Genomic DNA, 47,046 nt, shown 5'->3' on the forward strand with positions numbered 1-47,046 from the left:
GTCGTGTGTTCGGCTTGCCCGATCCGCGCTTTGCGGGTTCACACAACCCAGGTGCGACAAATGTACTACGCTTGGGAGGAAAACTACCCGCGGTACTCGTGTTGGTGTTCGATATTCTTAAGGGCACAATCCCTGTGTGGGGCGCCTATTTCTTACAGATTGAACCAATTTGGCTTGGTGCTGTTGCTGTCGCAGCATGTTTAGGTCACATTTATCCGGTATTTTTTCATTTCAATGGCGGTAAGGCTGTCGCCACTGCCTTTGGTGCGCTACTACCGATAGGCTTATCGCTTGGCGGGTTACTTATCAGTACTTGGCTATTAGTTTTGTGGATCACTCGCTACTCATCGTTGGCGGCCATCACTGCAGTGACTCTGGCGCCACTGTATACATGGTGGATCAAACCTATCTACACACTTCCAGTGAGCTTTTTAACCGTTGTGATCATCCTTCGACATAGGGCAAATATTAAAAGGCTCCTGCAAGGTAAGGAGCCAAAGGTCGGGCGTAAAAAGAGCTAAAGCGGCTTTAAACTATCCAAAGGCCAACGCGGTTGGGTTTTCATATCCAGTGGTGCATATTGCTTGGCTTTTAAACGCTGCATACCAGCAAAGGCAATCATCGCCCCATTGTCAGTACAAAACTCCGTACGCGGATAATACACTTTACCCTGCATACCTTGCATCACACGTTCAAGCTTATGTCTTAATTCTGTATTGGCACTCACTCCGCCAGCGATAACAAGCCGTTTTATATTCGTCTCTTTCAGCGCTCTTTTACATTTGATAGCCAAGGTATCTATCACCGCTGTTTGAAAAGCATGGGCAATATCCGCCTTCGTTTGCTCATCATCACCCGCTGAACGAATGGTGTTAGCCGCTGCCGTTTTCAAGCCACTAAAACTAAAATCAAGCCCCGGTCTGTCGGTCATAGGCCTTGGAAATACAAAGCGTTTTGCAACACCTTGCTGGGCCATTTTAGCCAGCAAAGGGCCACCTGGATAATCTAAGCCAAGCAATTTAGCAGTCTTATCAAATGCTTCACCGGCGGCATCATCCACTGACTCCCCTAACACTTCATATTCGCCAATACCTTCAACCTTCACCATCATGGTGTGGCCGCCCGATACCAATAGTGCAATAAAGGGAAATTCCGGACGATCATCTTCTAGCATCGGCGCGAGTAAGTGACCTTCCATGTGATGTACGGCAACAGCTGGAATATTCCAACCAAAGGCCAATGAGCGACCAATTGACGTGCCTACTAACAACGCTCCAACCAAGCCGGGGCCAGCCGTATAAGCAACACCGTCAAGAGACTCAGGGCCACAACCAGCTTGCTCAAACGCGGCTTCGATCAAGGGAATGGTTTTACGAACATGATCACGAGACGCAAGTTCAGGCACCACACCACCGTAATCCGCATGAACTTTAACCTGACTATATAGTTGGTGTGCAAGTAGGCCTTGCTCATCATCATAAATCGCAATACCGGTTTCATCACACGATGATTCTATGCCTAAAATTCGCACCCAGACTCTCCCAAGACTTGATTTTAAAAGGCAGGTATTTTACCTGTTGGTACTTTCGTTGGGCAAGTAAATCCCCTGAATTAGCACTTAAATCGCCAAACCTATGTTAGTTTGGCCATCTGCTAGTGCGTGTTGTTTCAATGCTTTTACATTGTCTGAGCTAATACGTCCCATATTTTCTACAAAGTCTATCAACTCAGATAAGATTTCGATCTCATATTGCATCACAGGGTGATCGCGAACCAACTTGTTATCCGGTTCAATGTCTTCGTTAAGCAACAAAAACTCAACATAGCGGGCTACCGTCGCCTGAGATATCTTCGCAATACTAATAAATTCCTGCTCATCTTTAGCCATCAAACCATGCATCAAACCCAATAATGCGGTAGCCGCATCAATTGCGGGGTAAGTACCAAACATATCGAATTCAGCGAGCTCAGGTACGTTCGGCTCAACTTTTTCAATTTGCTTTTCAAGGCTGATCTTACTTTTTGGTAACAGTAGCTTTTCCCAACATACATTCAGCGCACTTCTTAAGGCTGATTCATCACCAAACCCTGTTGCTTCACTGAACAATCCATAATTGGGTAGCATTCTTTCGATGATGGCCGCTGCCAACACAGCCTGTTGTAAATAGTTAAGCTCTCTGATGCGCTGGAAATTATTCGCTTTGGTCATTTTGTTTTCCACATTGCCAGCAATATTGAAATGCTGGTCCGTTCAATTCTGTACAATGGTTGCAACGCCAGTCTGAGGTCAGTTGCTTTTGCGCGTAGTCTAACAATATTTTTTGTGCTGCGCGTACTTTTATCTCATAAACCATTAAACTCAACTTTGCCTGATCAGCGGGTATTTCACCGATGCCTCCGAGTAAAGGTTCGCCATCCAGTCGAGAAGCAATTCTAGCTTGGCTAAGTAAACCTTTTACTATGTGTGCTTCAAGCAGATTATCTGTTGTAAATACACATCGCCATTTAAAGCTATTATCTGTCATAATTATTACTCAATCTTGATTATTGAAGAGGCTCAAATGACGCTAACCACTCCTGGACTTTTATTTCCTGCTATTTCACTTCTTTTACTGGCATACACAAATCGATTTTTGGTCTTAGCACAACTCATCAGGGAACTTAACGCCCGAGAAGGAGACAGTATCCGGCCTTTAGTTCGAGCACAAATTGATAACTTAAGAAAACGTATCAAGTTAATTCGCTTCATGCAGGTATGGGGCGTGATTGCATTTTTACTGTGTACGCTGTCAATGTTTGCACTTTTTATCGACGTTGCACTTACTGGCGTCATACTGTTTGGTGCCAGTTTATGCTGCCTCATCGTGTCACTAATTATCTCTTTGTATGAAATACATATTTCTTGTGATGCCATAGAAATAGAATTGCAAAATATCGAGAAAAAGCCAACTTCTTGATTAAGCAGATGCTGACTTTAATGACTATACTGACTCAGTAAACAGTCATTTAAGGGTCAGCGAGTGAGCAGTTTTCTTTTCTCTGATGAGTCTATTGAAGAACCAACATCCCCAAATTTAAAGTCTGAATACTGGGACATCCTTATCGTTGATGATGAGGAAGATATCCATCAGGTTACCAAGCTGGTCTTGTCTGGCTTTGAATTTGAAAAAAAATCACTGCGATTCCATCATGCGTATTCTGCAAAAGAAGCCAAAGAAATACTCGAAAAAGAACAGCTCATTTCAGTGGGTTTGGTAGATGTAGTGATGGAAACCAATCACGCTGGGCTTGACCTTATTAAATACATACGTAACGACTTAGCCAATCATGATGTGAGACTTATTCTGCGTACAGGCCAACCAGGGGAAGCCCCAGAAGAGTCTGTGATTCGAGACTATGATATTAATGACTATAAAAATAAAACTGAATTAACGGCGGTTAAACTAAAAACCTTACTTTATTCAGCATTACGGGCTCACCGAGATATCCAGATTATTGAAAAGCACAAACGTGGATTAGAGCAAATAATCAATGCTTCATCCTCATTTTTGAAATGCAACAGTGTTAGAGAGTTTGCATCTACCATTTTGGCACATGTCTCCAATGTTATGGGCCTCAATGACAATGATATTTATTGTGCAGCGGCCATTAACAATCGCAAAGAATCTGGTGCGCACTTCAAGCTATTGGCCGCATCAGGAGAAGGCGTTGAACCGAGCTCATCGGTCATTCCTGATCATGTTAAAGAGTTATTCATCGAATCTCACAACCTCAAGGCATCCCGCTCTACCGACACCGAATATGTAGGTTATTTTCCTTCCGCAGGTGGAGGAGAAACAATGTTGTATGTCGGCAAAGACTCACAAATGAAAAGTACTGATCGACAGCTGTTAGAGTTTTTTGCCAACAACATTGCACTAGCCTATGACAATATTAAATTGAGAGAAACAGTAAAAGACTCGCAAAAAGAGCTGTCCTATATTCTTGGGGAAGCTGTTGAACGTCGCTCTAAAGAAACGGGTTCCCATGTTAAAAGAGTTGCCCATTACAGTATGTTACTGGCACAGCTTTATGGCTTATCTGATTATCGCGCCGAGATCATTAAGCTTGCTTCTCCGCTCCATGATATTGGTAAAATCAGCATACCCGATGATATTTTAAATAAGCCGGACAAACTGAACGACGCTGAATGGGAAATTATGAAGACGCATGCGCAAACCGGTTACGAAATTTTACAACATTCTTCTAACGAAATTTTACAATGTGGCGCTACAATAGCGCATCAGCATCATGAAAAATGGGATGGTTCTGGTTACCCCAGAGGTCTCAAAGGTGAACAAATCGATATCGTAGGTCGTATCACTGCTTTGGCTGATGTGTTTGATGCATTAGGTAGCGATCGATGTTACAAACCTTCATGGCCTTTAGAAAAAGTGCTAGCGCTGATACAATCTGAGAAAGGGAAGCAATTTGAACCAAAGCTTGTTGAGCTGTTTATAGACAACTTAGATCAGTTTATTGCAATTAGAGATAGCTACCCCGATTGACTTTTGTAAGCAGAATGTAAAATTTTCACTTTCAATCTTCCATTACTTGTATTAGTATTAGGAAAATACACAATACCGTTGTGTCACTTGTAGAAATTAAAAGGAATTTCGAATGAGATTTGAACAACTAGAACAGTTTGTCGCCTTAGGTAACTTGCGTCACTTCAGACAAGCTGCTGAACAAACAAAGATTAGTACTTCAGCTTTGACTAGAAGCATTCAAACGCTGGAAGACGAGATTGGATGCGAACTTGTTAAACGCTCAACACGCTCTGTAAGGCTTACTGAACAGGGTGAGATGTTTTTAAGTTACTGCAAAACAACGCTGTCTGAATTAGAGATGACCAAAAAAACTATCAAACAAAGCTTGTTTGGTAGAGACCAGCAAAAGCTGGTTATTGGTTACACCAGCGACGCCAGCTCTATTGTACCTATGTCATGTGGTCAGTTCCTTGCTGATTACCCAAACATTAAAATTGAGATGCAATTACAAGACGAGCATGAGTTAACACGTAAATTACAGCTTGGGGAAATTGATATTAGCGTTTACTTGCAAAGCGCTAGCAATGTTGTCAGTGATATATATCTTCCTGACCAACTGATTCTGTTTGTTGCCAAACATCACCCGCTTGCTAGCAAAGATTCGCTACGTAAAGAAGAATTGTACGACTACCCTATGTTTGGCTGTTTCTCACAGTCAAAACAAGTACAAACAATGCTTAATGAAGCTGTTGATGGGTTGAACAAAAGTAGCAGTATGAAAATTGGTAACATTGATCAAGTCATGGACGGCCTGAAGCAATCAAATCACTTCGCTATAGCCAGCATTGAACATGCTAATACTATCGCACAAGACCCAAGTTTAGTGATTCTGAAAACCAATAAGGATATTAATCACGAACAGTTAGTGGTGCAAACTAACCATCACGTTAACAGAGATGGTCACATCAAACATTTACTTGGTTTGATAGAAAACTCAGCTAAAGCCAAAGCTTGCGCCTCAAATATATAAATATTTTCATATAATAAAAAAGGATGCTCTAAGCATCCTTTTTTTTATTACAATTTTATATATAGCTCAGCGCAATACCGATAAAGATAGCCAAACCTACGCGATTATTGCGCAAAAATGAGTTGAAGCATTGGTCTCTATCTCGGCTGTGTATAGCCACCTGCAATTGCATCAGTAGTGAGACCGCCACAAGCAGCGAGGCAAAGTAGTACCAAGCTAACTCAAGCTGTACACCCACGCAACTCAACAGCACTATAAACACAATATTCAGTATAGCTATCCAATGTCTATCGTAACGGCCAAATAAAATAGCTGTCGATTTAACGCCAATTTTTAAGTCATCATCCCTGTCCACCATTGCGTACATAGTGTCATAAGCCACAGTCCACAAAACATTGGCTAGAAACAACCACCACGCATACAAGGGCACGGTATTGTTACTGGCCATAAACGCCATTGGAATTGAAAAGCTATAAGCCATTCCCAAAACAACTTGCGGTAAATGCGTGTAACGTTTCATAAAAGGGTAACAAGCCGCTAACATCAATGCAGCGACAGACAATAATATAGTTTGCCAGTTAAGCGTGAGTACCAGCGCAAATGCACACAATATAAGGACGATAAATAAACTTATTGCTTCACCCGGTTGGACTTCTCCTACCGCCAATGGACGTGTTGAAGTCCTTTTTACAGCACCATCCACCTTTCGATCTGCAAAATCATTTATCACACATCCTGCACTGCGCATGATAAACACCCCGCAACTGAATACCAGCAACAAATGAATTGGCGGCACACCTGAATTCGCTATCCACAGGGCCCAATATGTCGGCCATAGCAGCAATAGCGTACCGATAGGTCTATCCGTTCTCATTAAACGTAAATAACTTGGGAAATGCTGTCTACTTAGCAAGTTGAGTTGCATAATTCACCTTAGGTAAAAATACTTCACACACCATGATCTTAGCTGCCTGATTGGTAAACACGCGTCGCCTCGCATACATATTATGTAGAGGTAATTGCAAGTCATTCAACAATGCGTCATAACCGCAATGATTGTTAACTTGAGCAACTTCTAACTCAGAACGCTGCCATGACTCATCTTGAAACAGCACCTCACCCAAAGGTTTAGAGCCAAGTTGGCGGACGCCTAAATCAGAAGCTTGTGTGCTAATCCAACTTTGTGCGTAAACCCGAGCTACATCGTCACAAACAAGCAACACCTCTCGACACTGTATCTGTCTGCACTGCTCGCCTAGTAGGCCTTTATGCAACGAATTGCTTGCCAACCATTGCTCACGCAACACGTCGACTCTAAATTGGTCACTTTGGCTTTTTAATAAAGCGGTTAATGAGCCTTCGTTTAAGATCACCGAGGCATCTGGACTCGTTAGATCCGAGCATTCGCTTGCGCAATGCCATTCAAAATCAATGGAAAATGGGGTTATCAACAAAACAATATCTGCAATTTAAAAAACTCGCGTATATCATAGCACTCCCCCGCCTTTGGAAAAAGTTCGCTGATATTTTAATAGGATATCACTTCTAATATGTAAATTAATTGCATTTACGTATACACTTAGCCAAGCAAACTATGCCGTTGAACCAATGGGAATTCTAATTGTTATGAATAAGCCTTACTATCTACTTGTCGCAATTCTTATGCTCACTGTGAGCAGCTTTGGAGCACGAGCGAATTCCAATGTAGGCTACTTTGGTTTTGAACCTGATATCATTACCAATTACATTGGCCAATCAAACAAAAAGCTTGGCTATGTGCGCGTAACAGTAGATTTGATGCTGGATGATGTCAGCAATATCGGTGTCGTAGAACACCACACTCCCCTGCTTAGAGATGCAATAGTGCAGATCCTAAGCAAGGAGCCTGAAGAAACAATTAAGTCGCTCACAGGCAGAGAAGAAATTCGTCGACGTTGCACAGATAGGCTAAAGAATTTGCTAAAAGAAGAAACGGGTGAAGAAATAATCCGTGATGTGCTATTCACCAAGTACTTATATCATTGAGCGATTTTTTGTCTGGGTTGTACAAACGCGATGAACATACCGCTGAGTAAGCCAAACAAATGAGCCCAATTTGCCATGCTGATAAAAAATAGCTCGGTAAAGCCAAAAATCATCCACAATAGCATAAATCCGACTATTGGTTTGCCAACAATGGGCTCTTGCGTTGAGTGTTTCACACCGTAAATCCACGCATAACCAAGCAACGCATAAACCACCCCGCTTAGCCCACCAAAGCGACTATCAACCATCAAAAACTGCGCCCAATTACTGACTAAACTGCTAACAATAAACAGAATGAATAGACTAGTAGCGCCCGTGCGCTGAACTATTTGGTGACCTAGATGCAACCACCAACTGAGATTAAAAACTAAATGCAAAGCACCAAAATGTAACAGCACAGGTGTAACCCAACTCAACGGAGCATCGGGTTTAAACTGTAAACGGGTAAAAATGGCGTTAGCATCAAATAAATAAAAGCTACCGAAGACAAGTAAGCACAGCACAAATATTAGCTTTAAAAACCAGTGCAAAGCGGTAAAACGTTGTCTCAAATTTAGCTCACTGCCACCATAGAGCAACCTTGAGTTGGTATCTCCATTGTGCCAAGAAGCATCTGAATATTTGCTATGATGAGGGTTACTGACAAAGTCTTGCCAAAGGATATTCGCTTGTGCCTGATATGCCTCTTGGACCCACACTTCAACATTGGTACCATCATTGGAGCGCAAACTCACTGGTATGCCCTGTGTTTTAAAATAATCAGCAGCGCCTTGAACCGCTCGTGGATTATTATAGGTCCCGAGTAAAATCATTTATGTATAAAATCCGGTAACTCTGAAGCCCACTGTGTAAAGCCACCATCCATGCTATAAACATCTTCAAAGCCTTGCTCAATCAAATAGTTCGCAGCACCTTGGGAGCTAATCCCATGATAACAAACCACAATAATCGGCTGATCAAACTCTTTTTCCTGCATAAAATGCGCAATATTTGCATTAGATAAATGCTCAGCACCAGGAATGTGCCCCTGAGCGAAGCTATTTTCATCACGAATATCCGCAATTACAACGTCATCACGCTCTAATAATTGTTTAGTCTGTGCGACAGAAATATGTTTCATTGACATAATATTTACTACTCAAAAAATGCGAAAAGGCGACCAATGTCGCCTTTGATAGGTAAAATTGGCTACTAATCCCAGTTTAAGATCACTTTGCCTGATTGACCAGAGATCATGGTATCAAAACCAATCTGGAAATCATCAATATGGAATTGATGGGTAATAATTGGCTCAAGGTTTAACCCTGATTGAATTAAGCTTGCCATCTTATACCAAGTCTCAAACATTTCTCGACCATAAATTCCTTTGATCACGAGCCCTTTGAAAATAACCTGATTCCAATCAACCGCCATATCCGAAGGGGGAATACCTAGCATGGCAATCTTGCCACCATGGTTCATGTTGTTGAGCATACCGTTGAAGGCAACGGGTACACCTGACATTTCAAGCCCGATGTCGAACCCTTCAGTCATGCCTAGCTCTTTCATAACATCTTCAAGCTTTTCGTTTGCCACGTTAACGGCGCGCGTTGCACCCATTTTACGAGCTAAATCAAGACGATACTCATTAACATCAGTGATCACCACATGACGTGCACCCACATGTTTTGCAACTGCGGCAGCCATGATACCTATCGGACCAGCCCCTGTGATTAATACATCTTCACCGACTAAATCAAACGACAAAGCCGTATGTACAGCATTACCAAATGGGTCAAAAATTGAAGCGAGCTCATCAGAAATGTTGTCAGGGATCTTAAAAGCATTGAACGCAGGGATCACCAAGTATTCTGCAAATGAGCCTTCACGGTTAACACCAACACCTGTGGTGTTACGACATAAATGCACACGACCAGCACGACAGTTTCGACAGTGTCCACATGTAATATGCCCTTCACCGGAGACCCTATCACCAATATTGAAGCCACGTACTTCTTGGCCCATATCAACCACTTCACCCACATATTCATGGCCAACAACCATAGGGGTAGGAATGGTCTTTTGCGCCCACTCATCCCATTTGTAGATGTGTACGTCGGTACCACAAATTGCGGTTTTGCGGATTTTAATCAACAGATCGTTATGCCCTACTTCCGGTTTAGGCGCATCCGTCATCCAAATCCCTGGTTCGGCTTTTAACTTAGATAAAGCTTTCATAATCGTTACTCAAAACAAGGAAGCTATCGCTTCGCTTTAAAATTAAATAATACCCAACTCTTTACCAATGCGAGTGAAGGCAGCAATCGCTTTATCAAGCTGCTCTTGGGTATGTGCAGCTGAGATTTGAGTACGAATTCTCGCTTGCCCTTTTGGTACAACAGGGAATGAGAAGCCCGTCACATAAATTCCCTCAGCCAATAGTTTGTCTGCCATTTGCGCAGCAATCTTAGCATCGCCCAACATCACAGGAATGATCGCGTGATCTTTACCCGCACAGGTGAAACCAGCCGCTTCCATGTGTTCACGGAAGTAAGCAGCATTACGCCACAAGCTATCGCGCAACTCTTTGCCTTCTTTTAGCATATCTAATACAGCGATTGAGGCTGTCACAATAGAAGGTGCCAAGGAATTTGAGAACAAGTATGGACGTGAACGTTGACGCAACCACTCTACAACTTCTTTTTTACCTGAAGTATAGCCACCTGATGCTCCACCAAGTGCTTTTCCTAGGGTGCCAGTAATAATGTCAACGCGATCCATCACACCACAATACTCAGGTGTGCCACGCCCATTTTCACCGACAAAACCAACCGCATGAGAGTCATCAACCATAACTAATGCATCATACTTATCGGCCAAATCACATACCGCTTTTAAATTACAGATCACACCATCCATTGAAAATACGCCATCTGTGGCAATTAGTTTTGTTTTAGCACCCGCTTCGGTTGCTGCAATTAACTGTTGCTCCAGATCAGCCATATCGTTATTAGCATAGCGGAAACGTTTCGCTTTACATAGGCGAACCCCATCAATGATAGAGGCATGATTTAGCGCATCAGAAATAATCGCATCATCAGGGCCAAGAATAGTTTCAAACAAGCCTGCGTTCGCATCAAAACATGACGAGTACAAAATGGTGTCTTCTGTTTGTAGAAACTCGCTGATTTTAGCTTCCAATGTTTTATGGATGTCTTGCGTACCACAAATAAAACGAACCGATGCGACACCAAAACCGTGCGCATCTAAGCCTTGCTTAGCAGCAGCAATCAAACTAGGGTGATTTGCCAATCCTAAATAGTTGTTTGCGCAGAAGTTAATTACAGATTCGCCGCTTTCAACCGCGATTTGAGCTTGTTGAGAAGAAGTGATTACGCGTTCATTTTTATACAAACCTTCAGCTTTTACTTCTTCAATCTGTTGCTGTAGCTGGCTATAAAAGGCCGATGCTCTCATTTGGAGTCTCCATTATTTGCACGGGTCCCAATGTACACGCCACTTTACCATCACCGTGAGAGTGTCAAAGCGCATACTGGGTCAATCAAACTGGGTTGCTATTGTAAAAGGTTCAACCCGTAAATGCACGGGTTGTGATTATCGTGGGCTTTACCATAAAGTAAATATTTATGAGACAAGCGGTAGTAACGCGGGAACTTGGCCTAAAGATTGGCACACATGGTCGGCTTGACTCTTTGCTTCATCGCTAAATGACTGACCTGATTCCACCAGAATCGCTAAATTGACGCCAGCAGCTCTGGCGGCTTCAATATCGGACAGCTTATCACCCACCATCACACTGGCACTGACATCTATGTCAAACTCAGCTATCGCCTCATTGAGCATACCTGGATTGGGCTTTCTGCAGTCACACTCTTTTTGAAATTCAGGAAGCGCTTTATGCGGATGATGCGGGCAGTAATACACCTTACTGATGGTGACTTGATGTTTAGCAAATTCGCTACACATCCACTCACTCAATCTAGCAAACTGCTGCTCATCATAATACCCTCGGCCAATACCTGATTGGTTCGTTACAACAACGATGATGTAGCCCTTGGCAATAAACTGCTGACACGCTGCAAAGACGCCATCGATAAACTCAAAATCTTCAATCTTATGAACGTAGGCATGATCAACATTAATGACGCCATCTCGGTCTAAAAACACCGCTTTGTTTTGCTTTTTGCTCATAGCTTTTCTGCCTTTACCACGTGATCAAACATCTCTATCACTTGTTGAGTTTGAATTTGTTGCATCAGATCATCCCCTTTCACGCGTATTCCCCACGGCAATTGCTGTGCCGTTTTACCTTTTTGTTTCAACAAGTTTTGATGATACACCTCAACTACATAGTCCTGATACAAATACGGCCCCGTGCGTTTTGGGTTTGAATGCGCATACAGACCAATGACCGGCGTTCCCACCGTTACGGCCATATGAGCAGGCCCTGTATCGGGTGCCAATACCAAACTCGCTTGCTTTAACACACACAGTAATACCTTTAACTGGGTTTTGCCCACCAAGTTCGTAATATCACATTGCGCGTGTTGACGAATCGCAGCGGCTAAGTCTTGCTCCAGCGGCGTCGGTCCTCCCGTGATCACCACTGAAAACCCCTGCGCTGCAGCGTGATCAGCTACGGCGGCATAACGCTCAGCTAGCCAGTTGCGCGCCGCTTTACTCGCTGCAGGTGATATAACAAACACCCGCTCATTACACTGTGCCAACAAGTCTGCTGCTTGCTGATCATCCTCTGTTGATATTGGCATCTGCCAAGTAGGCACATCGCATTCAACCCCAATCGTGCGAGCAAACTGTTGAAAACCTTCCAATACATGAGGTTCGTTTTGGGACGCGATACGTTTATTGATAAATAGCGAATGCAACTCTTTGCTGCGACCTCTATCAAAGCCAATTTTCATTTTGGCTGGAATACATCGAGCAGCGAGATTGGCGCGTAGTGCAACTTGCATGTGCAACAGCACATCAAACTTACGGCCCTTAAAAGTGCGTTTTAGAGTTTGATAAGCCGCTTTTCCCTGTTTTTTATCAAAAACAACAAACTCAACCCCAGGTAAGTCTGCCAATAACATTGCTTCTACTTTACCTATCACCCAAGTAATCGCAGCGTTTGGATAGCGAGCTTGAATGGCCTGCACCGCCGCAACGGCGTGACATACATCACCTATCGCAGAAAGCCTAAGAATACAAATAGAACTAGGAGGCTGAGACACAAATTTCCTACTTATCAAAAATATTTGCGCCAGATCTTAAATTAATCAATTTGCTTTGCAAGTTTATGGTCAACAAAAAACACGTTACACTTGGCACAACTTTTACCTGAACAAACCTTTCGATGAAGATCACCACGGCCAACAATCAGTACCTATTAACATCTGATACCTGCACTTACACTGTCGACCTAAATTGGTTTGATGCCCAATTTTGGCAAGCGAAGAATGCTATTGTTGCTACTAAAGAAGGTCGCTCCACAGCGTGGTTTTTTAAACAAGGTCAAAAAGTTAATGTGTTAAAACATTACTGGCGTGGCGGGTTGATAGGTAAAGTATTGTCTGATCAATACCTTTTCACAGGCTTAGAAAATACTCGTGTTTATCAAGAATTTGCGCTGCTTTGTCAGCTTGAAAAGCTCGGTCTTCCCGTTTCAAAACCGATTGCAGCCAAGGTGTCACGTGTAGGATTAGTCTATCGTGGCGATCTCATCACCGAAGCCGTTGCAGGTGCTCAAAGTCTATGCGAACGCCTACAAGCTAGATCAGCAACTCATTTAGAGCTGCAAAATGTTGCAACAACGCTCGCGCGCTTTCATAAAGCGGGTGTCTATCACGCTGATTTAAATATCAATAATATTCTGTTTGATGAACAAGATGAGGTTTATCTGATTGATTTTGACCGTGGCCAGTTGAAAATACCGAACGCTGCGTGGCAGCAAGCGAATATCAGCCGTTTGCAACGTTCATTTAATAAAGAGGCCGGCAAATGGCCGACCTTTTATTTCACACAAGACGATTGGCAGCTATTGCAACAATCTTATTTGCAAGCGCTACAGAACTAAGACTTAGCGGTTTTACCTAGCTTAGCTTTTTCTATAATGCCAGAGGTTGAGCAACCATCTAAAAAGGCTAATACTTCTACTTGCCCGCCTTGACTGAGCACATGATCGGCCCCAGCAATTTCTGACACCTTGTAATCGCCGCCCTTGACCAAGATATCTGGACTTATCTGCTCGATGAGCTTTGCTGGCGTGTCGTTCTCGGCTTCGCTACCAAAAGGGATCACCCAATCCACGGATGCCAAAGCACTCAGTACCATGGCCCGCTCTTTCAATGCATTGATAGGCCTTTGTGGGCCTTTCAAGCGCGTGATTGACTCATCATTATTTAGGCCAACTACCAATCGCTCCCCCATGCTTTTCGCTTGTGCTAAATAACGTACATGGCCTGCATGTAAAATATCAAAGCAACCATTGGTGAACACTATTCTCTCACCATTTTGCTTGGCAAACGCAATATGTTTGAGCACATCATCGAACGGGGTTTGATAATGTTCGCCAGTTTGACGTAAATACTGCCCCATTTTACGGCTGAGCTCTTCTGGTGATACAGTCGCAGCACCCAGCTTACTGACCGCAATACCCGCGGCGATATTGGCTACTTCTACTGCATCTTTAGGTGCCATCCCCGCACCCAACATGGTGGTGAGCGTTGCGATAACCGTATCTCCGGCCCCCGTTACATCACTCACTTCTAATACCTGTGCAGGGAAATCGTGTTTTTCTGTTGCGCAAATAAGCGACATGCCTTGCTCAGAGCGGGTTAACAACATTGCGCCAATACCGTTGTCGGCAATTAATTGACGCGCACTGTCGGTCAGCGCTTGTTCACTGTCGACCTTACCACCAGCTAACTTAAATTCGTTTAGGTTAGGGGTAATATAATCGGCCCCACGATATAGCGATAAGTCACTGGATTTTGGGTCGATTAATACCGTTTTACCCGCAGACTTAGCCAAGGCGATCATTTCTTTAATGGCACTTAAAGCGCCTTTGTTGTAATCCGAAAACAGTACAAAGTCATAGTCATCAAGTACCTGCTCTAAACGCGCAAGTAGTAAACGGCTATGCTGCTCGGTAAATGTTTCTTCCAAATCTAACCGAACAACCTGCTGATGACGACTGATCACTCGCATTTTAGCAATAGTCGGTAGCTCTTCGACCGTGACTAACTGCGAGGCTATCTTTTCATTTTCAAGAATTCGAGCCAGCGATACGCCGTTGTCGTCTTCCCCTATTAGACCAAGCAAACCCACTTGGCCATCTAAATGCGCAATATTCTTGGCTACGTTTGCCGCGCCACCAGCTTTATCTTCCAAGCTACTCACCTTAACCACAGGCACAGGCGCTTCTGGTGAAATTCGACCTGTATCACCATGCCAATAGCGATCAAGCATCACATCACCAACGACTAGAACGCGCGCTTGATTTAGCTTCTGTAAGCGAGAAAACTCCATTACTGCTGCTCCGCTACCAGCATATCTACAGCCTCACAAAGCCAGTGACCGATAAACATGTGTGCCTCTTGGATACGCGCAGTTTCATCGTTTTTAATGATTATGGGCAATTTAGCGATATTTTTAACCTCACCACCATCACGCCCTGTTAATGCTACGGTATTCGCGCCAATTTCATTGGCTGCGGCCAAGGCTAGATTAATGTTGGCACTGGTACCTGAGGTTGTCAGTCCAATCACCAAATCTTCAGGTTTACACAGTGCCTGTACTTGGCGCTCAAACACGGTATCAAAATGATAGTCATTGCTATGTGCCGTCAAAATAGAGGTGTCTGTTGTGAGCGCGATTGACGCTAATGGCCCACGCTCTAGCTTATATCGCACCACAAATTCGGCTGCTAAGTGCTGAGCATCAGCGGCACTACCACCATTACCAAACCAAATGACCTTGCCGCCTTTGGCTAATGTGCTATGGCAAGCTTCTAGCAGTCTCAAACATTCTTCATGATAATTTGCCATGGTTTCAAATAGTGTCTGATGGCGCTCAAGGCTCGCTAAATAACTCTGTTGAATGTGTTCATTTGCGACATATTCGTTCCTATATTACCGCTTTTGGGTATAACTTCTTAAATTTAATCGTATTATTACCAGTATACATTGAGCGACAGCCAAGTATAACTTTCTCCAAATACATCTTTGCCAACACTTAGTGTGGTTTCAATCTGACGACCTTCAATAACACGACTATTACTCAGCTCTAGCGCTCGGGCTTGCTCATAGTTCGCCCCAACTTGGTTAAACTCATTCACATAACCGCTTTCGTTATCAACTTGTGTATATTTGAAACGCCACATAGTGCTGTGATCACTGCTGTATGTTGCCTCTAATGTATGCACTTTGCTCGGCGCGGCATCTCCAAATACACGTTGATCCGCAGCAAAATGACCAACAACAAAGCCCTTATAGGTGTTGCCCGCAGTGGGGTATATTTCATTCACATACCATAGGCTATGCATATTTGTGTACTCATAGCGCAGCGTTGTGGTTTTGCTCAGTTGAGGCAAGTACACCCCGAAACTGGCAACGGTGTTGCCAAATTGGTAATTACTATGGTTTTTGGTATCTTCCCCACCGTATTCAAGATACCACTCGATGGGAGTATAGAAATTAGTTTGTAATGTGCTGGTAAGCGTAGCCCATTGATCTCCAAGTTCAGAATCCTGACTCACGCCATTACCTTTGTTGTCATTACCCGCTGGGTCAAAATAGGCTTTGAGCACATCACTACCGCTTACCTCTCGGGGGCCGCCGCCAAATTGCATCATACGGTTCAAGCCAATTTTCCAGCCTTCAATTGGTTCAATGCTCAAATGCGTGCCGGCAAGTTTGGGCGAGCCATCGTGCAATTGACCTTGATAGACTATGCCCTTTTCTACGCGGTCCAACTCCGAATAAAACAATTCAAAGTCTAAGTTCCACCAATTGTTTAGCGGTGCAATCAACCCCAGCGACACTGACGCCGCTGGTTTAGCATTATTTGAGTATACTTGCGCAAAACTTTTAAAAGGTGAAAACCAGTGTTCTTTGTAGCCTAGGTTTAATTGGAACGTATCTCCTGCCAGCGCATAAAATGTGTTGTAAAGTACCAAGTCTCCTTGTCGTACTCGATAATCCATCCCCATCTGCAACAAAGTGTTGTCACTGCCACGCCATACGCCATCTAATGATATTTCGGCGTATTCACTCGCGCTGTTGTTTCTATCATTAGCCAATTTTACTTCTGTGCCAGAGTCATATCTAAGTTTAACCCCTTGCCTGACAATCTCGTCTTTCCCTTGATATTTCTTTAAACGCTCTCGGATATGGCTGTACAGCTGAGCATCAATACCACGTAACTTTTGCAACGCGATGTTAATTTCACTGAGCCGATAGGGCTTGGCCATAGGCACTCCCTGCGTCAGCGCAAACATACGGTCTATCTGATACTCCAATATTGTATCTTTACCTATCGGTAAATAAGCGGTTGGCGCACTAAAACTAAAACACGAAAATACCAGCGCGAACGCGGCGACACAGGACGAGAGCTTTAACGACATACAATAACTGCTGCTTAGTAGATAAAAGTGAAGGCATGTTAGCAAATAACTGTGCCTGTCGCACGGCTTCAAATGTGTAATTTTGTTATAGTATTTCACTAAATTCGACGAACAAGCTAAAATAGCGTTTTGATCAGCTGCCAAGGTGCTATGACTCGATTACTTTACTCTCTTTCACTCGCATTATTGAGCCCTGTTATTTTACTGTACCTGTATCTTGTTCGTGGTAAGAAAAACGCAGCCTACAAACAACATTTTAAAGAACGTTTAGGCTTTTACGATGCTCAGCAAGTACAACACCCAGTGGTGTTTCACTGTGCCTCTGTTGGCGAAGTTCTTGCGGCCACACCACTGATAAAAAGATTTATACAGACTCACCCAAGCGAGTCAGTGCTTATCACGTGCAACACCCCCACAGGCCGAGCACAAGTGACGCAAAGTTTTGGTCATGATGTCACGGTATGCTACTTACCTATAGATTTTTACTTTGCCAGTAAGAGGTTTATCAAGCATGTTCAGCCCAAGCTGCTAGTTGTATTAGAAACAGAGCTGTGGCCAAATTTATTCACCCATGCCAAACAAGCAAACTGCCCCGTATGTGTCGTCAATGCTCGACTCTCTGAAAAATCTTTGCAAGGCTATCAAAGATTTCCCAACATAAGCCGCTGGATCATGACCCATATCGACTCACTTGCCAGTCACAATGAGCAAGATGCACAGCGATTTATAGCCTTAGGCCTAACGGCCGAAAAAGTGTCTGTTACTGGGTCTATAAAATTTGATATTCAACTCGATGAAACCGTTATAGCCGAGGCACATCATCTCAAAACAGCGTTTACTGGCCGCCCTGTTTGGATTGCCGGTTCAACACACCCAGATGAACACGAGCAAGTGTTAGCGGCCCATAAAAGCGTGTTGAACACTCATCCCAATGCGCTGCTAATTATTGCACCTCGTCATCCTGAGCAATTTGATAAGGTCGAGACGCTGCTTACTCATTCAGAACTGAGCTACTGTCGCCGCAGCCAAACATTCGACAACCAAAGTCAGGTCCTGCTTGTTGATACGCTCGGCGAGCTTAAGATGTTATTCGGCAGCGCCGATATTGCCTATATTGGCGGCAGTTTAATCCCACGAGGTGGACATAACCCACTCGAAGCGGCCGCATTCGCAGTCCCTATATTAAGTGGTCCCCATACCTATAACTTTGCGCATATTTACCCAGAACTATTAACGTTACAAGGGGCAACCACGGTTGCTGATCAGGCGCAGTTAGCGCACACAGTGGGTACTCTGATGGCGGATGAACAAAAACGCCAAAAGCAGGGGCAACAGGCATTGCAATGTCTCAAGCAAAATCAAGGCGCCGTGGACAAAACCTTAAACTTATTGAACTCGCAACTTAACTAAAGCGAAATACATCATGACAACATCTTCTTTAACCCCAGAGAAAATCATGCAAAATTGGGTCAGCTCAGTGATTGTTAAATACAATTTTTGCCCGTTTGCACGCCAAGAAGTGGAGCAAAACGCGATTCATTATCGCGTTTCAACAGCTGTCAGCCATGACGATGCCGTGATGGACATGTTAGACGAATGTGCTGCCATGAATGACGACGCTGGCAAAGAAACCGCTTTACTGATTTTTACTGAAGGTTTTGGAGAGTTTGCCGACTTTTTGGATTTAGTCGATTTGGCCAATGCCATGCTCGCAGTACAAGGTTATGAAGGCACTTATCAAATCGCGAACTTCCACCCAGACTATGTATTTGCCGACAGTGACGAAGACGACGCGGCCAACTATACCAATAGAGCGCCCTATCCAACATTACATATCATTCGTGAACAAAGCATGGCCGAGGCATTAGACAGTTACGATGAACCTGAGAGTATTCCTGAACATAACATTCGTTTGGCAAGACGCAAAGGCGAAGCTTTTTGGCAGCAGTTATTAAAAAACTGCTATAAGAAGTAATCGCTGAAATTATGCTTTGTTTATATTGCTGATTTAATGCGGGATAACGGGGCGATGAATACGCGCCCCGTTTGTGAGTCTTTACTTTTTCACCCAACTACCATTGACTTGAACATAGTGTCCTTTGGCTGTTTTCTCAATGGCTTTTTTACCCGCCAGCAATTCAACCTGAGACAAGCTAATCCCATTTTGTTTCGCCAATTGCTGATACTTCGCTTTACGCTTAGCGTTGATATCATCGATAAGCGCTTGCACCTGAGCTGCGTTACTTACCACCGCTAAATATCCATTTGCTGTTTCGCCCACTAGACCTTGATCCTTAGCGCTGTCCAGCGTCAATGCCCAAGCCGAAAAAGCCATACCAAGCGCGGCGATTGTCACTAATAATTTGTTCGCTTTCATGTTTCTCTCCCTTAGAATAACTCGCTGTCATCGCTGAATAAATTGTCCAATTCTTTGTCAACTTTAACTCGGATCTCATGATCCACTTTGACATTCAAATTGATGGTGATTGGCTCCTTGGTCTCGACCTGTACTTTATGCGTACAAGCACTCAGACACAAAAAGCTCATCAGTATTAGGGTCCATTTCATGGGCTTTGCTCCTGTTTAGTTAAAGCGTCTTCTACTTTTTGGGTGATCTCGTCGCTCAGTCGCAACGCCCTAAAAAGCGTAAATATATTCTCTTGGTGTGTGTAATTAAAGTTCACAGGCTGCGCCTGAGCTTTGTTCTCTCCAATAATCTGTACCGCCAATGTCAGCCAGCCATCCGAGGTCAGTGCCACATCACTGCTAAGCGTCTCAATTGTCAGGTCATCTAACACTCCAATCACCGACTTCAAACTCGGCTGTTGCGCTTTGAGCGCTTCAACGGAAGCATTTTGTGCAACCTTGAGTTTGCCAATTCCCGTATTGAACAACTTGCCCTGCTCAATACTCACTGTCGCGTTTTCAATGCGCACAGGAAATATTCCTGAAACTCGACCATTAAGTTCAATGCCGGCATCTCGTCCAGCTTGTGCTATTAACCCCAAATCTAATGATTCAGCGCTTAGTTGCAATTGTTGAGGAGCCGCTGATAACTTAAGCAAATCTAAGTGAATTTGACCATCAAACACTTGCGCATTTAAGTCCTGTAACTGTGCTACATTGTCTTTAACTTGTAATTGTGCAGACAGATTAGAAAGCACCACACCTGAGCGTACCTGCCCTACAGCCACCTTAGAACTCGCTATATTAATCTTACCTGAACTGAATTGCCCGCTAATTTGCGTATCAATATCATCAATATAGTGCGTATCATACAGCGCTGACACATCTTTGAGTTGTACGCTAAAATCAGCGGTTTGTAGGTTTAAATCACCACTGGCTTGCATGCTTAACGCTCCCTCCGCCAGTTTAAGTTTGGGTGCAACTTGAGCTAACAGTGGGTGCAACTCAGTCACCGGTTCAACGCTGACCACCAGCTGATATGGGTGTGCCTGTGGGGAGTATTGATGCTTTAAAACGGCCTCAATGCCCGGTGCATGAATATAGTGCTCAAGCGCAGCACCACGACTTTGCTGGACTTTACTGTCAATGCTTACGTCTTTGATAGTAAGCTCTGGTAACTGTAGCTGCGCCACAGCCGTATGCCCTGAAATATCAGAGAATATTTCACCACGTTCTAGATCTCCACGTAATCTAAACTTTGATACTACCGAGCTAAGCTGAGTATTACTGTGTGTCACCTTCTCCATAGATAGCTCGGTATCGAGGGTCAGTTGCTGATCAACGCCTAACTTGGCCTGAATATCCAGTTGATTATGTATGCTTTGGCCATCTGTAAAGTGAAGTGTTGGTGTCGTTACCTTGGCCTTGGCATGACCATTTAACGTATCGCTAAAACCCAACACTCCTTCAATCTCTAACTGCCCTTCTTCTACCTGAAAATGTTCTAGCGATGCGCTTTGTATACTACCTTTGGCCACCCAAGATAATGTGTTAGCAGCAGGCCCCATAACGAGTTTAACGTCACCATCAAGTTGGCTGTTGCCATGCTCAAACTCAACCAAGGGTAAGCGCTCACTTTGATATACCAAACGAGTATCCAAATACAGTTCATGCGCCTTATAACTTGATGTGCCTGTGAGTGAAATACCTCCCAACTGCACACTGTTATGGGTGAAATTCAATTCACTTTTGAACTGCTTATGCGGTATTTGTGCCTGAACCTCTCGCAGCGTTAACACGCTACTTTGATCGTGACTGTGTAAAGATACCTGTTGTGTTTCGATTTGCCCGTCATAAAAATTGATAGCCGCTGGCAGCGTTAACGCCCATGGTTGCATCATCAAAGGATTGAGTTGCAGCTTATCATTCTGAGGTAATAATGTGTCACATCCCAAAGGCGTCACAGTCGTGGTTAAATCAGACGCATCTGCCACGACTTTTTGGGTGTTTAACGCGGCATTCAACTGTATTTTCCCCACACTTTGCAAAGGTAATTGACAGGATTGATAAGGCATGTTCGCTGCTAGTTGTGGCTCCGCCTTTATTACCGCACGCTCGCCCGTAAAAACAATGCCCGCACTGCCCGTTAAAGACGTGACAAATTGGGGTAATAGCCCTTGCACTAATGGGCTTTCTAAATCGACACTTGCCTGAATTTCACTGGCTGCAACCTGCACATCGGCGACCACATCCCCAGACAGTGAAAAGTCATATAACTGATTCTCCGTTAATGATGCACTGAATTTAGGTAACAGCGAGGACTGCTCAATATTAATATTTTCAATATAAAGCAGTGGCCTGTTTGGCAAAGTCAGTGACAACGGTTTAAACGTCGCTGGCTCAGACGGCCCATTTGCTGCGTTTTTTATACGAGCATTGAGTTGTGTAACGTTAATCATGGAGCGGTCGACAGACACATCTTGCAAGGTCACGGAAAAAGCCTCTGCGGTTAAACACAATGATTCAATATGGATTGAACGCCAACTGTCAAATGACCAATCCAAACAACTCATTTGCAAGTTGTGCGATTGCAAATAATGATTAGCAAGCTTTGTGCTCAATGGTTGTCTGGCTATGTACAGGCTTAAAAGCAAACCACACACCACCAACAACAGCCACTTTAACCGCCTAATAATCATACACTTGCAATCCATACATCATTACATTCATGTGCTAATAATAAAGGAAAATATCGCCGCTGTGACAAACTAATTGTAATAAGTTGTAGTCCCAAAAAGCGTCAGGAATATCATATTACATAGTCATGCAGACAACAGAATAATGCTTTATACTAGCCTAATACTTCAGCGCCGGTAGGTGCATTTTCTAATATAAAGCAGCCTGTAAGGCCAAAATAAACCTTTGCTATGACAATGAATAAAATAATACTGATCACCTTACTTTCTTTAGTGACTTTGTGTGCACAGGCTAGTAAAGAAAAACAAGAACCACCACCGTTAAACCCAGCCTTCTACGGGGAACACCCTATGGTGCTACTCAATGAAGGTTCGAGTATTTATGCTGTTAACTTACCGCGTTATCAATTTCCCAATAACGTGCAGGTGGTGTATCGAATTGAAAACCCCGGTGTGGCGTTTCTTAGCCTAGTAAGAGACTCAGACTTGATCACCATTAAACCTAAGAAGTTTAATATTGAGCGTCTAATGCGTGGTGAAGAGTTAGAGGTAAAAGCCGATGTGTACAGTGGCCATTTTGCCGATGGAGGTATGCAAATGCATAAAGATTACCCCATCGTGTTCAACAAAAAACTTTATTCACGTGTGCTCACGGATTTAACGCCATCGTCACAGTGGCAAGAATATGACGCTATCCCGCTCTCTGAAAACGGCAGTATTTATATTCATAAAATTCAACAGTCACCGAGTTTCAATCATTTGATCTATGTGGACCTGACCAGCGCCTGTATGCAGAAGTTTCGCACCTCTAAGCGCGTGCCACCACACAGTGAACTAACGCTGAAATTCGTCAACTGTGGCTCATTAAAACCGATGTTTTATGACACTCAAGGGTTAGAGTGAGCAATAGACTAAGGTTTGAGCCATTTAATTGCTTCATCCAGAGCTGTTTTTGCTCTATTTGATAGGCTTTTCTTGCTGTGAGTGCAGGCATAAATAGGCTCACTCACCGCCACATTTAAAGGGTGTGTTTTGATGGCATTTTGCTCCCTAAATGCCTCAACAGCGTAGGCTGGCAGTACTGTAAAGCCTAAACCTCTACTGATGGGCTCTAATATAAGCCCAATCTGATTGGAAAAGCCCCGCTTTAAAAGTAAATCACTATGCTGAAATTGTTGAAAGTTAGCACTGAGTAGCAAGTCAGCATGGTGTGCACCATCGGGGTGATCAATGAACCCCAACTCCGTGAGTGCTTGCCACGAAACAGACTTCACCTTTGCAGAAGTTACCAATAAAAGCGGCTCGCTGGCGACCAATTCACCACGTACTTCAGGCGAGGTTGGCTTAATACTCATAAAGCCAACATCAATTTTTGATGCACTTACAGCGTGCTGAATATCGTGATTTGGCGCAAACCGAAAATCAATGCAGAGTCGCGGGTGACGAGCTTGTAAGTCCAACAGTTTGGGGTATACCTTTAAGCCAACACTCCCCGGGGACATTACCTTGACCACACCTTCATGCGGGTCATCCCGTGCGATGTCATGCTCAATATTTGCCATTGAGAGTAACAAGGGCTTACCCTGTTCGTATAGCCGCTGGCCCGCGTCTGACAAAGAAAACTGCTTACCCTCTCTAATCAACAGCGTGACCTCAAGCTGTGCTTCTAACTTGCGAATATGTTGGCTGACCCCTGATTGAGTCATAAACAATTGCTGTGCAGTTTGAGTAAAGTGCCCAACTTCAACCAAAGTGCAAAAGGTGTTTAACCAAGTTACATTTATCATTACGAAACGTACTCAATTTTATAACTTATAATAATTTTACTTAATCAAGTATCATTTGTAACCTGCGCTCAGACATTATTTAGGAGTGCATTTTATGAACAACACCTATCCACGCAATTTTTCCCATATTGGTATTTCGGTGCCGGACTTAGACAAAGCGGTTGAGTTTTATACCCAAGTGTTAGGCTGGTATCTCATCATGAAACCCACCGACATCAGCGAGGATGACAGCGCAATTGGGCAAATGTGTACCGATGTATTCGGTGCAGGTTGGCAGAGCTTTCGCATCGCTCACTTATCAACCGGTGACAGAATAGGAGTTGAGCTATTTCAATTTAACAATCAACGCAACCCAGAAAACAACTTCGAATATTGGAAAACCGGCATCTTTCACTTTTGCGTGCAAGACCCAAATGTAGAAGCACTCGCTGAGCGCATCGTGGCAGCAGGTGGCAAAAAACGAATGCCTGAACCTCGTTATTACTATCCAGGCAAAAAGCCATATCGCATGATTTATATGGAAGACCCATTCGGTAATATTTTGGAGATCTACAGCCACAGTTACGAGCTAATTTATAGCGAAGGGGCCTACTAAACAGCTAATGGGCGCGTTTAATATAACCGCCCTTGACTACTCACTTTGATAAGAGTTTATGTTGTATTGCCTATTGCTGATGTGAAAAAGGTGACGATTGAGTTTGTTTGAAAGGTTGGTGAGAACGAAAAACAGAAGGTCGATCTCACTCATTTTTGGACAGAAACGTTTTAGGGTATTTATTCGGTAACGCCTCAAGCAGGGGCCGAAAAACCAGAGCGAAGCGGCGGTTTTTTGGTCCCTCTGGCTGGCTTTGTTAGGCATTTTCTTGGACCTCTTTCTGGAAGCCATGATACTTTTTATACCTAAAGTCCCTAGAGTCTCTAAAGCAAGGAGGCAAACCCTCAGGGAAGCGCTCTCCACCGAGAAATTCTAGAATATCTGATAAATAGGTTGTTACTCTAATCCAAGCATTTCTGAATGACTCAATTATCTCTTCATCAAAACCTTCAATATGCCACTCTCTGATCAGAGCTAAAACCTGAACTTCATCTGGAGCTAAAGCCTGCATTAGTATTGGCTCTTTCTCAGAGCGCTCGATAAACCTCTTAATTGCAAGATCGCTATCTTCAAAGGGATCAACATAAAAACCAAATTGCATCTTGATCGTATACCCTCTAATAGATGCGACAAAAGCTTTACTCTCTGGCTTTAACATTGACTTGTGAACAATATGACGACGATGCTGGATTACTTTTGAGAAAAGAGGATCTACCAACTCTAATTCTTTTCTAATTGGCTTATGCCACGCAGGAAATCCGTCATGGTTTTGTAGTGCCATATTGATCATATCGGGAATTTCCCGCAAAGATCGTATAAAGGCATTCATAGAATACCTAAGAGCGTCAGCGTCATGATAGTTACCTTCGATCTGATGAAGATACCAGTGGCTCTCTTGCCATCTATCCAACGCAGCTTCAATTTTATCGTGAGCACAACTCATGTGTATGCCTAACGCCGCGCTCTGCGGCAAATTTGGAGCGCAGCGGAAAATTTGTCCGACAGCAGCGCCTTGTTAGCTTTTACCTTGGTATGTGGTAGAGCATTACTGCCAGCTTTACCACCCGGTTTCTATCACCATCAAGATGAAACTCATAGTTGAACCAAGTTTCATCTTTTTCATCAACGCACTTGAGGAAATTGGTGTGTTTTGGGGATGCTTCTTTGACAGTTTCAACCACGCTGCTAAAATCTTTGTTTGGCACAAACATAATCACCGCAGCCTTTGAATCTCTCCATGTCAGATAACCCAAAAGCTGACTTATTGTGGCCAGGAAGCTTTTTTCACCCCTCCAGAATTTGCACTCACCAATAAACACATTTGAACCTTCATACCTAAGTAATATGTCAGTTTTACCAGTTTTATTGAATGTTTCACCAGTTGCAGAACCCTCAAAATTTGGCTCCAACATCATTAAAAAGTGATCTCTAAGATGCTCTTCTTCTTTGCCCGCGTACAAACTAGGCAACCGCTCAAATTCTTTTCCCACATCATGGATTAATTTTAATATATCTATATATGTAGACTGATCAAGGCTTGGCTCGGGCGTAAAGCCTGCTTCCTTAACGCTTGGCTTATTTAAAATCGGCTTCTTTCGCTTCTGAGGCGTAGGCACAGAGAATGTTGCTGACGCCGCACTAGATTTCTTTATTGGAACACCCAATGACGCTAGAACTCCAGAGCTTTTTTGAATTCTCTGCTTTCGTGCAATAAATGCATTACGAACATATTGCTCCAAGCTAGCGTTTGATCTTTCTACTTCAGTTTTCACATTTTGATATTGCTGCAAAATGCTTCTAAGGTTTTCGTCTTTTCTACGAACTATCTCCTCAGCGTTGTCTCTGAAGTTGATTATTTCAAAGCAAAATTCATCACGATTAACTTCGATCTCCATAGTCCACATAATTCTAGAACTAGGCATGCAATGGAGCAATTGAATGTTGCCACTTATTGGAATATGAAATTTTATTACATCTTTTTTATAGGATTTTCCTGAATAGACATGAAAGTCGCGGGGGAAACGCTCGGCTGGTATCATTTGTTCGCTAGAGGAAGCGTAGGTGTCGTCAACGTGAATTTCTAAGTTTTCAATTGTCGCCTCTGCCACTTTGTGGGCGATATAATCATCTTCATTAACGTTTAGAATGTAGTCATCCCTTTCGGCTTCTATAGAGTGAACAACATTCGCTTTGCTTGCCTCAAGAAAGTCCCGCAACTCTCTTTCCCCGAACACTCTACTTTTTCTCATATTTGCCTTTATCTCCATGAAAGCTAACAGCGTATTACCAAGAATTCCCGCTAACACTCTATGTGTTAATTGTCAGAATAATCAAAATACGATTGTTAATAATCTAATTATTAACAACTTACACATAGCTACAAGGAATTACAATTGTTTAGACTGCCCTATAACCGAGGATTTACTTAATCGAGAATGAATAAAATTACATGAATGAGAACACACATCAAAAACAGTATGAAAATTAATAGCCTGAATGTTTATGAAAGCTTTAACAAGAAGCCGCTTAAATTACATAACGAGAGTCGATTGCTTTTAAGTCTAAATTTTGAACGTCCATTCTTCGTTCTAAGCCGCACTTAGAACATTTATGTTAACTCACAATGGGGCAAAAACGAGTTACGCTGATGGTCCGCTTCTGGCACACAACAGACGCTTACAGCCTTATGTCGGATGGCGCGGCTTCGCCACTTATCCGACCTACTTCGATGTAAATGTAGGTTAGTAAATCCAAAGGTGTCACTCAACAATCTGGTAGGTCGGTATAAGCGAAGCGCCATCCGACGTTTTCACTATTAAATTGCTATGTCTTTAGGCCTGCACCTGATAAATACCTTTACATTTCCACATAAAGTATATATTGTGCTCGCAGCTCGAAAGAAAGTCTTTTATTTATACTCTCCATCTCGTTGTTTTATTCGTAATTCCTCGTCCTGAAGTTTCTAGATTCCAGTCAATTTTCACGCTATTCAAGCCTCTTGAAGGCAATCTTTTATTTAAATTTCAGGTTATTATTATGTCTAACACAGTTAATGGAACAGTAAAGTGGTTCAACGAAGCAAAAGGCTTTGGTTTTATTGAGCAAGAATCTGGCGCAGATGTCTTTGCCCACTTTAGCGCTATTGCAAGCTCAGGTTTCAAAACCTTAGCGGAAGGCCAAAAAGTTGAGTTCACCCTAACTCAGGGCCAAAAAGGCCCGCAAGCTGAGAATATTGTAGCTATCTAAGCTCTTTCTCAGTCAAAAAAGGGCAAGTCCGCAGGGGCTTGCCCTTTTTTTGCATGTATGTCTCGTCCTGAAATGTGTTTACACATTTAGGACTTATTATGACAAGTACAGATAAACAAAGATTTAAACGAACACAAAGATATTTTTGAATTACATATACCGCTAGGTCACATTAACGGAAATCTTAAAACGGTCCCTGTTATTGCGCTCTTTTTGAATCCAGATTTTGAAGCGCGCTAGGTCGGCATAAGCGAAGCGCCATCCGACGTTTTCACCGTTTTACGCAATGGGTGCTCCGCCCTGCTTTTGAATAGCTTTATTTCAACATCAGCACTGTTAAGACTCGCAAACGGATTAACCGCTGTTAATCCACTTTGCAAATTTAAGGTAACGTTTAACTAAACACTGCCCTCAACTTCAACCACTAGAATACGCGCCTCACCTTGTGGGTGGGCAACATGTTCAGTCCCTACGCTTGCATAGAAAATATCACCCACATTGAGTAGCGTAGATTTTTCTAGGGCTTGCTCTTTGTAGCGCATCTCAACACAGCCATCTAACACCACAAATACTTCTTCACCATCATTGATGTGCCATTTATAAGGCTCATTCGTCCAGTGTAAGCGGGTGGTAATGCCATTCATGTTGGCAATATCCAATGCTCCCCAAGCGCGCTGCGCTTTGAATTCTTTTGCGCGGATTATTTTCATCTTTTTAGCTCTTATTATTCAATATCTTATAAACAAAAAAGCCGCTGGGTAGTGATATACTCAGCGGCTTTTTTATTACCTTTCTGGTGGCGATTAACCCACGTTTTTACGTGCGTTACGGAACATGCGCATCCAAGGGCTATCTTCTTGCCACTCATCAGGGTGCCAAGAGTTCGCCACCGCGCGGAATACACGCTCAGGGTGTGGCATCATCACCGTGGCACGGCCATCCGTTGACGTAATACCCGTGATCCCTTCCGGTGAACCGTTCGGGTTATTTGGATACTGTGTGGTTGGATTACCATAGTTGTCTACGAACTTCACCGCCACTGTGCCTGAGCTAAGCGCAGCTTGTACTGCACCTGCATTGGCAAACTCAGCATGACCTTCACCGTGCGATACCGCGATTGGCATACGAGAGCCCGCCATACCATCGAAGAATACCGATGGGCTGTTTTGTACTTCAACCAAGCTGAAACGTGCTTCAAAGCGCTCAGATTTATTGGTTACAAAACGCGGCCAGTGTTCAGTGCCTGGAATAAGCTCTTTAAGCGTCGACATCATCTGACAGCCGTTACACACACCTAAGCTGAAGGTGTCTTGGCGCTCGAAGAAGTTCTTAAACTGCTCACGAGCCATGTCGTTGAATAGGATAGACTTCGCCCAACCTTCACCAGCACCCAATACGTCACCGTATGAGAAACCGCCACACGCCACTAAACCTTTAAACTGTTCAAGCGTTAAACGCCCTTCCAAAATGTCGCTCATGTGTACATCAACCGCTGCAAATCCTGCACGGTTAAATGCCGCGGCCATTTCAAGGTGAGAGTTAACGCCCTGCTCACGCAAGATAGCCATCTTAGGTTTAGCGCCCGTTGCGATGTACGGTGCAGCAATATCTTCGTTGATATCAAAGCTCAGTTTTACATTTAAACCTGGGTCTTTGGCATCAAACTTAGCATCAAATTCTTGCTTGGCGCACTCAGGGTTATCACGTAGTGCCTGCATCTGGTAAGTAGTCTCAGCCCAGATAGTACGTAACTCGGTACGAGTGTTGCTCAGCAGCGCGTTACCCGCACGGTTAAATACGATGCTGTCATCGTTGTTTAACGTACCAATCTGGTGGCTGATAGCAGCCAAACCGTGTTGTGCTAGTACGGCGTTTACAGCGCTTAGGTCTTCATTGCGAACCTGAATAACCGCACCCAGTTCTTCGTTATACAACACTTCAATGTCACTACCTGATAGCGCATCAAGGTCTACCGTGACACCAGTGTGGCCCGCAAACGCCATTTCAGCAACGGTTGTGAATAAACCACCGTCTGAGCGGTCGTGATAAGCCAATAGTTTGTCATCAGCTACAAGGCTCTGCATCGCATTGTAGAAACCTTTAAGTAATTCCGGGCTATCTACATCAGGGGTTTTATCACCTAGTTGCTTATAAACCTGTGCAAGGCTTGATGCGCCCATGCGGTTTTGGCCGGCACCTAAGTCAACCAAGATAAGCGATGTATCACCTTTATCTGTGCGCAGCTGTGGTGTTACCGTTTTGCGAATATCTTCAACACGACCAAATGCGGTGATGATCAACGACAACGGAGCCGTTACCGACTTTTCTTCGCCGTTGTCTTGCCACGTGGTCTTCATCGACATTGAGTCTTTGCCCACTGGGATGGTTAAACCAAGCGCAGGACACAGCTCTTCACCTACTGCTTTAACCGCTTCATAAAGACCTGCATCTTCACCCGGGTGGCCCGCTGCCGCCATCCAGTTTGCAGATAGCTTAATGTTTTCTAAGCCACCAATGTTTGCGCAAGCTATGTTAGTCAACGACTCAGCCACAGCCAAACGCGCCGACGCACCATAGTTAAGTAGCGCCGCAGGTGTGCGTTCACCCATTGACATTGCTTCACCATGGTAAGTATCAAACGCAGCCGCCGTCACCGCACAGTTTGCAACTGGCACCTGCCAAGGACCAACCATTTGGTCACGTGCAACTAAACCCGTTACCGTTCTGTCACCGATGGTGATCAAGAAAGTTTTTTCTGCGATAGCTGGTAAGCGTAATAAACGTTTTGCCGCCTCTTGTACATCAATACTTTGCATATCTAACGCGCGACCTTGTGCACGTTGTGATGTTACATCACGGTGCATTTTTGGTGCTTTACCTAGCAGGACATCCAGTGGTAAATCCACTGGGTTGTTATCAAAGTGGCTATCTGCAACCGTTAGATGACGCTCTTCTGTCGCTTCACCAATGACCGCATATTGCGCACGCTCACGCTTACAAATCGCTTCAAAACGAGCAAAATCTTCAGCGGCAACCGCTAGCACATAACGCTCTTGAGATTCGTTACACCAGATCTCGTGCGGTGCCATGCCCGGCTCATCGTTTGGAATGTTACGTAATTGGAACTTACCGCCACGACCACCGTCGTCGACTAATTCAGGGAATGCGTTAGATAACCCACCCGCACCAACATCGTGGATGAAGGCAATTGGGTTTGCATCGCCAAGCTGCCAACATTTATCGATAACTTCCTGACAACGACGCTCCATTTCTGGGTTCTCACGCTGAACGGATGCAAAGTCCAAATCTTCATTTGATTGGCCTGATGCCATCGAAGAGGCTGCACCACCACCAAGACCAATGTTCATTGCAGGGCCACCAAGCACAACGAGTTTTGCACCCACTGGGATCTCACCTTTTTGAACATGCTCGTTGCGGATATTACCTAGGCCACCTGCCAACATGATAGGCTTGTGATAACCACGTACTTCTTCACCGTTGTGACTATTTACTTTTTCTTCGTATGTACGGAAATAACCAAGCAAGTTTGGACGACCAAACTCGTTGTTAAACGCGGCGCCACCAAGAGGGCCTTCGGTCATAATATTCAGTGCATTTACGATACGACCCGGCTTACCAAAGTCGCTTTCCCACGGCTGTTCAAAACCAGGAATACGTAAGTTTGATACCGTAAAGCCAACTAAGCCCGCTTTTGGCTTAGAGCCGCGACCCGTTGCGCCTTCGTCACGAATTTCACCACCAGAGCCCGTTGAGGCACCTGAGAATGGTGCAATGGCCGTTGGGTGGTTGTGTGTTTCAACCTTCATCAGAATTTCGATATCTTCCTGATGATACGCATATTCACCATCTTGATTTGGGAAGAAACGACCCGCCTTCGAGCCCTTCATTACCGCTGCGTTATCTTTATATGCAGACAGCACATTTTCAGGGTGTGTTTCGTAGGTGTTTTTGATCATTTTGAACAATGACTTAGGCTGCTGCTGTCCGTCGATGGTCCAATCTGCGTTAAATATTTTGTGACGACAATGCTCTGAGTTTGCTTGCGCAAACATAAATAATTCGATGTCGTTCGGGTTACGCCCTAACTTTTGGAAGTTTTCTACCAGATAGTCGATTTCATCTTCAGCTAATGCAAAGCCCTGCTCAATGTTGGCATTAACCAGTGCTTCACGACCACCGCCTAGAATATCAACCGATGACATTGGGCGAGGCTCGTCTACTTTGAATAGTAAAGCCGCATCTTCTAGCTGACTATGTGTAGCTTCGGTCATGCGGTCGTGTAATAACGCCGCAACGTGCGCTAACTGTTCAGCGCTCAGTTCACCCTCAACGTAATAGGCGATGCCACGCTCAACACGGTGAACCTGACTCAAACCACAGTTATTTGCGATATCGGTCGCTTTTGATGCCCAAGGAGAAATCGTGCCTGGACGAGGAGTGACTAAAATCAACTGCCCCTGCGGTTCGTGTTCCGCAATCGTAGGACCATATTTCAATAACTTGTTTAACTTAACCAGTTCAGTCTCGCTAAGCTCAGCGGTTAAATCAACAAAATGCATAAATTCGGCATACACACCTGAAACAGGTAAGTTTGCATCCGCGCAGTTTTTAAGGACTTTTTGAACTCTAAAATCAGACAGTGCAGGCGCACCACGTAGGATCAACATAGGTATTTTCATCCGGGGTTAGGGATTGAACGATATTTAGGGTCGCTATTATAGTAGAAATGTTGGCTGGGTTTAACACTAATAATGCCAAAACTCGCAAAAATACCTCTTTTTAACGTAAATCCATATAGTTATACGTTATTAAAAGTCCAGCGAAGGATAAATTTTGCGTTCGCAAGCAAAGTTAGCTAACGTGAAATACAAGGCTTTCCCCAATCAGGAGAACATATGCACGCATTCAAGTGGCTACTGGCCATTGTTATGTTCGTTATCCTGTGTGGATGCGAAAAGACACCAAAAAACCAGCTGGAACTGATTAAACAAAAACAAGTGATCCGCGTGGGTACGCTGGCAGGGCCGGGTAATTACTTTCAGGCCCGAAACGGTGAACAGGGCTACGAGTATGAGCTCAGTGCAGAGTTTGCCGATTTCTTGGGGGTCAGGCTGCAAATGGTGCCATTTTTCAGCCTGCCAGAGATGTTTGCCCGCTTAAATAAAGGTGATTTGGATTTAATCGCCTCAGGTCTGAGCTATCACCCAGACAGAACAGAACTATATCGTTTTGGTCCGAGTTATCGTTCCATCAGCCAAAAGCTCGTATACAAACAAGGCCGTACCAGACCTCGAAGCATCGAAGACATAGACAAACCCATTACCGTGTTGGCCGGCTCTAGTCACGTACTCACCTTGCAAGCACTCAGACAACAGCACCCATCTTTAGACTGGCTCGCTATCAGCGACATGGATGAAGAAGAGCTGCTGCTTGCAATTATTGATGAACAGATAGATTACACTATTGCAGATTCCCACACTCTTGCTCTGTTTCGCCGTTATCACCCCACGGTTAGTATTGGCTTTTCAATCACTAGAGGCGACCCCATTTCATGGGTACTGCGCAATGACAATGATGATTCGCTCTACGCGCTATTATTACCTTTCTTTGCGCAGTTAAATAAAACCGATGTACTTTATACCCTTGAAGAAAAATACTACGGCCATATCTCTTCATTTAACTATGTTAATGCATTGGCATTCGTTGAAGCAGCTCATGAGGTTTTACCCACCTATCAAGCATGGTTTAAGAAATATGCGAAAAACATAGATTGGCGTCTACTCGCTGCACTAAGCTATCAAGAGTCCATGTGGGATCCAAGGGCTAAATCACCCACAGGTGTGCGTGGAATCATGATGCTGACTCAGCCTACCGCCAAACAAGTTGGGGTCACAAATCGCCTTGAGCCAGAGCAAAATATTCGCGGTGGCGCAGATTATTTAGCAAAATTATTGAAGCGTATTCCCAAAAGAATTGCCTACCCAGATAGAACCTGGTTCGCGTTAGCTTCGTATAACGTTGGCTGGGGGCACGTGAAGGACGCTAGGATCATTACCCAGCAACAAGGGGCTGATCCTGACAGTTGGGCTGATGTAAAAAAACGACTACCGTTGCTGATAAAAAAGCGCTACTATCGAAAGACCAAATATGGATATGCGCGCGGAGATGTTGCGGTACAGTATGTTGACAACATCCGACGCTACTACGATGCATTGGTCTGGTTAGACGAAAATAATGCACTCGATGTAACTTCTGGCAAATAGCTTGCTTCCTAATCATGAAGTGTCATTAAACTGCAATGTAGAGTTGTAATGCTGCCCGCGTGCTTTTCTCTCACACATATAAGGAGGTTCTGATGCTAAAAAGACGTCGAACTCATCAATTTAAACGTAATACACGACATACTTCTCCAAACAGACGTCGTGTCATGCTCAAAAACGCACACAAAAAAGTGCTACTACGAAGAAAGCTATTTGCCTTGTTGCAAATGGAAGAAATGGCGGCTCAACCTTGAGTCGCTTTTTTTAACTTTTTTGCGGCCTTGATCTCTTGGCGGCGGCGTTTAAAGAATGCCGATAGTTTATCGCTACACTGCTCAGCAAGTACCCCCTCCGTTACCTCCAGTTGATGGTTTAGTCTGGGCTCTTTGACAAGATTCATAATTGACCCTGCCGCACCCGTTTTGGCATCTTTGGCACCGAACACAACGCGCTTTAAGCGGCTATGTACCAATAGTCCAGCACACATAGGGCAAGGTTCCAGCGTCACATACAAAGTACAATCTACTAATCGATAATTTTCTAGCACCTTGCCTGCTTCACGAATGGCCTGCATTTCAGCATGGGCGGAAGGGTCATGCTGGCAAATAGATTGATTCCATCCCGCCGAAATCAATTTATTGTCTTTTACAACCACCGCACCAACAGGGATTTCATCCTGTTGCTCTGCTTTATCGGCATATATCAGTGCCTGAGACATCCAGTATTGATCTTGTTCTTGCTCGTTCATGAAGGTTAAATTTAATAAAAGTATCGCTGTTTAGTATATCGTGAACAGGCCGTACGATAAACCTATACCCCTGTTCGCTAGAGCCAATGAGTGCGCCATTCGAGTTGATAGCTATTTTAGGTAAATTCACTTATAAACTGATTATTTTTCGTCATATTAGTGCAATCATCCTAGAAAATCGCAAAATCACATGGCCCTTGAGGCTACACTTAAGCTATAATTCGCCGCTTTTTTTATTTCCTGAGCTCAACACACACGGGTAAAACATGAAATTTCCGGGACGCCGTAGGCATAAACATTATTTTCCAGTGGAAGATAAAGACCCACTAATCAACCAGTTAGGTAATGATAGCGGTTTAAAGCACAGTTATATTTGTGGCATAGACCAAATCGTTGTTGATATCGAAGCAAAAGTTGATCAAGCCTTCTTAGATGAATTTGGTCTACAACGCGGTATGTCGCAAGTGATCGAAAGCGACATTACCAATGCGCTTTATGAACGCCTAAAACGCGACAACATGATTGATTACGAATTTGCTGGCGGCACCATAGGCAATACAATGCACAATTACTCAGTCTTGGCAGATGACCGTTCGGTACTGCTGGGTGTTATGAGTGAAAACATTAAAGTGGGTAGCTATGCCTACAAGTTTTTGTGCAATACCTCAAGCCGAGTTGATTTGAATCATCTACAACCAGTTGATGGTCCAATTGGTCGTTGCTTTACACTAATAGATGACAGCGGTGAGCGTACCTTCGCCATCAGTGCTGGATTAATGAACCATCTACGTCCAGAATCGATTTCTCAATCTTTAATTGAGAATGCATCGGCACTTGTGATCAGCGCCTATTTGATGCGCACCACCGCTGATGAAACCATGACACAAGCCACGTTACAAGCTGTGCATTATGCGAATCAGGCAGGTGTGCCTGTGGTGTTGACTTTGGGCACCAAGTTCCTCATTGAACAAGACCCTCAATGGTGGGCTGAGTTTGTTGAGAAGCACGTCGATATTCTCGCTATGAATGAAGAAGAAGGCGAAGCAATTACAGGCTTTAATGATCCATTACTTGCCGCTGACAAAGCGCTTGATTGGGTTGACCTTGTGATTTGTACCGCTGGGCCAAGAGGGTTATTTATGGCCGGCTATGTAGATGATAGATTCAAACGCGAAACCGAATATCCGTTGTTGCCAGGAGCGATTGCTGAATTTAATCGCTACGAGTTCTCTCGCGGAATGCGCAAAGCCGACTGTAAAAACCCAATTCGAGCATACAGTCACACCGCACCATATATGGGCGGCCCTGACACGATTAAGAACACCAACGGCGCAGGTGACTGTGCTTTAGCTGCGGTGTTACATGACTTATCTGCAAACGAGTACCACAAACTAAATGTGCCCAACTCGGCCAAGCATGAACAACAGGCAATCACCTATTCTTCTTTGGCACAAATTAGCAAATATGCCAACCGCGCAAGCTATGAAGTATTGGTACAACACTCTCCTCGCCTCTCTCGTGGTTTACCTGAGCGTGAGGATTCACTAGAACAATCTTATTGGGATAAGTGACCGAGTTAATTTAAGCGCACAGTGCTTCATACTGAAACAAAAAAGCCCCTCAAGAGGGGCTTTTTGGTTCACGAATTACTAGAACCGATATTGTACGCTCAAGGCTATTTCATCAATGTCATTCTTTGACACAAAGTAGTAGCTATAATCTAGCCCTAAAGTTACTTCGGTTGAGATAGCATAATGGATACCAGCACCTAAATAAGCGCTCGTGCCATCGTCTTCATATTTTTGCGAGACGCTGCCATCACGCACACTGTCAATTTCATACTGCCAGTTAAACGCGCCAAAAAAGATTTTACCCTCAAATTGATTTGCTAAGCTCTTTGAGTAATCAACTTGGACTGATATTCCCTCAGGCAATACAGGCGCAACATCCGCCAACATACCCTGTGCTTGACTAGGGTCGCTCACACTCCCTGAAAAACTAACACTGGCTTCACCTAAGTTGATATACCGAATACCGGCATGCCAGTTTGGCGCAAAGTTGTAAAACGCCCCCAAAGACCAGCTGGTTCCCTTGTCATCAATGTTTACCATTGCTATTTCAGGCTGAGTGATTTGAGCATCGGCGGTTGCTTGACCGATTGAACCTGTGACCCTCCAATCAGAAGCTTGAGCTGCTGTATTAACTACAAAAGCACTGCTCACCAATGCAAATGCTGGTAGCAACGACTTTTTACGACGGATAAACATGGCTGATGTTAGTAACACGAGTAGCCCTCCAAATGAGCCTGATGAACTGTTAGTAATTGTTGTATTTTCCTGTGTATTTAGGGTCACGGTCACACTCAGCATACCTTGTGATGTCGCACCAAACTCATCGCGAACCACATAAGTGATGGTATCGGTGCCACTAAACCCAGCTTGTGGCGTATAGGCCAATGTATTATCTACATTCACCGTAACACTACCGTGCTCAGCTGTTGCTGACACTAGATACAGAGCGGTTCCTTCTGGGTCACTGTCATTAGCGAGTACATCAATCACTAATGCAGAGCCGTTCGATACCGCAGTGTCATCTACCGCCACTGGCGCCTGATTAGTAGTAATAGAAACCGTAGCAGTACTGTAAGACGTGCCTCCTTGACCATCTGTAATACTGTATTGGATCATCGCTTCACCAACAAACAACGTAGGCGGTGTATAGTGCAATTGATTGTCTTGCACTATCACGGTGCCAAAATCAACCGTAGCGCCCGTTACGGATAACGTATCTCCATCTGCATCGCTATCATTGCTGAGTACATCAATGACGATGGTTTGTCCTGAAACTATCGCTACCGAATCAGCGTTGGCCTCTGGGAAATTATTGTTAGTAACCGGTACTGCAATACCGCCTGGGTCAACAATCACACCGTTAGCTATGCCATCGTCATCGTTTGGTCCACCATCCACAATGTTTAGCTGCACACACCAACTGCCTTCAATCAAACCGACAGTCCATAGACTATCTCCGGGAGGTGGGCAGAAGCCCGGTTCGCCCTGCGTTGTTAGCACCTGGTTTTGCTCATCAATGACAAAGTCATGCCATACACCGTCTTTGAGTTTTCTATACACAGAACCTAACGGCACAGGTACACGCTGTGGTAACACGATACTATAAGTATCCCCTTCTTGCGGTAAGCCTGTCGCGATATAGTCAAATACGCCACCGATATTTCTCGCATTCGGGTCATCTGGTAGCTCACTATTGAACAACTCTAAACCACCCGTTTGGTTTTGTGATACCGTTGCACCTTTGCGTAAACACACTCCAGGATCACCTTCCACCAAGAATTGTGTTGCTTCAAGCGCGCGCTCCTGCATTACGTTACACTCAGAAATCGCATCTTGATAGTCAGGAATACCATCACCATCTGAGTCGGTATACCCTTCTTGTGCATCAGGAATTAAATCACCATCGGAGTCTGTATCTCCAAGCTGGTCGAGTGATTCAATGACCTCAATGTACACATCTTTTTGTGTTGATAAGCTCGGTGTTCCATCATCTTTAGCAGTAACTTTCACTTTATAGATACCCGTTGCCACATTCAGCGGACTGAATATGAACTGCTCAGGGTTAGGTGAAATGTTCACCAAAGGCGCACTCGTTTGCCACGAGATGCTGACCTGATCGGTAAGGTTAGTGTCTGTGGCAATAGCCGAAATGGTCACATCGTTATCCGTTGCAGTCACCAACTCTCGCTCTTCGCCTGACTGAAGCACGGTTGTCTCAAGCGATGGCGCGATATTCGTCTCCGAAATTGTTACTGTCGACGAAGAACGCGTGCCCACATTCAGACTGCTATCTAGAGTGATCACTATGGTTTCATTGCCTTCGACTTCACTATCGGCGAATGTTTCAAACTCAATGTGGGTTAGGAAGCCAGAGTTAATCACCACCTCACCCGATAACAAGTCATGATCCGCACTGTCCGCCGTACCTGATACGGTATACGGGATTGTTACCGGATAACTGGGCGAACGACCATTTAGGTAAACCGCAACTCTGTGCTTATTACCTTCGGCAATTCGGCTGTTTTTCTGTAGTGATATCAAAGGATTCACATTTACATTCTGACTGACAGTCGCCTGTAAACCTTGCCCATCAGTCGCTTGCCAGTACGCAATGTTCGGACCCGGTGCAAACAGAGGGAATCCATTTAACAACGACACTGGAAGCGTATTGCCCTGAGAGTCTGTGGCCACCGCTGTACCTAAATCCACTTTGGTAAATAAGCCTGTAGCATTCACAGTAACATCATTTGGTGCAATGATGGTCGGTGCTTGACCGCCTCCAGCATTACTAATACTCACCATCGCTTTGGCCGATGCCCTTGCTTTGCCTTCATCTTCAATGACGTAGTTAACCACTATCGGGCCTTGTGCATTGGGCACAGCCTGATAAGTCAGAGTATTGCCACTAATGCTAACACTGCCCAGCGATGCTTTTGCTCCGATGATGCTCAGCACCCCGCCATCTGGATCGGAGTCATTATCCAGCACAGTTAGGCTATATTGATTGCTTGGTACAGCTGTGAACGTAAACGCATCATCAATTGCAATTGGTGCGTCGTTTACTGACACAACATTTATACTCACAATCGCCACATCAGATTGTAACTCTCCGTCCGAGGCGACATAGCTGAAGCTATCTGAACCATTGAAGTTTGGCAGTGGTGTATAGGTCAAGACCGTTCCTTGCACTGATGCGACACCATTTTGTGGTAAGCCTTGCAGCTCAATGGTTAACGTATCACCGTCGGCGTCACTGACGTCTGCTACAAAGCTGGTTGTACCATCTTCATTCACACTGCGCTGCATATTGTTGGCAATTGGTGCGGCATTTACGGCGACAACAGTGATATCAAACGCGTCGAGGCTAGCCTGTAATTCACCATCACTCACTGCTATCACAATCCCAGTGTATGTGCCCACATCGTCAATATTTGGGGTGCCTGTCAGAGCCCCCGTAGTGGTGTCAAAACTTGCCCAACTTGGTGCATTTTCAATGCTAAAAGTTAAGTTCTCAGAGTCAACATCTGTCGCTTGTGGTGTGAAACTGTATTGTTCATCCTGATTAACCGATGTACTGGGTGTTCCTGAGATCTCTGGCGCATCATTCACTGCACTCACAACAATATTAAACGCCGCCAATGAAACCGTATTTTGGCCATCACTGACTGACAGTAAAATATCTGAGTAAGTACCTTGCTGGCCTTCTACAGGTGTGCCTGAGACCTCACCCGTCGCGCTGTTAAAGCTTGCCCAAACTGGCAAGTTGGTCACGCTAAAGGTCAAGGTATCTCCATCCGCATCACTAGCAGTCGGAACAAAACTGTATGCTTCGTCTTCATTCGCTGTGGTGGCCGGTGTACCCGAGATAACAGGCACATCATTCACAGAGTCTACCGTTATAGTCACCGTGGCTTGATTGGAAGCCAATCCCTCAGTGTCTTGGACGGTGTACGTAAAGCTGTCACTACCGAAGAAATTCGCATTGGGCGTGTAAAGAATACTGCCCGAAGCCTGTACCTGCGCGCTGCCTCCTTGTGGTCCCGTGATAACTGTTACACTTGATGCATTAAGCTGACTATCAACATCGGTATCATTACCCAACACGTTGATTTCGATGCTGCCGTCTTCAACTAATTGCGCGGTGTTATCTACAGCTACAGGCGCGTCATTCACAGCGCTAATGTTCACCGTAACGGTGGCTGGGTCTGAACGAAGGCCATCACTGTCTTCAACCGTGTAGGTAAAGGCGAGCACACCATTTTGATCTTGATTCGGTGAAATTGTTAATACGCCATCCGCACCGACTGATACGTTGGCAAGCGTGTAAACTCCTGCGCCGTTACCTTGATCTTGCAGCTCAATATCCGCTCCAACAAAACCACTATCTTCAACATCTGAATCATTGTTTAGAATAGCTAACGTTGTTGCCGTGTCTTCGTTGGTGGTTGTAGAGTCATCTCCCGCAACTGGGCGGTCGTTCACAGCACCGATATTGACTGAAATGGTTGCGATATTTGATTGTCCACCTTCACTATCAAGTATTGAATAAGTGAAGCTGTCGGCCCCCGTTTCATTGGCACTTGGTGTGTATGTGAGTGTCCCGGCTGTTTGATCAATACTTACACTACCTTTGCTCGGTTGTGTTTCAAGCGTGATATTACCCGTTGGATTCGTGTCTTCTACATCGCTGGCACTGGCTCTAATTGTCAATGCCGAGGTAGCCGTATCCTCATCAATGTTAGGGGTAAAATCAGCCGCCACTGGCAGGTCATTGACAGCCGTGATGGTAATAGAAACCGTTGCTTCATTTGATTCGGCTTGGGTTGAATCTTTAACTGTGTAAGTAAATGAGTCAGACCCATTGGCGTTGGCATTTGGTGTATAGGTAATCGTACCATTGCTTACCGATACTTGCCCCTGAGTCGGTGATGTTTTCACGACCACAGATGATGCAACCATATTGTCTTCAGGATCACTGTCGTTTGACAGAACGTTGAGCGAATCAGCAGTATCTTCAAGTGTAGTCAGGGTATCATTTACTGCTGTAGGCGCATCTTCCACCGCATTCATACTAATAGTCACAGTATAAACTGGTGAGCTGGCACTATTGCTGTCCTCAACATGGTAAGTGAAACTATCCGTATGATTTTCACTACCACCATGCACATAGCTAAAGCTACCATCGCTACTGAGCGTAAGCGTGCCATATTGAGGGTCGCTGTCTTTCACTATGGTTAAGGTATCACTGGAGTCCAGATCATCATCATCAGCCAAACTCAATAAACCATTACTACTATCGGCGGATGCTGTGCCCCCCTCATCAATGGTATAGCTGGTATCTTGCCCTGTTGGCGCATCATTGGTGTTAACAACTTCAATGCTAAAGGCGCTAAGGCTTGCCGAATCTGAACCATCACTAACCGATATTTGGATATTAGATGTTGTGCCCACATGGCTATCGTCTGGCGTACCTGTCAACGCCCCCGTGCTCGTATCAAAACTTGCCCAAGTAGGCTGGTTGGTAATGCTAAAGGTGTGCGTATCACCTGAATCCGAGTCAGTTAATGTGGGAGTAAAACTGTAAGCGCTGTCTTCATTCACACTGGTTGCAGGCGTACCAGAGAGCACAGGCACATCGTTATACTGTTTGGTTACGGTATCTGTAAACGCAGAGCTGTCATTACCTGCGGTATCAGTCACTGTCACTGAAAGTGTTAGTGTTCCTTCATCAAGGGCGGTTACATCAATTGCGGTAACTTGCTCAGATGCACTGGTGATAGAGGTTGCACTTGCGCTACTCACAGAGTTAGTACCATCGGAAATCTGATAAGTGAAGCTACCCGAACTCTCTAAGCCCGTTAATGTGAAGCTCATTGCCGCTTCGTTATCAGCATTGATAGTGCTTTGATCTATGCTTGCTGTCACCCCAGTTGGCGCGCTGGCATCTATCGTCACGCTTAAGCTTGCACTGTCTGCTGTGTTACCCGCGGTATCCGTCGCCCGTGCAGTCATTGCGTGTGCGCCAGAAGACAGGGCTGAGCTGGTTATGCTCCATACACCACCGCTAGCTACTACGCTGCCAACCGAACCATCAACATCTGAAATCAATGTAATGGTATCGCCTGTTGTGCCAGTACCTGTAAATGTTGCCGTTGTATCGTTGGTTAAATTATCCGTGTTAGATGTACCACTGTCACTGGCATCTGCTAAGTCTGGTGTACTTGGCGCCGACGGAGCTGTTGAATCTATCGTAACACTCAACGAACTCGAACTACTGCTCACATTATTAGCCGCATCTGTTGCCTTAGCTGTAATTGCGTGAGCAACACCGGAGGCTAGTGTGCTGGTGGTAATTTGCCAGTTACCTCCCGTGGCCGTTGCGCTACCAATAGAGGTTGCCCCTCCACCTACTTGGTCGCTATATAACGTCACCGTTGAACCGCTTTCTGCCGTACCACTAAAGGTTGGCGTGGTATCGCTAGTGATATTATCCGTACTTGACGCCCCTGTATCTGAACCTGCATCCAAGTCTGGTGTTGACGGTGCATTAGGCACAACATCATCAACTACTGTAATGGTGAATGACTCTTGATAGCTGGCCGAACCATCACTGGTTTGTACACAGATAACATAATCACCCGATGAAGTAGATGCTTGGGTTTGTAGTGTGCTACCTGTAAATTGGAAGCTGCCATTACCAGAACTGGCACTACAAGTTCCATTATCACTGGCGCCAGAGCTGACCAAACTGTAAGTATGGCTGTCAGCACTTTCCACATCTGTGGTACTGGCCGTTGCCACCGCGGCCGAGGCCCCCGTACTAGACTGATTAATGCTGGTTGCCGTCAGCGCAATATCGGTAGGTGCGTCATTCACCGCACTGATAGTCACCGTAGCCTGATTCGTACCTGTACTACCAGTGGTGCCATCGTTAAAGGTGTAGTTCAACGTAACCGATGAACTTGGGTCTTCTGAACTATTGCTATAGCCGATTGATTGCAATGTACTATCCACCAGCGCAGACGTTGCACTGCTATTGAAACTCAATACCAAGGTGCCTGATGAGTTGGTGGTAACCGTACCAATCGTTGTGCTGTTGTAAGTAAAGGTATTGCCTTGCACCAAAGTTCCGAGCAATCCAGTATTGCTAAATACGTCTTGTGAATTTGCACCACCAGAGCGCGCAATCGTCAAGGTGGCACCATCATAGTTACCATTGTTGCTATTTAGCGCATCAAGCTCGGTATCTGCAACGGTCACATCGGAGTCTATTGCCACTACGGAGCCGTTTTCAGTAAAGGTGCTGCCGCCATTCAGGCTACTAAACACAGGCGCTTCATTTGCAGCTGCAAATGTTATCAGTGTATCACTGCCTGAATCAGCCACGGTGTACACCAAGTCATTGCCCGGTGCATTAGTCAGTGTGATGAAAACCTCAGGACTTGCAAACGTGGTTGCATCAGTATCCACTTCAAACGTACCAGTACCATTGAAACGGACATTGTTCGTTGTCAGTCCTGTGATATTTGTAATTGTGATGGTATCGCCCGCAGCAAGGTCGGCAATGGTATCACCATTGAGGTCACCTGCCTCACCTGCAAAGTTATCATTACCATCATTACCCGTCATCGAGTCAGTACCAGCTCCGGGTCGAATGGTATCAGCACCACTGCCCCCTGTAATGGTGTCAGCACCGTCTAAATCAGTGGCAGAGATCTGAAGTACATCGTTCACAAACGCAGAAGCATTAATGGTTAAATCTGCGGTGATGGCACTACCACTGGTGTTGCTGACTGACACCGTTTGCCCATCCGCACTGAAATTATCTGTCAGCGTGATAGTAGCTGTATTGTTTGTGCCTATTGCAATACCTTCAATTGCCGAGACTGTCGTCGTAGAGAAATCAAATGTACCGCCATCCATCAGCTTTAATGTTTCACTACCTGCCCCACCTGTAATTGCGGTGGCAAAGTCGCCCAGATTAGCGGCATCGATTGAGACCGTTGCACCACTGTCCACACTAAGTGTACCGATGTTGGTGAATACCCCACCACTTACATCAGCGCCGTCTGTCACCTGAGCCTGATCAGCAACCGTTGCATCTCCCGTGAGCGTACCGGTATATGCGCTACCACCAATGGCAAAGGTGATGGCATCGGTCGTTGAAGTTGCGCTAACACTGGTTGTACCGCTCGACACCGTGATCGTTCTGGTATTGGTGCTGTCATCGCCAACACTGTAGGTTTCAATACCAGTCAGGGTGCTAAAGTCACCATCTCCACTGATGGTAATGGTTTCAGAGCCAGCTGCGGTTACAGTGCCAGTGAAGCTTTCATGTTGACTTGTTGTCATGGCAACTGAAGCACCAGAGGCTAAGGTAAGATTACTCACCGCCGAGATAGTTGCGCCGGTAATATCGGCGCCTGTGCTAAGTGACAGAGTATCCGCAACCGTGTTTTCACCCGTGATGGTGCCAGTATAAGTCAAAGAACCTAGGTCAAAAGTAATTGCATCGCTTGTTGATGTGCCAGTTACCGAGTGGCCTGCGCTACTGACGGTAACGGTACGGCTATTGGTTGAATCATCCGCTAAGGTATAGTTTTCAATGGCTGAAACTGTGGTTACATCACCATCTCCCGAGACCGAGAGTGACTCAGTACCACTGCCCGATACAGTGCCTGTAAATGAAGATAACTGAGACACCGTAACGGTAGCTGTACCATTACTACCCACCGAAAGGTTTTCAAAACCGCTGACCGTTGCCCCTGCAATGCTACCACCATCAGACACTGACAGGGTATCGGTACCACTGCCACCAGCCAAAGTACCAGTAGCCGTTAATGTGCCAACATTGACGGTGTCATTACCGCTACTGCCCGTCAGGTTTTGCGCTGCGCTACCTAGTGTGAAGGTATTCGCTGCTGACAGCACATAAGTTTCAATGGCGCTGTTACCTGTTAAACCATCGCTGGTATCACTGATGGTAATGGTTTCAGTGCCCGCCGCGGTGACGGTGCTAAAGCTATCATGTTGCGCTTCGGTCATCGTCACTGAGGCATTGTCACTCAAAGTCAGTGATTCGAAGCTGCTCAGCGTGGCGCCACTAATATTCGCGCCAGTATCGGCCTGTAATATGTCAGTGCCCGTACCACCTGAGAGCACACCCGTTGTGGTAAAGCCGACCACGTTAACGGTGTCAGCAGCGCTACTACCTGTCACATTTTGTGCCGCTGTGGCCATGGTAAAGGTCATTGCACCACCGAGCACATAGGTTTCAATGTCGCTATCACCTGTCAATGTCTGATCGCCATCAGCACTTGAAATCGTGAACTGGTTGGTGCCTGAGCCATTAATGGTCGTAAACGCATCGTGTTGCGTTTCTGTTAGGGTTAGCGACGCATCGTTATCTGGCGTTAAGGTTTCAAAGTTCGTCAGCGAGGTAAAGTTCGCTAGATTTGACCCCGTTGGAACAGCCAGCGTATCGGTGCCCGTACCACCGTCAGCGGTCGAGCCTGAGATATGCGTGGTATCGGCAATCGTGAGTGTTTCATCATCACTGGTAAAGGTAATGGCTGGAGACAAGTTTGTACCATTAGTTGTATTAAAACTGGCTGCGGTACTGCTTGCCGCGGTGACATTACTCACCGATACGGTTGCGGTGCGAGAAGTGCTATTGTCAGTACCATCATTGATCACCACGGTCACGGTTCTGGCCGTTTCGTTAGGCGAACTTGAGGTATTGTTGTAAGTAACCGCTTGTAAGAAGGTTTGTACTTCTGAGGCGCTCGCCGTTGCTCCTGAGATGGTAATAGTGTCTTGTAAAGTAATATCTGAAGAGCCAGAGATCCCCGTCAGTGCATCTTGTGCAGAAGCGGTAACATTTAAGCCCTCTGAGGCTCCATCTTGATCATTGGTCAGTGTCACGGTGATGGTGGTAATGGTATCACCATCCGCTTCTGTTACTGCTGCATTGGGGGCAATACTCACCGCTCCACCCGCTTCTGAGAATGATGCGCTACTGTCATCATTGCCAGAGCTAGAATCCAAATCCACAACAGGTGCGGTATTCGCTGTAGAGAAGTTAAAAGTGGTCTCGTCACTTATTCCCGCAAAACTATTACCTGCGGTATCATCCACCGCTGTAGCATCGATTTGAATCGCATAATTGCGGTTGCCTGTTAAGCTACTGGTAGGGTTTAGATAAATTTTGTCATTAGTGATACCAATACGGCCAGCACTTGGCGTAGTGGTTGTCCCATCGCTCTCAGTGGTCACACTGAATACTTCAAAGTCACTACTACCGCTTACATCACGAATGGTGATGTTGCCGCTGCCCAAGGCAATGCTTTCACTAAAGTCGATTACGATGTCATTACTGACCGATACATTAGTATCGCCATCACTGGGGGTAGAATTGGCGCTGTCAAACGTAGGCGCGGTAACATCCGCCGTTGTAAAATTAAAAGTGGTATCGTCGCTAATACCCGCGAAACTGTTGCCTGAGGTG

General features: G+C 44.9%; 38 protein-coding genes (1 of these 38 running past the window's edge). 14 read left to right on the forward strand and 24 right to left on the reverse strand.

Features of this window, described 5'->3' with window-relative positions; translation table 11 throughout:
• Window positions 1-521, forward strand: partial view of a glycerol-3-phosphate 1-O-acyltransferase PlsY gene (plsY, locus tag C2M32_RS03335; protein WP_158678087.1) — the 3' portion only. It extends 67 nt beyond the left edge of the window; the window shows 521 of its 588 coding nt (coding positions 68-588); the start codon falls outside the window, past its left edge; it ends in the stop codon at window positions 519-521.
• Here plsY and tsaD read toward each other — a convergent pair.
• From tsaD to C2M32_RS03350, 3 genes are all read right to left on the reverse strand, one after another.
• A complete protein-coding gene (gene tsaD / locus C2M32_RS03340) occupies window positions 518-1,531 on the reverse strand; it encodes a tRNA (adenosine(37)-N6)-threonylcarbamoyltransferase complex transferase subunit TsaD (RefSeq protein WP_105167098.1) in 1,014 nt (337 codons plus the stop codon). The two genes, plsY and tsaD, sit on opposite strands and share 4 nt — an antisense overlap.
• Before the next feature lie 87 nt (window positions 1,532-1,618).
• On the reverse strand, window positions 1,619-2,209 hold the full coding sequence (locus C2M32_RS03345; protein WP_105167099.1) for a YjaG family protein: 591 nt from the start codon (window positions 2,207-2,209) through the stop codon (window positions 1,619-1,621).
• Window positions 2,193-2,525 carry a putative signal transducing protein gene (locus C2M32_RS03350; RefSeq protein ID WP_105167100.1) on the reverse strand — a complete coding sequence of 111 codons (333 nt, stop codon included), beginning with the start codon at window positions 2,523-2,525 and terminating at the stop codon, window positions 2,193-2,195. Before C2M32_RS03350 ends, C2M32_RS03345 begins: the two co-directional genes overlap by 17 nt.
• 36 nt (window positions 2,526-2,561) lie before the next feature.
• Here C2M32_RS03350 and C2M32_RS03355 point away from each other — a divergent pair, with 36 nt between their 5' ends.
• From C2M32_RS03355 to C2M32_RS03365, 3 genes are all read left to right on the forward strand, one after another.
• Window positions 2,562-2,957 (forward strand): DUF2721 domain-containing protein, encoded by a 396-nt coding sequence (locus tag C2M32_RS03355; protein ID WP_105167101.1) that lies wholly within the window; start codon window positions 2,562-2,564, stop codon window positions 2,955-2,957.
• Window positions 2,958-3,020: 63 nt separating this feature from the next.
• Window positions 3,021-4,547 (forward strand): DUF3369 domain-containing protein, encoded by a 1,527-nt coding sequence (locus tag C2M32_RS03360; protein ID WP_105167102.1) that lies wholly within the window; start codon window positions 3,021-3,023, stop codon window positions 4,545-4,547.
• 112 nt (window positions 4,548-4,659) lie between these two features.
• Window positions 4,660-5,559, forward strand: a complete 900-nt coding sequence (locus tag C2M32_RS03365) for a LysR family transcriptional regulator (RefSeq protein ID WP_105167103.1) — start codon at window positions 4,660-4,662, stop codon at window positions 5,557-5,559.
• 55 nt (window positions 5,560-5,614) lie between these two features.
• Here the strand turns inward: C2M32_RS03365 and ubiA are convergent, their stop codons facing one another.
• A complete protein-coding gene (gene ubiA / locus C2M32_RS03370) occupies window positions 5,615-6,484 on the reverse strand; it encodes a 4-hydroxybenzoate octaprenyltransferase (protein ID WP_105167104.1) in 870 nt (289 codons plus the stop codon).
• Window positions 6,462-7,013: a chorismate--pyruvate lyase family protein gene (locus C2M32_RS03375; protein WP_158678089.1), complete on the reverse strand. Its 552-nt coding sequence runs from the start codon at window positions 7,011-7,013 to the stop codon at window positions 6,462-6,464. The genes ubiA and C2M32_RS03375 overlap by 23 nt, the downstream gene beginning before the upstream one ends.
• A gap of 172 nt (window positions 7,014-7,185) precedes the next feature.
• Between C2M32_RS03375 and C2M32_RS03380 the strand changes: the two genes are divergently transcribed.
• On the forward strand, window positions 7,186-7,584 hold the full coding sequence (locus tag C2M32_RS03380; protein WP_105167106.1) for a flagellar basal body-associated protein FliL: 399 nt from the start codon (window positions 7,186-7,188) through the stop codon (window positions 7,582-7,584).
• Here the strand turns inward: C2M32_RS03380 and glpG are convergent.
• The 6 genes from glpG to C2M32_RS03410 form a co-directional block, all read right to left on the reverse strand.
• Window positions 7,578-8,396, reverse strand: a complete 819-nt coding sequence (gene glpG / locus C2M32_RS03385; protein ID WP_105167107.1) for a rhomboid family intramembrane serine protease GlpG — start codon at window positions 8,394-8,396, stop codon at window positions 7,578-7,580. The genes C2M32_RS03380 and glpG overlap by 7 nt on opposite strands.
• Window positions 8,393-8,710 carry a thiosulfate sulfurtransferase GlpE gene (gene glpE / locus C2M32_RS03390; protein WP_105167108.1) on the reverse strand — a complete coding sequence of 106 codons (318 nt, stop codon included), beginning with the start codon at window positions 8,708-8,710 and terminating at the stop codon, window positions 8,393-8,395. The genes glpG and glpE overlap by 4 nt, the downstream gene beginning before the upstream one ends.
• Before the next feature lie 65 nt (window positions 8,711-8,775).
• Window positions 8,776-9,801: an L-threonine 3-dehydrogenase gene (gene tdh, locus C2M32_RS03395; RefSeq protein ID WP_105167109.1), complete on the reverse strand. Its 1,026-nt coding sequence runs from the start codon at window positions 9,799-9,801 to the stop codon at window positions 8,776-8,778.
• A gap of 42 nt (window positions 9,802-9,843) precedes the next feature.
• Entirely contained in the window at window positions 9,844-11,040 is a 1,197-nt protein-coding gene (locus C2M32_RS03400) for a glycine C-acetyltransferase (RefSeq protein ID WP_105167110.1), read from the reverse strand.
• Between the two features lie 168 nt (window positions 11,041-11,208).
• Window positions 11,209-11,775, reverse strand: a complete 567-nt coding sequence (gene gmhB / locus C2M32_RS03405) for a D-glycero-beta-D-manno-heptose 1,7-bisphosphate 7-phosphatase (protein ID WP_105167111.1) — start codon at window positions 11,773-11,775, stop codon at window positions 11,209-11,211.
• Complete coding sequence (locus C2M32_RS03410; protein WP_105167112.1) at window positions 11,772-12,818, reverse strand: glycosyltransferase family 9 protein; 1,047 nt, start codon at window positions 12,816-12,818, stop codon at window positions 11,772-11,774. Before C2M32_RS03410 ends, gmhB begins: the two co-directional genes overlap by 4 nt.
• Window positions 12,819-12,940: 122 nt before the next feature.
• Here C2M32_RS03410 and C2M32_RS03415 point away from each other — a divergent pair, with 122 nt between their 5' ends.
• Window positions 12,941-13,660, forward strand: a complete 720-nt coding sequence (locus C2M32_RS03415) for a 3-deoxy-D-manno-octulosonic acid kinase (RefSeq protein ID WP_105167113.1) — start codon at window positions 12,941-12,943, stop codon at window positions 13,658-13,660.
• Here C2M32_RS03415 and hldE read toward each other — a convergent pair.
• The 3 genes from hldE to C2M32_RS03430 all read right to left on the reverse strand — a co-directional run bounded on the left by hldE (window position 13,657) and on the right by C2M32_RS03430 (window position 17,209).
• Complete coding sequence (hldE, locus tag C2M32_RS03420; protein ID WP_105167114.1) at window positions 13,657-15,114, reverse strand: bifunctional D-glycero-beta-D-manno-heptose-7-phosphate kinase/D-glycero-beta-D-manno-heptose 1-phosphate adenylyltransferase HldE; 1,458 nt, start codon at window positions 15,112-15,114, stop codon at window positions 13,657-13,659. The two genes, C2M32_RS03415 and hldE, sit on opposite strands and share 4 nt — an antisense overlap.
• Complete coding sequence (locus C2M32_RS03425; RefSeq protein WP_105167115.1) at window positions 15,114-15,686, reverse strand: SIS domain-containing protein; 573 nt, start codon at window positions 15,684-15,686, stop codon at window positions 15,114-15,116. Before C2M32_RS03425 ends, hldE begins: the two co-directional genes overlap by 1 nt.
• Window positions 15,687-15,757: 71 nt before the next feature.
• Window positions 15,758-17,209, reverse strand: a complete 1,452-nt coding sequence (locus tag C2M32_RS03430; protein ID WP_105167116.1) for a capsule assembly Wzi family protein — start codon at window positions 17,207-17,209, stop codon at window positions 15,758-15,760.
• A gap of 150 nt (window positions 17,210-17,359) precedes the next feature.
• Between C2M32_RS03430 and waaA the strand changes: the two genes are divergently transcribed.
• Together waaA and C2M32_RS03440 are read left to right on the forward strand one after the other, a co-directional pair.
• Window positions 17,360-18,619: a lipid IV(A) 3-deoxy-D-manno-octulosonic acid transferase gene (gene waaA / locus C2M32_RS03435; RefSeq protein ID WP_105167117.1), complete on the forward strand. Its 1,260-nt coding sequence runs from the start codon at window positions 17,360-17,362 to the stop codon at window positions 18,617-18,619.
• A gap of 13 nt (window positions 18,620-18,632) precedes the next feature.
• Complete coding sequence (locus tag C2M32_RS03440) at window positions 18,633-19,184, forward strand: DUF1415 domain-containing protein (protein WP_105167118.1); 552 nt, start codon at window positions 18,633-18,635, stop codon at window positions 19,182-19,184.
• 81 nt (window positions 19,185-19,265) lie between these two features.
• Here C2M32_RS03440 and C2M32_RS03445 read toward each other — a convergent pair whose 3' ends face one another.
• From C2M32_RS03445 to C2M32_RS03455, 3 genes are read right to left on the reverse strand one after another with little or no spacing between them, the layout of a single operon-like run.
• A complete protein-coding gene (locus C2M32_RS03445; protein ID WP_105167119.1) occupies window positions 19,266-19,586 on the reverse strand; it encodes a YdbL family protein in 321 nt (106 codons plus the stop codon).
• Between the two features lie 11 nt (window positions 19,587-19,597).
• Window positions 19,598-19,777 (reverse strand): YnbE family lipoprotein, encoded by a 180-nt coding sequence (locus C2M32_RS03450; RefSeq protein WP_070991771.1) that lies wholly within the window; start codon window positions 19,775-19,777, stop codon window positions 19,598-19,600.
• The gene (locus tag C2M32_RS03455; protein WP_234401210.1) at window positions 19,774-22,188 is read right to left on the reverse strand and encodes an intermembrane phospholipid transport protein YdbH family protein; all 2,415 of its coding nucleotides are present in this window, start codon (window positions 22,186-22,188) and stop codon (window positions 19,774-19,776) included. Before C2M32_RS03455 ends, C2M32_RS03450 begins: the two co-directional genes overlap by 4 nt.
• 360 nt (window positions 22,189-22,548) lie before the next feature.
• Between C2M32_RS03455 and C2M32_RS03460 the strand changes: the two genes are divergently transcribed.
• On the forward strand, window positions 22,549-23,214 hold the full coding sequence (locus C2M32_RS03460) for a hypothetical protein (protein WP_105167121.1): 666 nt from the start codon (window positions 22,549-22,551) through the stop codon (window positions 23,212-23,214).
• An 8-nt stretch (window positions 23,215-23,222) separates the two neighbouring features.
• On the opposite strand, the gene C2M32_RS03465 is transcribed toward C2M32_RS03460, so the two are convergent.
• The gene (locus tag C2M32_RS03465; RefSeq protein ID WP_105167122.1) at window positions 23,223-24,098 is read right to left on the reverse strand and encodes a LysR family transcriptional regulator; all 876 of its coding nucleotides are present in this window, start codon (window positions 24,096-24,098) and stop codon (window positions 23,223-23,225) included.
• 94 nt (window positions 24,099-24,192) lie between these two features.
• Here C2M32_RS03465 and C2M32_RS03470 point away from each other — a divergent pair, with 94 nt between their 5' ends.
• Window positions 24,193-24,693 carry a lactoylglutathione lyase family protein gene (locus C2M32_RS03470; protein WP_105167123.1) on the forward strand — a complete coding sequence of 167 codons (501 nt, stop codon included), beginning with the start codon at window positions 24,193-24,195 and terminating at the stop codon, window positions 24,691-24,693.
• Window positions 24,694-24,949: 256 nt separating this feature from the next.
• On the opposite strand, the gene C2M32_RS03475 is transcribed toward C2M32_RS03470, so the two are convergent.
• Both C2M32_RS03475 and C2M32_RS03480 read right to left on the reverse strand, forming a co-directional pair.
• Window positions 24,950-25,636: a hypothetical protein gene (locus C2M32_RS03475; protein ID WP_105167124.1), complete on the reverse strand. Its 687-nt coding sequence runs from the start codon at window positions 25,634-25,636 to the stop codon at window positions 24,950-24,952.
• Window positions 25,637-25,715: 79 nt separating this feature from the next.
• Window positions 25,716-26,942 (reverse strand): hypothetical protein, encoded by a 1,227-nt coding sequence (locus C2M32_RS03480; RefSeq protein ID WP_105167125.1) that lies wholly within the window; start codon window positions 26,940-26,942, stop codon window positions 25,716-25,718.
• A 787-nt stretch (window positions 26,943-27,729) separates the two neighbouring features.
• Here C2M32_RS03480 and C2M32_RS03485 point away from each other — a divergent pair.
• On the forward strand, window positions 27,730-27,939 hold the full coding sequence (locus C2M32_RS03485) for a cold-shock protein (protein WP_105167126.1): 210 nt from the start codon (window positions 27,730-27,732) through the stop codon (window positions 27,937-27,939).
• 398 nt (window positions 27,940-28,337) lie between these two features.
• On the opposite strand, the gene C2M32_RS03490 is transcribed toward C2M32_RS03485, so the two are convergent.
• Both C2M32_RS03490 and purL read right to left on the reverse strand, forming a co-directional pair.
• Window positions 28,338-28,649: a cupin domain-containing protein gene (locus C2M32_RS03490; RefSeq protein WP_105167127.1), complete on the reverse strand. Its 312-nt coding sequence runs from the start codon at window positions 28,647-28,649 to the stop codon at window positions 28,338-28,340.
• 93 nt (window positions 28,650-28,742) lie between these two features.
• The gene (gene purL / locus C2M32_RS03495) at window positions 28,743-32,627 is read right to left on the reverse strand and encodes a phosphoribosylformylglycinamidine synthase (RefSeq protein WP_105167128.1); all 3,885 of its coding nucleotides are present in this window, start codon (window positions 32,625-32,627) and stop codon (window positions 28,743-28,745) included.
• A gap of 228 nt (window positions 32,628-32,855) precedes the next feature.
• On the opposite strand from purL, the gene mltF reads away from it, so the two are divergent.
• Window positions 32,856-34,223, forward strand: a complete 1,368-nt coding sequence (gene mltF, locus C2M32_RS03500) for a membrane-bound lytic murein transglycosylase MltF (RefSeq protein ID WP_105167129.1) — start codon at window positions 32,856-32,858, stop codon at window positions 34,221-34,223.
• A 92-nt stretch (window positions 34,224-34,315) separates the two neighbouring features.
• Window positions 34,316-34,474: a hypothetical protein gene (locus C2M32_RS20615; protein WP_170829113.1), complete on the forward strand. Its 159-nt coding sequence runs from the start codon at window positions 34,316-34,318 to the stop codon at window positions 34,472-34,474.
• On the opposite strand, the gene tadA is transcribed toward C2M32_RS20615, so the two are convergent.
• Window positions 34,465-34,968 (reverse strand): tRNA adenosine(34) deaminase TadA, encoded by a 504-nt coding sequence (gene tadA, locus C2M32_RS03505; RefSeq protein ID WP_105167130.1) that lies wholly within the window; start codon window positions 34,966-34,968, stop codon window positions 34,465-34,467. The two genes, C2M32_RS20615 and tadA, sit on opposite strands and share 10 nt — an antisense overlap.
• A gap of 266 nt (window positions 34,969-35,234) precedes the next feature.
• Between tadA and C2M32_RS03510 the strand changes: the two genes are divergently transcribed.
• Complete coding sequence (locus tag C2M32_RS03510; RefSeq protein WP_105167131.1) at window positions 35,235-36,539, forward strand: inosine/guanosine kinase; 1,305 nt, start codon at window positions 35,235-35,237, stop codon at window positions 36,537-36,539.
• Between the two features lie 78 nt (window positions 36,540-36,617).
• Here the strand turns inward: C2M32_RS03510 and C2M32_RS03515 are convergent.
• The coding region (locus C2M32_RS03515; protein WP_442792690.1) for a tandem-95 repeat protein at window positions 36,618-47,046 on the reverse strand (10,429 nt) is incomplete at its 5' end.

It is taken from the genome of Pseudoalteromonas sp. T1lg23B (assembly GCF_002964665.1).
In the GTDB taxonomy this organism is placed as follows: domain Bacteria; phylum Pseudomonadota; class Gammaproteobacteria; order Enterobacterales; family Alteromonadaceae; genus Pseudoalteromonas.

What these genes read in the sequence shown, in the direction of transcription:
- C2M32_RS03455 (WP_234401210.1), bottom strand. Translation starts at nt 22,188, where the DNA reads ATGAGTTGTTTGGATTGGTCATTTGACAGTTGGCGTTCAATCCATATT.
- C2M32_RS03350 (WP_105167100.1), bottom strand. Translation starts at nt 2,525, where the DNA reads ATGACAGATAATAGCTTTAAATGGCGATGTGTATTTACAACAGATAAT.
- glpG (WP_105167107.1), bottom strand. Translation starts at nt 8,396, where the DNA reads ATGATTTTACTCGGGACCTATAATAATCCACGAGCGGTTCAAGGCGCT.
- C2M32_RS03430 (WP_105167116.1), bottom strand. Translation starts at nt 17,209, where the DNA reads ATGTCGTTAAAGCTCTCGTCCTGTGTCGCCGCGTTCGCGCTGGTATTT.
- C2M32_RS03380 (WP_105167106.1), top strand. Translation starts at nt 7,186, where the DNA reads ATGAATAAGCCTTACTATCTACTTGTCGCAATTCTTATGCTCACTGTG.
- C2M32_RS03510 (WP_105167131.1), top strand. Translation starts at nt 35,235, where the DNA reads ATGAAATTTCCGGGACGCCGTAGGCATAAACATTATTTTCCAGTGGAA.
- C2M32_RS03400 (WP_105167110.1), bottom strand. Translation starts at nt 11,040, where the DNA reads ATGAGAGCATCGGCCTTTTATAGCCAGCTACAGCAACAGATTGAAGAA.
- hldE (WP_105167114.1), bottom strand. Translation starts at nt 15,114, where the DNA reads ATGGAGTTTTCTCGCTTACAGAAGCTAAATCAAGCGCGCGTTCTAGTC.
- C2M32_RS03440 (WP_105167118.1), top strand. Translation starts at nt 18,633, where the DNA reads ATGACAACATCTTCTTTAACCCCAGAGAAAATCATGCAAAATTGGGTC.
- gmhB (WP_105167111.1), bottom strand. Translation starts at nt 11,775, where the DNA reads ATGAGCAAAAAGCAAAACAAAGCGGTGTTTTTAGACCGAGATGGCGTC.
- mltF (WP_105167129.1), top strand. Translation starts at nt 32,856, where the DNA reads ATGCACGCATTCAAGTGGCTACTGGCCATTGTTATGTTCGTTATCCTG.
- C2M32_RS03480 (WP_105167125.1), bottom strand. Translation starts at nt 26,942, where the DNA reads ATGAGAAAAAGTAGAGTGTTCGGGGAAAGAGAGTTGCGGGACTTTCTT.
- C2M32_RS03345 (WP_105167099.1), bottom strand. Translation starts at nt 2,209, where the DNA reads ATGACCAAAGCGAATAATTTCCAGCGCATCAGAGAGCTTAACTATTTA.
- C2M32_RS03355 (WP_105167101.1), top strand. Translation starts at nt 2,562, where the DNA reads ATGACGCTAACCACTCCTGGACTTTTATTTCCTGCTATTTCACTTCTT.
- glpE (WP_105167108.1), bottom strand. Translation starts at nt 8,710, where the DNA reads ATGTCAATGAAACATATTTCTGTCGCACAGACTAAACAATTATTAGAG.
- C2M32_RS03470 (WP_105167123.1), top strand. Translation starts at nt 24,193, where the DNA reads ATGAACAACACCTATCCACGCAATTTTTCCCATATTGGTATTTCGGTG.
- C2M32_RS03465 (WP_105167122.1), bottom strand. Translation starts at nt 24,098, where the DNA reads ATGATAAATGTAACTTGGTTAAACACCTTTTGCACTTTGGTTGAAGTT.
- C2M32_RS03475 (WP_105167124.1), bottom strand. Translation starts at nt 25,636, where the DNA reads ATGAGTTGTGCTCACGATAAAATTGAAGCTGCGTTGGATAGATGGCAA.
- C2M32_RS03485 (WP_105167126.1), top strand. Translation starts at nt 27,730, where the DNA reads ATGTCTAACACAGTTAATGGAACAGTAAAGTGGTTCAACGAAGCAAAA.
- C2M32_RS03415 (WP_105167113.1), top strand. Translation starts at nt 12,941, where the DNA reads ATGAAGATCACCACGGCCAACAATCAGTACCTATTAACATCTGATACC.
- tdh (WP_105167109.1), bottom strand. Translation starts at nt 9,801, where the DNA reads ATGAAAGCTTTATCTAAGTTAAAAGCCGAACCAGGGATTTGGATGACG.
- C2M32_RS03490 (WP_105167127.1), bottom strand. Translation starts at nt 28,649, where the DNA reads ATGAAAATAATCCGCGCAAAAGAATTCAAAGCGCAGCGCGCTTGGGGA.
- tadA (WP_105167130.1), bottom strand. Translation starts at nt 34,968, where the DNA reads ATGAACGAGCAAGAACAAGATCAATACTGGATGTCTCAGGCACTGATA.
- ubiA (WP_105167104.1), bottom strand. Translation starts at nt 6,484, where the DNA reads ATGCAACTCAACTTGCTAAGTAGACAGCATTTCCCAAGTTATTTACGT.
- C2M32_RS03450 (WP_070991771.1), bottom strand. Translation starts at nt 19,777, where the DNA reads ATGAAATGGACCCTAATACTGATGAGCTTTTTGTGTCTGAGTGCTTGT.
- C2M32_RS03460 (WP_105167121.1), top strand. Translation starts at nt 22,549, where the DNA reads ATGAATAAAATAATACTGATCACCTTACTTTCTTTAGTGACTTTGTGT.
- C2M32_RS03365 (WP_105167103.1), top strand. Translation starts at nt 4,660, where the DNA reads ATGAGATTTGAACAACTAGAACAGTTTGTCGCCTTAGGTAACTTGCGT.
- C2M32_RS20615 (WP_170829113.1), top strand. Translation starts at nt 34,316, where the DNA reads ATGCTAAAAAGACGTCGAACTCATCAATTTAAACGTAATACACGACAT.
- purL (WP_105167128.1), bottom strand. Translation starts at nt 32,627, where the DNA reads ATGTTGATCCTACGTGGTGCGCCTGCACTGTCTGATTTTAGAGTTCAA.
- waaA (WP_105167117.1), top strand. Translation starts at nt 17,360, where the DNA reads ATGACTCGATTACTTTACTCTCTTTCACTCGCATTATTGAGCCCTGTT.
- C2M32_RS03445 (WP_105167119.1), bottom strand. Translation starts at nt 19,586, where the DNA reads ATGAAAGCGAACAAATTATTAGTGACAATCGCCGCGCTTGGTATGGCT.